This is a genomic window from Duganella sp. GW821-FHT01E12 (assembly GCF_059422325.1).
The window spans coordinates 199463-256692 of sequence record NZ_JBWKWR010000006.1 but is presented as its reverse complement, the minus strand read 5'-3'; the positions used below and the strand labels follow the sequence as shown (position 1 = coordinate 256692).

Below are 57230 nucleotides of genomic sequence, written 5' to 3'. Positions count from 1 at the left end.
GTTCGACGGCGCCGACATCGTCCAGCGCCCGGACGCGATACGCGCGCGCCTGGGCTTCCTGCCGCAGGACTTCGGCGTGTATCCGAATTTGACGGCGCTCGAGTTCCTGCAGTACTTCGCGGCGCTCAAGGGCGTGCGCGATCCGGCCCGCCTGCGGCTGCTGCTGGAGATGGTCAACCTGCACGAACACGCGCAGCGGCAGGCGGCCGGCTTCTCGGGCGGCATGCGGCGCCGGCTCGGCATCGCCCAGGCGCTGCTCAACGACCCCGATGTGCTGATCGTCGACGAGCCGACCGCCGGCCTCGATCCCGAGGAGCGGCTGCGCTTCCGCCACCTGCTGTCGGAGATCGGCTTCCGCAAGCTGGTGATCGTCTCGACCCACATCGTGTCGGACATCGAGAACATGGCCAGCCACCTGGCCATCATGAACAAGGGCAGGCTGATGGCCTACGACACGCCGGACAGCTTTGTGCGCGACGCGCGCAGCCAGGTGTGGTCGGTCACGGTGGAGGCGCGGCACTACGAGGCGCTGCGCGCCGAGGTGCAGGTGCTGCAGGCGCAGCGCAATGAACACGGCATCAGCCTGCGCATCGCCCACGCGAGCGCGCCGTGCGCCGGCGCGGTGCCGGCCGAGCCGACGCTGGAAGAGGCGCTGATGACGCGGCGCTACGCCGTGCAGGAAGCGGCGGCATGAACGCGCTGGCGCTGAAGCTGTTGCTGCTGACCGAGGTGCGGCTGCGCATGCGCCGCACCGGCACCCTGGTGGCCGTGCTGGCGCTGATCGCGCTGACCTGGCTGATGGTGGGCGATCCGGCCCGGGGGCAGGCGATGATCACCGCCGGCGATGTCCGCGTGGCCTACACCAGCAGCTGCCTGGCCTTGGGCAGCGCGGGACTGGGCGGCCTGTTTTTCGGGCTGGCGGGTTTTTATCTGGTGCGCGGGCGCATGAGCGAGGACGTGCGCAGCGGCGCCGGCGCGGTGCTGGCCGCCACGCCGGTGAGCGACGCCGTGTTCCTGTTCGGGCGCTGGCTGGGCGGCGTGGCCTATCTGTGCGGGCTGCTGCTGATCTTCATGCTGACCATGCTGGTGCTGCATGGCCTGCGCGGCCAGGGGCCGATCGAGCCGTTGGTCTATCTGCAGACCTTCACGATGCTGCTGCTGCCGCTGGTGTTCTTCACCGCCGCGATGGCGCTGCTGTGCGACGCCTGGGCGCCGTTGATGGGCAAGCGCGGCGACGTGCTGTACTTCATCCTCTACATCGCGCAGCTGGCCGCGCCCATCGCGCTGACGGTGGAGGGCAACGGCGCGTGGTCGCCGCTGCTGCTGCTCGATTTTTCCGGCATGGGCGCGACGACCATGACCGTGAAGGCGGTGCTGCACAGCTCCAATTTCACCATCGGCGGCGGCGAATTCAATCCGGCGCTGGCGCCGCTGGTGCTGCCCACCTGGCTGTGGACGGCGCAGCTGGGCGCCACCCGTGCCGGCTGCGCGCTGGTCGCGCTGCTGCCGCTGCTGCCGGCGTGGTGGCTGTTCCACCGCTTCGCGCCGGACCGGGTCAAGCCGCGCGCCGCCGGCAGCGGCCGCTGGTCGCCGCTGGCCCTGGCCAACCGCCTGCTGCGGCCGTTGCTGCGGCTGGTGCGTCCGCTGTTCGGCCTGGCCGCGCGCGTGCCCGGCGTGGCCGGCCAGGCGCTGGCCGTGCTGGCGCTGACGCTGGCGTCCAATCCGGCCGCGGTGGCGGCCGCGCTGGTGCTGCTGACGGTCGGCAGCCTGCTGCCGGCGGCGGCGCTGGGCGGCGTGGTGGTCGCCGCCATCGGCGTCTGGGGCGTGCTGGCCAGCGACATCAGCGTGCGCGACCACCAGCACGATGTCGACGCGATGAGCGGCGCCGCGCCGGGCGGCGCCGGGCGGCGCTACGGCGCGCAGCTGCTGGCGTCCTGCCTGCTGGCGCTGTTGTTCACCGCGCCGGTGCTGGCGCGCTGGGCGGTGGCGGCGCCGTTGCGCGCGGCCGCGCTGTCGAGCGGCGTGCTGGCGCTGGCCGGCGCCGCCAGCCTGCTCGGCGGCCTCAGCCGCAGCGCGCGCGCCTTCCTCGCGCTGTTCCTGTTCGGCCTGTACATCGCGACGCAGGCGACCACGGTGCCGGCGCTGGACGTGGTCGGCTTCAACGGGGTGGCCACCGCGCGCACGGCCGGCGCGCAGTTGTTGCTGGGCCTGGCGCTGGCGGCGGGCGGGCTCTGGCATGCGCGCTGGCGCGCCGCGCGGAACTGAAGGCGGGATGGCCCGGGGCGGCCGCACCGCACGTTTGATCTAGATCAGACGACGCGGGACGGTCTAACGTAGCCTTGACATTCGCGCTGCAAAAGCGGCGTCGAAACCGGTTCGACACCCCCAGGCCATCTTTTACTTTCTTTTCGAGGCATCTATGTATCCATTTTCCCAATCTGTCACCCCAGCAGCCAAAAGCCATATGGAAGCCCAACTGGCGTTCTTTAACGACATGTCGAAATCGCTGTTCCGCACGGTTCAGCAGTACAGCGACCTGAACATCCAATTGGCGCAAACCCTGCTGGAAGAAGGCACGACGACGGGCCAGCAGATCATCACCGCGCACCGTCCGACGGAGGCGCTCGCCGCCGCCGCCGCCCACGCCCAGCCCACCGCGGAAAAGCTGCGCGCCTACCAGCAGCACCTGTCGCGCATCGCCGCCGACACCCAGGTCGACCTGTCCAAGGTGGCCGAAGAGCACGTGCAGGAAACCAGCCGCACCGCCAAGGCGCTGGCGGACGAAGTGGCGCGCGTGACGTCGGAAGAAACGGAAAAAACGCTGCGCAGCCACCAGGACGCGGTGGAGCGCTTCTCCGATCCTTTCGTCGCCCATACCGACGGCATGCGTCAAGGCCGCGGCAATGAAATGCGCGGCAGCTCGATGATGCAAAGCGCCGGCCACAACGGCACCGAAGGCCGCGAGGGCCGCGAAGGCAGCATGCAGGGCGGGCAAACCCCACAGGCCCAGGCTGCCGCTCAAGCTGCTCAAGCCGGCAAACAGACCGGCGCCCGCAAGGAAACCTGACGCCGACGACGGGGGCGGGCAGCCCTGATCCTGGCCGCGCTCCGCGATCCCGCATCGCGGGGCGCGGCATTTTTTTGGTCCATGCTTTATCATGGACAGCTTGATGCTGTCTGGAGATAAAGATGACCAATACCGCCGCCGCGCAGCCTGAATCGCTGCACATCGTTTGCCCGCATTGCGACGCCGTCAACCGCGTGCCCGCCGCCAGGCTGGCGCAGCAGCCGGTGTGCGGCAAGTGCCAGAAAGCGCTGTTCACCGGCCAGCCGCCGGACTTGTCGGCCGCCCGCTTCCTCAAGCACGTCGAGCGCAGCGACATACCGGTGCTGGTGGATTTCTGGGCGCCGTGGTGCGGGCCGTGCCGGACCATGGCGCCGTTCTACGCCCAGGCCACGCAGCGGCTGGAGCCGCAGTTCCGTGTGGTCAAGCTCAACACCGAGGAAGCCCAGGAGCTGGCGGCGCGCTACGCCATCCGCAGCATTCCCACGCTGGCGCTGTTCAAGGGCGGGCGCGAGGTGGCGCGCCAGCCGGGCGCGATGGACGCGTCCAACATCGTCGCGTGGGCGCTGCAGAACAATCGCGGCTGAGCCCTGCCGCCTGTCATTCGGCGGCGCGCTCCAGCCATTTGCCGATGCCGTCCAGCGTGCGGAAATCGGCCACCGAGCGGGTGTTGATGTGCGGATGGCGCCCCTGCAGCATGCGCGACAGCGCGGCGCCGGGGCCCAGTTCCAGCGCGTAGCTGATGCCGGCTTCGGCGGCGGCGTCCATGCAGGCGGCCCAGTGGATGGTTTCCGCCAGCTGGCGCGAGAGCTGTTCCACCGCCTGCGCTTTGCTGTCGACGGCCACCGCGCCTATGCCCGCCAGCACCGGCGCGTTCATCGGTTTGAATTCCGCCTGCCGCAAGGCGGCCGCGAACGGCGCCACGGCGGCCTGCATGTAGCGCGTGTGCGAGGCCACTGCCACCGGCAGGCGCGTGCTGCGTCCGCCGGCCGCGTGCACCGCGCGTTCCAGCGCCTCCACGCTGGCCGCCGGGCCGCCGGCGATGCAGGCGTCGTCGCCGTTTTCTATGCTCATGTAAAAATCGTGTTCGGCCAGCAGGGCCGCCGCGTGCGGCAGCGCCAGGCCGGAGATGGCGGTCAGCGTCTGTCCGGGCAGGGCGAGGGCGCAGTCGTCCATCAGCTGCGCGCGTTCGACGGCCAGCCGCAGCGCCGTCTGCGCCGGGAAGGCGCCGGCGACGCCGTAGGCGGACAGCTCGCCGATGCTGTAGCCGGCCACCAGCGCCGGCTGCGGCGCGAACGCGCGGAGCGCCTCCCACATCGCCAGCGTGGCCGCGACGATCAGCGGCTGCGCATTGCGGTTGGCGTAGATGTCGGCGTCGGCGGGCAGCGCCAGGGCGGCCAGCAGTGCGCCGGCGGCAGCGTCGCCGGCCGGGCTGCTGCGGGCCAGGTCGAACATGCCGGCGTGCTGTCCGCCCTGGCCGGGGCAGAGCAGCAACAGGCGGGAATGCGCGCCGTAGGACATCGTCATGGCCGCCCGGGTTCCAGCGCGGCGATGGCGTGCACTAGGCAGCTGGCCGCCAGCAGATCCGCCGCGCCGCCCGGCGACAGGCGCTGGCGCACGAACGCCCGATGGCTGGCCAGCGCCTGCTCGCGCCAGCCGGCGTTGGCCGTGCCGCCAAGATCGAGGAAGCGTTGCGCGTGCGTGCGCACGGTCTGCGCGCCCTGCGGGCCGGCGCGATGGTAGACGTTGCTGTCGTTGATGCTGGCCATCAGCGTGAACAGCGTGTCGATGCGCGCCTGCGTCGTGCCGGCGCCGCGCGCGTGCGCGGCCAGCAGCGCCGGCACGCCGATGTCGAACACCGAAGGCAGTCCGAGCGCGCCTTCCTCGCGCGCGCCGCTCACCGCATAGCGCGCCGCCACGCGCAGGCCGTTGCTGTTTTCGTCCGACGGCGCCGCATGCATGGCCAGCTCGCCGCCCCAGCGTATCAGCATGGCGGCGCGCAGCGCGGCGGGCGCCAGCGGCGTTCTTTGTGCGCGGGCGCGTCCGGCGGCGGCGCACAGCAGGCCGAGACTGAAGATCGCGCCGCGATGCGTGTTGATGCCCTTGGTCGCCTTCAGCATCGCCGCTTCGGCATCGATGCCCAGCTGCTTGAGCCGCGCGAACGGCGCGTCGTCCCAACCCGCCAGGCAGATTTTCCTGAAGTAGTGGCGCAGCGAGAACAGGCTGCGCATGAAGGTCCGTGCGTCCATGTCCTCATGGCTGCCGGTGTCCACCAGCGACACCAGTCCAGGCTTGGGATACAGGCAAAGCTCCGCGTGCAGGCTGCCGACCGCCAGGCGCGCCACGTCGGCTGCAAACCCGCGCCGCGCCCTGCGGCCAGCCAGCTTCGCCATCATCAGCGGCGCGCACCGGCGCACATCGGAGCGGACGGCGCGCATCATCGATCCTCCAGCGTCGCCAGCAGCGACGCCGTATCCACCAGCCGCACCGCGTGCAGCTCCTTGACGATCACCCTGGCCGGATTGTCCATCGCCATGCGCCACTCCTTCCACGACACCGCCTGCCCGCCGGGGAACACGATCTCGCCGTCCAGCGGCATGTGGGTCGCATGCCGCGACAGCAGCGCCACGCCGTCGTGCAGCGCCTCGCGGCTGCGCGGGTGGAACAGGATGTCGACGTCCGAGGAAGGCGTCAGGTAAAGCAGCCCGGTGAGCGCCTGCATCGCCATCGAGCCGTAGATGCGCAGGTGCAGATGCTCCGTCTCGCGCTCCAGCGCCGTCAGCGCCTCGCGCCACGGCCCGGCGCTGCGCAAGGCCGCGCGCAGCTCCACCGCCTGCGATGTCCTGCTGATATCCGCCGTCTGCGTGCGCAGCGAAATGCGCACCTTCTCGCCGGTGTCCTCGTCCGGCGGCAGCGGCAGGCCCAGACAGACCTCGTCCGGCGGCGCATCGAGGTCGAAGCGCCGCACCACGGCCGGCCAATCCTGTCCCTGCCACAGCGTCAGCGCGGCCTTGTGGCGCGGCTGCGCCGCGCGCAGCACGGCCTGCCAGCCCGGCTCCGAAAGCCAGACCAGCATGTGGCGCTCCAGGCCGCGCAAGGCGGACTGCATCGCCTGCGCGGAATCAGGCAATCCGGACATGGCCGTCCGTCATCAGGGCGTCGATCACCGGCTGCGCCCAGCGCCGCCCGCCGCGCTGCAGCCCCAGTGCGCTGCGCTGGTCGCCGGCCGCCGGCGCCGCCAGCGCGGCGCGCAACTGCTCCGCCAGGTCGCCCTGCCAGATCGCTTCCAGCCCGCCCATGCGCAGATAGTTCTCCGGCCCCGGCGCGAACACCGGATTGCTGCGCGCCAGTTCCGTCAAGCGCTCCTCCGGCACCTTGGTGATGCGCGCCATCGCCGGCAGGCCCATGACGCGGATGGTGGCGTCGGGCAGGGCGTAGCAGGCGTCGGCCAGCAGGCCGCTGGTGATGAAGCCACCCGACAGCGCCTGGTCGTACACCAGGCCGACGATCTTGTGGCCCTTGCGCCGCGCCAGGTCCACGCATTTGCCCAGGTGCGCCATGTAGCTGTTGATGCCCAACATCTCGTCGCGGTGGCGCAGGCGCTGGCCCTGCGTATCGACCAGCATCAGTATCGGCATGCCAGGGAATTCGCGCACCGTGCGCAGGATCGCCTTGGCCTGCGCCAGTGCGATCTCCACGCCGATCGGCGTGTGGGCCGTGGTGCCGATCACCGCCACCGCCTGCCCGTCCACCTGCGCGCTGCCGCACAGGAAATCGTTTTGCTCGACGATGGCGTGCCCTTGCGGGAACAGCGTGTCCGCCAGTTTTTTCCAGTCCATGTCAGGCTCCCATGCGGCGCCGGTCGGCGGCCGCGATAAAACTGTCTACATCCAGCATCGGGATATTGGCCGCGTCGGCGATCTGCATCGCGCTCCAGATATCGACCGGATCGGGCAGGGCGCCGAAGCGGGCGATGCGCTCGTCCAGCATCTGCTGCTCGGCTTCCAGCGCCTCCAGCGTCAGCTCCACCGGCTGGCCCGCCAGCGCGGTCAGCGCGTCGCGGGCGGCCTCGCGGAAGGCGGCGATGTCGTCGGCCACGATGCGCTGGCAGTCGCCCATCAGGTAGCGGTGCTTGCCGCCGCTGGTGCGCCACACCAGCGCGCGGTCGCGCGAGTCGAATTCCTCGACGCCGCTGGCGGTCTCGATCACTTCCGGCCCGGACATCGCCAGCCGGCCTTCCTCCGACATCACCACCACGTTGGCGCAGCGCGAAACGATGCCCATGCCGCCGAAGGCGCCGTTCGAGCCGCCCACCAGCACCACCACGGGAATGCCGGCTGCGCGAACGTCCAGCAATGCGCGCATCACCTCCGACACCGCGATCAGGCCGGCGTTGGCTTCGTGCAGGCGCACGCCGCCCGATTCCACCAGCAGCACCACCGCCGCCACCTGGTCGCGCACCGCGCGCCGCAGCAGGCCGACCAGCTTGGCGCCGTGCACTTCGCCGACCGCGCCGCCCATGAATCCACCTTCCTGCGCCGCCGCGTAGACGGTCACGCCGCCCAGCTTCGCGCGGCCAACCGCCACGCCGTCGTCAAACGCCACCGGTGCGTTCAGTTGCCCCAGGTGCGGGCTGACGATGCGCTCCGACGGCGGCAGGAATTCCTCGAAGCTGTGCGGATCGAACAGCTGCTGCAGCCGTTCGCGCGCGTTCGCCTCCTGGTAGCTGCTCATTGCGATCCTCCCAGCATGGTCTGCACCGCCTGGTCCATGCGCAGGCTGACGACGGCGGGCGTGGCGCCCATATCGTTGATGGAGATGCGGGTGTCGGCCAGCAGCCAGCGCTGGTGGAAGTCGCGCATCACGGCCTCCCAGATCGGCCCGAAGCCGACGGCGGCGGTGGTGATCTCGATGGTGCAGGCGCCGGCCAGTTCGGCCGGTTCGATCAGCACCTCCAGGTTGCCGGAACCGACCACGCCCACCACCTGTGGCGCGGCCTTCAGGCGCTGCGTGCCTTGTTCGAATCGGTAGTTCAGTGTTTCCATTGTCAGCTCCTCACCAGTTGCGGAAACGCTTGGGCGGCTGGTACAAGCCGCCCGATGCGCGCACCAGGTCTTTCATGTTGCGGGCGGCCAGCAGGTCGCGCGTGGCCATGCGTTTGTCGATGCCCAGGTCCTCCGCGCGCTGGATGATGCCCCGGTCGCGCAGGTTCTCCACCATCCGCTTGTCGCGCGCCAGGCCGACCGGCGTGTAGCCCGCCACGCCGCGTATCGCCTGCTCACGCTCCTCGTCGGTGCGGCACATCAGTAGGTTGGCGATGCCTTCCTCGGTCAGAATGTGGCTCACGTCGTCGCCGTAGATCATCACCGGCGGTATCGCCATCTTGGCCTGCTCCATCAGCTCCCACGCGTCGAGCTTCTCCACGAAGGCCGGCTGCATATGCTCGCGGAAGGTCTCCACCATCTGCACCACCAGCTTCTGGCCGCGCGGGATGGTGTTGCGGCCCGCGCGCGCCTGCTCGCCCGCCTTCAGCCACGCCGGGCTGGCGTGGCGCCGTCCGCGCGCGTCCGCGCCCATGTTGGAGGCGCCGCCGAAGCCGGAGATGCGGCCGGCGGTGGCGGTCGACGAATTGCCCTGCAGGTCGATCTGCAGCGTGGAGCCGATGAACATGTCGCAGGCGTAGTGGCCGGCGGCCTGGCACATGGCGCGGTTGCTGCGCATGGTGCCGTCCGGGCCGATGGCGAAGACGTCCGGCCGCGCATGGATGTAGTCTTCCATGCCCAGCTCCGAGCCGAAGGAGTGCACCGACTGCACGAAGCCCGCTTCGATCGCCGGGATCAGCGCCGGATGCGGATTGAGTGCCCAGTGCTGGCCGATCTTGCCGCGCAGGCCCAGCGACTCGGCGTAGGTCGGCAGCAGCAGCTCGATGGCGGCGGTGTCGAAGCCGATGCCGTGGTTCAGGCGCTGCACGCCATACTCGGCGTAGATGCCCTTGATCGCCATCATCGCCATCAGCACCTGGATCTCGGAGATCTGCGCCGGATCGCGCGTGAACAGCGGCTCGATGTAGTAGGGGCGCGGCGACTGCACGACGAAATCGACCCAGTCGCCCGGCACGTCCACGCGCGGCACGGTGTCCACGATGCGGTTGACCTGCACGATGACGATGCCCTGCTTGAAGGCGGTGGCTTCGACGATGGCCGGCGTGTCCTCGGTGTTCGGGCCGGTGTACAGGTTGCCGTGGCGGTCGGCCGCCTCCGCGGCGATCAGGCAGACGCGCGGCGGCAGGTCGATGAAGTAGCGGCTGAACAGCTCCAGGTAGGTATGGATCGCGCCGATATTCAGTTTGCCGGCGGAGGCCAGCCGCGCCACGCGCACCGCCTGCGGGCCGGAGAACGAGAAGTCCAGCCGCGAGGCGACGCCGCGCTCGAACACGTCCAGGTGCTCCGGCAGCGCCAGCACCGACTGCAGCATGTGCAGGTTGTTGATGCGCGCCGGGTCCAGCCTGGCCAGCGCGTGGCCGAGGAAGTCGGCCTGCTTCTGGTTGTTCCCTTCCAGGCAGACGCGGTCGCCGCACTCCAGCACCGCGTGCAGCAGGTCGGCGATGCGCGCGGCCTGCAGGCTTTTGCCGTCCAGTTCATGGCCCAGGGCGGCGCGCGCCCGCTGCAAGCGCGCGGCGCGGTTCTGCTGCAGGGTGTTCCAGTTCATTTTATTTCGCTCCCATGATCATGTCCGGCAGGCCGGTGGAAATGGACGGGAACAAGCATAACAGCAGCACCGCCACGAACATCAGAATCAGGAACGGGAACACGCCCCACACCACATCCTTGAGCGGGATGTCGGGCGCGATGTTCTTGATGACGAATATGTTCAGGCCCACCGGCGGGTGGATCAGGCCCATCTCCATCACCACCGTCATCACGATGCCGAACCAGATCAGGTCAAAGCCGGCGGCCTTGAGCGGCGGCAGGATGATGGGCGCCGTCATCAGGATGATCGACACCGGCGGCAGGAAGAAGCCGAACACGATCACCATCAGCAGGATCACCGCCAGCAGCAGCCATTTCGACAGGTGCAGGCTGACCACCCACGCGGCGGCGGACTGGCTGATGTGCAGGTAGCTCATCACGTACGAGTAGAACAGCGACATGCCGATGATCAGCAACAGCATCGTCGATTCCTTGATCGAGGAGCTGAGAATGGGCGACAGGTCTTTCGGCCGCCACACGCCGTAGATCGCGGCCAGCAGCACCAGCGCCAGCAGGGCGCCCAGGCCGGCGGTCTCGGACGGCGTGGCGAAGCCGCCGTACAGCGCGACCATCACGCCGATCAGCAGGATGATGAAGGGCAGCACGCGCGGCAGCATCTCCACCTTCTGCGCCAGCGTGTAGTGTTCGTCCTCCAGGTAGGCCGACTTGGCGCCGCCCTGTTGGTAGATGACCAGCGCGGCCTTGTATTCCTTGTGCGCGCGATAGACGGCATAGCCGGCGAACAGCAGCACCAGCAGCACGCCTGGGCCTATCCCGGCCAGGAACAGGCGGCCCAGCGACTGCTCGGCGGCCACCGCGTACAGGATCATGGTGATCGACGGCGGCAGCAGGATGCCCAGCGTGCCGCCGGCGGCGATGATGCCGGCCGCGAAACCGGGCGAGTAGCCACGGCGGCGCATCTCGGGGATGCCGGCCGAGCCGATGGCCGAGCAGGTGGCGGGCGACGAGCCGGCCATGGCCGCGAACAGCGCGCAGGCGAACACGTTGGCGATGCCAAGGCCGCCCGGTATCTTGTGCATCCACGTGTGGATGGCGGAGTACAAGTCCTTGCCGGCCGGGGACTTGCCGATGGCCGCGCCCTTGAGGATGAACAGGGGGATGGACAGCAGCGTGATCGACGCCATCTCCTCGTACACGTTTTGGGTGATCGTGTCGAGCGAGGAGGGCGGCATGCAGAAGTACATGAAGCCGGTGGCCACCACGCCCAGTGCGAAGGCGATCGGCATCCCGGAGAACATCACCACCAGGGTGACGGCGCCGTACAGGGCGCCGAGGGTCAGGTCGCTCATGCCGCGCGCTCCGATGAAGGTTTGTTGGTCATGCGTGCCAGCGTTTGCAGCACGATCTGCAGCGTGAGGATGCTCATCCCGGCGGCCATCATGGCGTAGGGTATCCACAGCGGCGGGGCGAAGGTCGAGGAGGTGGTCTGGCCGTCCACCCAGGCTTCATGGAACAGCGTCCACGATTTCCACGAGAAGAAGGCGCAGAACAGCGCCGACACCACGTCCACCATGAACAGCCGCGCCGCGTTCACGCGCGCCGGCAGCAGCGAGGCCAGCGCCTCGATGCCGATATGGCCGCGCTGCGACTGCACGTAGGCGGTGCAGAAGAAGGTCACGCCGACCAGCATGAACACGGACGCTTCGTCCTGCCAGTCGGTGGGCGCTTGGAAGAAGTAGCGCGACACCACCGAGTAGGTCAGCACCAGGGCCGTCAGCACCAGCGCCACCATGGACACCAGCATCAGCCCGTGATTGAGCTTGTTCAGCAGCGCGGTCGCCAGCACCACCGCCGCGTTGTCCGGCGGAGCGGCCGCGCGCGGCGGCTCCAGCTCTATGCCGTGGCTCACAGCGTCTTCTCCGCCAGCTTGAGCAGCTTGGCGCAGCTTTCACTGCGTTCGCTGTAGTCCTTCCAGGCGGTGGTGCGGGCGATGGCCTGCCATTTTTTCAGCGCGGCCGGATTCAGGTCCACCACCTTGGCCTTGGCCTTGGCGTAGACGTTGGCCACGGCCGTGTCGTCGGCCTTGGCGGAGGTCAGCGCGAAGGCTTCCATCTCGGCGCCGACGGCCATGATGGTGGCCTGCTGCTCCTTGGTCAGACGGTCGAAGACGGCCTTGGACATCATCAGCGGCTCGAACATGAACCAGTAGGCGCCCGCGCGTCCGGTGGTCAGCGCCTTCGACACCTCCTCCAGCCGGAACGAGATCAGCGAGGTGGAGGAGGTCAGCGCCGCCTCCATCGCGCCGGTCTGCATGGCGGCGTAGATCTCGTTGGACGGCAGCGACACCACGGCGGCGCCGGCGGCCTTGAGGATCAGGTCCATCTCGCGCGAGCCGCCGCGTATCTTCATGCCCTTGGCGTCGTCCGGATCGATCACCGGCTTGGTGCGCGAGGCCACGCCGCCGGCCTGCCAGATCCAGCTGATCAACACGATGCCCTTTTCGTTCAGGATGCGGCTCAACTCCTTGCCCACTTCGGCGTTCTTCCAGCCGTAGGCCTGCTCGTAGGACGTCACCAGGCCGGGCATCAGGCCGATGTTCACCTCCGGGACTTCGCCGCCGGCGTACGACAGCGGCACCAGCGACATGTCCAGCGCGCCCTTGCGCATGGCCGAGAACTGGGCGTTGGTCTTCATCAGCGAGGAACCCGGATAGATCTCGAATTTGAGGCTGCCTTTGCTGCGCTTTTCCACTTCGGCCGCGAACATGCGGGTCAGGCGGTCGCGGAAATCGCCGTCGGTGACGGTCCCGCCGGGGAACTGGTGCGAAATCTTGAGGGTGGTGCTTTGGGCCCATGCCGGTTGCAGCAACAGCGGGCTGGCGGCCAGGGCGGCCAGTACGGATCTGCGGGTGATTGCGCTCATCATTCCTCCAAGGTGGGTCAAATATGCAACGATTTGTTTTGTGTATACAAGAATATCTGGTTGGAATACATTGTCAAGCTAAATCCACTGCTTATAATGAAGCCTGATATACACACGATTGCGACCACCATGACCACCCATTCCGCCACGCTGCGCGAAGAAATTGAAGAGATGATCGCCATCGGCGAGCTCAAACCGGGCCAGCACCTGGACGAAACCGAGCTGGCTGCGCGCTTCGGCGTCTCCCGCACGCCGGTGCGCGAGACGCTGATCCAGCTGGCGTCCATGGGATTGGTGGTGATACGCCCGCGGCGCGGCGCCATTGTCGCGGAACTGGGGCCGCAGCAGCTGGTGGAGATGTTCGAGGTGATGTCGGAACTGGAGGCGACCTGCGGCCGCCTGGCCGCGCGCCGCATGACGCCCGTGGAGCAACAGGCTTTATTGGCGGCCCACCAGGCCTGCCAGGAGGCGCGCGATGCGCAGGAGCCGGACGTCTACTACTACAAGAACGAGTTGTTCCACGAGGCGATCTACGCCGGCAGCCATAACCAGTTCCTGATCGAGCAGACGCGCAACCTGTACCGGCGCCTGCGGCCCTACCGTCGCCTGCAGCTGCGGGTGCGCGACCGGCTCTCCACGTCCTATCACGAGCATGACGGCGTGGTGCAGGCGATTGTCGGCGGCGACGGCGAACTGGCGGCGCGCCTGCTGCGCGAGCACGTGATGATACAGGGGCAGCGCTTCTCGGACTTGATGGCGTCCCTGCCGCAGCTGCAGCGGGACGCGGCCTAGCTTCTCAGCTTGCCGCGCCGCGCACCACCCGCACCGGCTTGGCCGCGTTGGATGGGGCCTGCGGCAGCATGTCCTGCAGCGTTTGTTTGTCCAGTACGGCCAGGAAGGCCTTGGTGGCGTCGTTCAGCGTGTGTTTGAGCGCGCAGTTGGGCGTCAGCGGGCAGGTGTCGGTTTCGCGGTCGAAGCACTCGGCCATGAAGAAATCGGTCTCGGTCGCCCGCACCAGCGCGCCGATGTTGATGTCCTTCGGCTCCTTCCCCAGACGCAGGCCGCCGTTGCGGCCCCGCACCGTCTCCACCAGGCCGGATTGACCCAGCTGGTAGACCACCTTCATCAGATGGTTTTTCGAGATCGCGTGCATGTCGGCGATGTCCTGGATCGTGACCAGCCGGTCCCGGTGCGCGCTCAGGTACAGCAAGGTACGCAGGGAGTAGTCGGTGAAGGATGTGAGGCGCATAGCTCGGATTGGTTGTTGCAGATCAATTCACCATTCTACATCCTGATCGGGCTTTGCTCCATTTGTTGCAGAATGTCGCGTACGCGCAGCAGCGCGGTGTCGATATCGAGCGTCTCGATGGCGCCGTAGCCGAGGAACAGGCCGGCCTGGGGCGGCGTCGAGGCGTAGTAGGTCGACAGAGGGGAGAGGCCGACGTCGGCGCGCCGGGCCAACCGCAGCAGCAGGTCCAGGTCCAGCGGTTTTTTGCACAGCGCCGCCACGTGGAAGCCGGCGCTGGCCGGCACCAGTTCGAACCACGGCGACAGCGGCCCGGCAAACAGGGCTTGCAGGCGCTCGCGCCGCGTCGCGTAGATCTCGCTGCAACGGCGGATGTGGCGCGACAGGTAGCCGTCCGAGATGAACTTGGCCAGCGCGTGCTGGCTGGCGGTGGCGGTGTGCCAGTCGTTCAGGTGCTTGACGGTGAGGGCCGCGTTCAGCACCGCCTCCGGCAGCACCGCATATCCGAGCCGCAGCTCCGGCAGCATCACCTTGGAGAATGTGCCGATAAAGGCCACCACGCCGTGCCGGTCCATGCTCTGCAGCGAATCGGTGGGCCGGCCCTCGTAGCGGAATTCGCTGTCGTAGTCGTCCTCGATGATGATGGCGCCGATTTCCAGCGCGCGCGCCAGCAGCGCCTCGCGCCGGGCTACGCTCATCGGCATCCCAAGCGGGAACTGGTGGGCCGGCGTGGTGTAGATCAGCCGCGTGCCTTGCGGGATCTGGTCCACCAGCATGCCCTCGCGGTCGACGCCGATGCCCACCACCTGCGCGCCCTGGCTGGCGAACAGCATGCGCGCGGCCGGGTAGCCCGGCTCCTCGACCGCCACCACGCAACCCGGCTCCAGCAGCACGCGGCCCAGCAGGTCCAGCGCCTGCTGGGCGCCGTTGGTCACGACCACATTGTGGGCGGTGCAGACCACGCCGCGCGCGTAGGCGGCGTGGTGGGCGATGGCCGCGCGCAGCTCGGGGATGCCTTCCGCCTGGCGGTACATGCCGCCGGTCCTGGCGTCCTGGCGCAGGCCGTGCAGCACGCAGCGGCGCCACTCGTCGGCGGGGAACAGACCGGGCGTGATGCAGCCGCCGATGAACTCATGGCGCGAGCGGCCTTCCGGGAACGGGTTGCGCAGCGGCGCGTGCATGGCGTCCCACTTGGCGACGATGGCGGCGCTGGCGAGGTTGGCGGCGACCTGGCGGCGCGGCCTGGCCTCCACCGGTGCGCTCACGAAGCTGCCCTTGCCGACCTGGCCCAGCACCAGCCGCTCCTGCGTCAGGCGGGTATAGACATCGGAGACGGTCTTGCGCGACAGGCCGAGCTGCTCGGCCAGCAGGCGGGTGGGCGGCAACTGCTGGCCGTCGGCCAGGCGCCCGCTGCGGATCGAATCGCTCAGCTGGCGGTACAGCTGCCCGCTCAAATCCTTCGTGCCCTCGATGACGATGTGGAGTTCCATGTTATGTTTGTGCGGCGCCTGACAGACAATACCCGGCAGTTTGCCACAGACTTGCAAGCCACACAGGAGGAACCATGGACAAGGAAATCGCACGCCGCCAGTTCGTCAACGAGCTTTGGCAGCGCTACGAGGAGTTGCAGCGATGGGCGGAAGAGAACTGGCCGGACAAGGAGCATCCCCTGTCCAGCGCGGACTTTGTCGAGACTCGCAAGGAGCTACTGGGCCTGCGCAATCCGGCCCAGGCGCCGGGGCGGCCTGCGTCTGCCAGCGCCGGGGGCGACGCCCGTGAGCCGGAGCAGGGCGGCGCCCAATACATCGACGTGAACCCGACGCCCTGGCCTTGATCCGCGCGGCCTAGTGCGTGACCGGCTTGCCGGTCTGCGCCAGCAGCCAGGCGATCACGCTGACGACCAGGCTGGCGAGCACGCCCCAGGCCAGTTTCAGCGCGCTGTCGAACAGCAGCGGCGCCACCAGGCCGGACACCAGCGCGAACAGCAGCATCTGGATGAAGGACTGCATCGACGCCGCCAGCCCGCTATTGTTGGGGAAGTACTCCAGCGCGATCAGCGACAGGGGCGTCATCGACAACGCCAGGCCGAAGGAATAGATAAACAGCGGCAGCACTGCGTACGGCACGGCGGCCACGAAGGCGCTGTTGTAGGCCACGTTGATGACGCCGGAGGCGATCATGACCGCGAAACCCATCCACACCTGCGCGCTGCGCGAGAACCTGTGCGCGAACTTGCCCGACAGCGCGGAGCCGATCACCATGCCGCTGATCAGCGGCACGAACATCCATGCGAACGCGGTCTCCGGCAGGTGCAGGATGTTCATCACGAAGTAGGCGGCCGAGCCGATATACAGCGCCACGCCCGCGAAGCTCATGCCGACCGCGATCGACAGCAGCAGGAACTGGTGGTGGCACAGCACCTTCCAGTAGTTCGCGGCGATCACGCCGAGGTGGAAGGGATGGCGGTCCTTGACGGCCAGGCTCTCGGGCAGCGCGCGCTGCACGGCGATGAACATCAGGATGCCGAAGCCGCTGAGGAACCAGAAGATGGAACGCCAGCCGAAGCTCACCTGCAGCCAGCCGCCCAGCACCGGTGCGATGGCGGGCGCCAGGCCGAAGATCATCATGATGTGCGACAGGATCTTCTGCGCGGCGACGCCGGAGAAGCGGTCCTGCACGATGGCGCGGCCGACCACCGAGCCGGCGCCCGCCGCCAGGCCCTGCACGATGCGGCAGGCCAGCAGCACGCCGATGGACGGCGCCATCGCACCGACGATGGAAGCGGCGATGTACAGCACCAGCGACACCAGGATCACCGGGCGGCGGCCGAAGGAATCGGACAGCGTGCCGTAGAACAGCATCATGAAGGCGAAGCAGAACAGGAACATGCTCAGGGTCTGCTGGATCAGCAACGGGCTGGCGTCGAAGGCCAGGGCGATGGCGGGGAACGACGGCAGGTAGGTGTCGATGGCCAGCGGCCCGACCATACTCAGGCCGGCCAGCAGCAGTGTCAGCAAAATATTCATGAAAGGCGTATTGTTCTGTGAGCCGAGCATTTTACGCGATATGCGGCCATCGCATATCCAAGGGCGAAATCATTCCTTCGCCCTGCCGCCGGCGTTTTTATAATTCGAGACACTATGACTATCGATACCTATGATGGAACCGGCGTCAAGCCGTCGCACTGGAACCTGGACGGCGTGATCGAGCAGCTGCGCGTGTCGCGCGAGGCCACGCACAACATCCGCCATCACGGCAAGGTGCGCGAGCTGCCGTCGCGCGAGGCGCTGACGATCATCGTCAACGGCCTGTCGGCGGTGCTGTTCCCGACGCATTACGGGCGCCCCAACCTGACCGACGAGAGCATCGACTACTTCGTCGGCGACACGCTCAACACCACCTTGAACCGCCTGACGGAACAGGTCCGGCGCGGCCTGCAGTTCTCGCTGGAGGACGCGCCCGACGATGAAGAAGCGCTGACGCGCCAGGCCCACGCCATCACGCGCGAATTCGCGGCCGGGCTGCCGGGCATACGCGGGCTGCTGGTGTCGGACGTGCAGGCGGCGTTCTCCGGCGATCCGGCGGCGACGTCGGTGGCCGAGATCATGCTGTGCTATCCGGGCACCATCGCCATCCTGTACTACCGGCTGGCGCATAGCCTGCACCGACTGGGCGCGCCGTTCCTGGCGCGGCTGATTTCGGACATCGGCCATTCGCTGACGGGAATCGACATTCACCCGGGCGCGCAGATCGGCGGCAGCTTCTTCATCGACCACGGTACCGGCGTGGTGATCGGCGAGACGGCGATCATCGGCCAGCGCGTGCGGCTGTACCAGCACGTGACCCTGGGCGCCAAGCGCTTCCCGGCCGACGAGAAGGGCGCGTTGATCAAGGGCGTGCCGCGCCATCCGGTGGTGGAGGACGACGTGGTGATCTACGCCGGCGCCACCATCCTGGGGCGCATCACCATCGGCGCCGGCTCCACCATCGGCGGCAACGTGTGGCTCACGCAGAGCGTGCCGGCGGGGAGCAATGTGTCCCAAGCGCAGATGCGCAACGATTAGGGTATGCTTTTGGTTTGCGTATGCATGGAGATTTTTGTATGACGGAACAATCGAATTATGTGCCGCCAAAAGTCTGGGTGGCCGAAGCGCCATCCGGCGGCACCTTCGCTAACATCAACCGCCCGGTCGCGGGGCCAACCCACGAGAAGGAACTGCCGGTCGGGAAGCATCCCTTGCAGCTCTATTCGCTGGGAACGCCGAACGGCGTCAAGGTGACGATCATGCTGGAGGAGCTGCTGGCAGCAGGCCATGCCGGCGCCGAGTACGATGCATGGCTTATCCGCATCAACGAAGGTGAGCAATTCTCCAGCGGCTTCGTCGACATCAATCCCAACTCGAAGATCCCGGCGATGGTGGACCGTAGCGGCGCGCAACCGTTGCGCGTGTTCGAATCCGGCTCGATCCTGGTTTATCTGGCCGAGAAGTTCGGCGCCTTCCTGCCGAAGGAACTGGCGGCCCGCACCGAGACGCTGAACTGGCTGTTCTGGCAGATGGGTTCTGCGCCGTTCCTGGGCGGAGGCTTCGGCCACTTCTACGCCTACGCGCCGGAAAAGCTGGAGTACCCGATCAACCGCTATGCGATGGAGGTCAAGCGCCAGCTCGACGTGCTCGATCGCCAGCTGGCCGGTCACCGCTACGTCGCGGGCGACGAATACACCATCGCCGACATGGCGATCTGGCCGTGGTACGGCGTTCTGGTGCTCGGCAAGATCTACGGCGCCGGCGAATTCCTGTCGGTGCACGAGTACAAAAATGTCAAGCGCTGGGCCGACGACATCGCCGCTCGTCCGGCAGTGATCCGTGGCCGCAAGGTTAACCGCACCTTCGGCGAGCCGGAAGAGCAGGTGCCCGAGCGGCACGCTGCTTCCGATCTGGACTGACAGAGCGCTGCGGCGTTATTTGGCCGGCTTGGCCGCGCCGGCCGCCTCCAGCGCCACCTGGTCTTCGGTCTTCGAGTAGTCGGGGAAGTACTTGTTGGTCACGGCCAGGAACTCGCGCGAGCGGTAGGCCGCCGCGATGTCCTTGGCGAACTGCTTGTCCTTGTCGGCGGCGCGGATCGCCACCAGGTTGATGTAGTTGGACGAGATCTTCTCGGTCAACAGCGCTTCCTTCAGTTTCATGCCCGAGGCCAGCGCGTAGTTCCCGTTGACGAAGGAGTAGTCGGTATCCTGCAGGGAGCGCGGCAGCTGCGCGGCTTCCAGCGCGATCAGCTTGATCTTCTTGACGTTGACGGCGATGTCCTTCTCCGACGCCTTCACCGGGTCGAACTTCTCACGCAGCTTGATCCAGCCCAGTTGATCCAGCAGCACCAGCGCGCGCGCCTGGTTGGTCGGGTCGTTCGGCATGGCCACGGTGGTGCCTTCCTTCGCCTCGGCCAGCGTCTTGTGTTTCTTGCTGTAGATGGCGATCGGCGCGGTCGGGATCTTCACCAGGTCGGCCAGTGCCAGCTTGTTCTTGGCCGCGAACTCGTTCAGGTAGACGATGTGCTGGAACACGTTGGCGTCCAGCGAGCCTTCAGCCAGCGCGAAGTTCGGCTGGATGTAGTCGTTGAATTCCACCAGCTTGACCTTGTAACCCTGCTTTTCCAGGATAGGCTTGATGCCAAGTTTGATCTGGTCCGCATATGGGCCGGCGCTGGTGCCGATCACGATTTCTTTCGGGTCCTTGGCATAGCTTGGCGCGGCGATGCCGAGGGCGATGGTCAGTGCGGCGAGCAGCAGGTGGCGGCGAGGTGCGTTCATAAGTGTTCCTTTGATTAGCGTTTGTCTAAGCGTTTGGCGATGCGGTTGCCGGTGAACTGGATCAGCTGCACCATGGCGATCAGGATGGCGACGGTGGCGACCATGATGTCGGTCTCAAAGCGGTAGTAGCCATAGCGGATGGCGAGGTCGCCGATGCCGCCGCCGCCCACCACGCCGGCCACGGCGGAGTAGGACAGGAAGCTGATCGACAGCACGGTCAGCGCCAGCACCAGGCCGGAACGGGCCTCCACCAGCAGCACGCGCAGGACGATCTGCAGTTCCGACGCACCCATGGCGTGGGCGGCTTCGATCACGCCGCGCGGCACTTCACGCAGGTTCTGTTCGACCATGCGGGCGAAGTAGGGCACGGCGGCGAAGGACAGCGGCACGGCGGCGGCCAGCGGGCCGATCGAGGTGCCGGCGATGATGCGTGTGAACGGCACCAGCGCCACCAGCAGAATGATGAACGGGAAGGAGCGCACCACGTTCACCAGCCATCCGAGCACCAACGCGACCGGGCGGTTCTGCAGCGACTGGCCGTCGGCCACCAGGAACAGCAGGATGCCGAGCGGGCCGCCGATCAGCACAGCGGCGGTCAGGCCGATGCCGAGCATGGTCAGCGTTTGCCCGAGGGCGGTCCACATCTCCGGCAGCATTCCTATGATGGCGTCGAGCGAGGCGAGATATTCAGACATAGGCGGCCTCCTTGTTGACAGTGTTGGCGGTGTTTGCTGCCAGTGCGCTGGCGGCACCGTGCTGCGCCAGTTCGCGGCCCAGCGCGGTCTTGCGCGGCTCGGCCAGGCTTGCGGCGTCGTCCAGCGCGAATTGTTCGGCGATCGCGCCGTCCTCGATGACGGCCACGCGGTTGCAGATATCGCCCAGCACCGACAGCTCGTGGCTGACGATGACGATGGTGACGTTCAGGCGGCGATTGATGTCGCGCAGCGTGGCGAGCAGTGCGCGCGTGGTCTCGGCGTCCAGCGCGGAGGTGGGCTCGTCGCACAGCATGACGGCGGGCCCGCTGGCCAGCGCGCGCGCGATGGCGACGCGCTGCTTCTGGCCGCCCGACAGCTGCGCCGGATAGTTGGCCGCCTTGCCGCTCAACTCCACCAGCTCCAGGCAATCGTTGACGCGGGCGGTGATCTGCGCCAGCGTCTGGCCGCCGTGGATGCGCAGCGGGAAGGCGACGTTGTCGAACACGGTGGCGTTCTGCAGCAGGTTGAACTGCTGGAAGATCATGCCGATGTTGCTGCGCGCGTCGCGCAGCTCGCGCTTGGACAGCGCGGTCAATTCGCGGCCGTCGACGAACACGCGGCCGCTGTCGGGCCGCTCCAGCAGGTTGAACAGGCGCAGCAAGGTCGATTTGCCGGCGCCGCTTTTGCCGATCAGGCCGAAGATGTCGCCTTGGTTCACTTCCAGGGTTACGTCGCGTACTGCGTGGAACGCGCCGCCGTCGGGCAGCGCAAAGGTTTTACTCGCATGATCGATGCGAATCAGAGGTGTAGTCATCAGGAATAAGCGGTTGGTGCCGGTTGTAAGGTACCGGTGCGCGCAGTATCGCATCAGCGGCTCATGCGGCAAACGAAGTTATTCCGCTTTCTATATGCCTAAAAATTATAAAGAAGAAAGGGCGCCCCAGAACGCAAAATCACGCACCTGACGTTTATGATCGATTTTATCGATAGTAAAGCGGTAAATTTTTCGTTTTACAAGCCCAGGTGTGACGAGCATAATCGGTCCACTCGATAGACAAGCCCCCGGCGGGAATAGCGCCGGACTTGAACCTTGTTCCCACACTCTGGAGTCATACGAATGAAAAAAATCTTTGCCCTGCTGGTCGCCGCTGGTATCTCGATGTCCGCTTTCGCCGCACCGGACAGCTTCACGTCCGACGCCAATCACACCTTCGCACGTTTCGAATACAGCCACTTCGGCTACTCGGTCCAGCAAAGCCGCTTCAACAACACGACCGCCAAGATCGTGCTGGACCGCGCCGCCAAGACCGGTTCGGTGGAAGCGACGATCGACACCAAATCGGTGGACACCGGTTCCAAGCTGTTCGACGGCCACATCCAGGGTGAGGACTTCCTCGACACCGCCAAGTTCCCGACCATCAGCTACAAGTCGACCAAGTTCAACTTCAAGGGCGACGTGCCGTCCACCATCGAGGGCAACCTGACGATCAAGGGCATCACCAAGCCGGTCACGCTGACCGTGACCCACTTCCAGTGTATGGACCACCCGATGATGAAGAAGCTCGCTTGCGGCGCCAACGCCACCGCCACCATCAAGCGCACCGAATTCAACGCCGGCAAATACGCGCCTAACGTCGGCGACGACGTCACCCTGTCGTTCTCGATCGAAGCGCTCAAGGACTGATCGCGCCAAGCTGTCGGGCGCCGCTTAAATCAGCTGGAACCAGCCCAACAGCGCGCCGCCCGCAAGCAGCCACAGCAAGTGAATGCGGGTGCGCCAGATCACCAGGCCCGCGGCCACCGACAGCGTCCACAAGGGCCAGTCGGTGGCCCAGTCGCGGTGGGCGCTGCCGAGTATGATCCCCACCGACACCATCAATCCCACCACCACCGGCGCCATGCCTTGCTTGAAGGCGCGCACGCCCAGCAGCTCCCGGTTCTGATGCGCCCAGCGCGCGGCCAGATAGGTCAGCGTTGTGCTCGGCAGCATAATGCCCACCATCGTCACCAGCACGCCGGCCAGCGCCGCCGCGTAGCTGCCCGCGTTCAATCCGACGTTCCAGCCCATTAAGGCGACGAACAGCACGTTCGGCCCCGGCGCCGCCTGGGCGATGGCGATCGAATCGTTGAACTGGGATTGCGTCAGCCAGTGGTGTTCCTCGACCAGGAAGCGATGCATCTCGGAGGTGGTGGAGATAGCGCCGCCGATCGACATCAGCGACAGCAGCAAATAATGCGCGAACAGGTTGACCCAGTCGGACAGGCTCAGCACCAAGTGCAGCGGCGCGTCGTTCATGGCTGGCGTCCCTTCATCTTGCGGTAGGTGAGGGTGACGCCGATGCTGCCCAGGATAAGCAGGGTGTAGGCGAGCGGCAGATGCAGCGCCACCACGAACACCACGCACAGCAGCGCGATGACGGTGTTCAGCCATTGCGGCAGCGGATGCCTGCCGAGCGCGGACGCGAGCTTGAGGCCGGTGGCGGCGATCATGCCGGCCGATACCGCCGCCATGCCGCGCAGCGCGCCGGCCACGCCGGGGTGGTGCGCGTAGTGGGCATGCAGCACGGCCAGCATCAACACCAGCAGCAGCGGCAGCGTGAGCATGCCGGCCAGGGCGACCATTCCGCCGCGCAAGCCGTAGTAGCGGTTGCCGATCATCAGCGCCAGGTTGACGACGTTGGGGCCGGGCATGATTTGGGCGACCGCCCATTCCTCGACGAATTCCTCCTGGGTCAGCCAGCGCTTGCGTTCCACCAGTTCACGCTGCACGACGGCCAGCACGCCGCCAAATCCCTGGAGCGCCAGAATGGTGAAAGAGACGAATAGATCAAGTAGCGAACTGGGGCGGGGGCGTGGCGGGTCGATGGGCATGCCTTATTATCGCGCCGGTATTGCCGCCTGTCCATTAGCCCCGCAGTGCGGGACATATAAATTCAGAATTGATAGGAAGCTGACATTGACTTTGGTCCACTGTCGCCCATACTCCCTTAGCATGACGCAGATCAGGGCCACGACCTCCAACTCTTGCTAAGGATCATGATGAACGTTTCGCTATTACAGCAACGCAGTGACGAGCAATGCAGTGCCGCGGTAAATCGCGGCATACAGGTGCAGTCCAGCTTTAATACGGTCTGCGCGATCGAATACATGAAATCCCATAATGTGGATCCGCAAGTGATCGAACGGGTGTTATTACACCCCGAACAGCGTCGAAAAACCCCACATTGAGGCAGTTGCTTATGCCGGTTTCAGGTTTACTTATACACAAACCATGTTGACAAGAATTTTTTTTCAAAAAAATTCTTGTCACAATGCTCTGAGTTCCAAGTGCTTGATTTATAAGGGGTTTAAAATTGCCTTTTGGATGGGCAGTTTGTTGAAAACCGCATAGGTAAAGCCTCCCTGCGGTGTCAATGGGGTGATATCCACATAGATATCCACAGCGTCTGTGGATATCCCAAAAAGTGCTATAACAATCCGCAACTTACAGCGGTTTTTTGAGCGCCTGCAGGACGCTGGCGACAACGATGTAGCGGCGCGGCAAGTCGCTGGTGGCCGTGACGGTGGCGCGCAGCCGCACTTCCTGGCCGTCGCGGCGCCAGGCGCTGACCACGTCGGTCCAGGCTTCTCCATCCTTCAGCGCTTGCAGCGCATCGGTCAACTGGTCCGGCGGGTAGGGCGGCGCGTGCAGCAGGCGCGGATCGGCGCCTTGCAATTCTTCCCGGCTGTATTGGAACACCTTGCAGAATTTGTCGTTGACCGTGACGATCTTGCCCCGTTCATCCAGCGTGACAATGACCGCATGCTGATCCACCGCAGCCAGCAAGGCCCTGGCCTGGTCCAGCTCCTGTTGCAGCGCCTGTGCGTGCCGGTGTGCCTGTTCCAGCCCGGAGTAGGCGCGCAATGACGAGATCACCGTGGTGAACAGCTTGCGCGTGGTCAGGTCGGTCTTGCACCAGAAATCGTTGATGTCGTAGTCGAGGATGATGCTGTGTTCCAGCGCCTGTCCCGGCTGACCGGTGCGCAGCACGATGCGCACCAGGTTGTTGTGCAGGGTTTCGCGGATGTGGCGGGCCACGTTCAGGCCGGCATCGCTGGTTTCCATGATGACGTCCAGCAACACCAGCGCGATGTCGGGCGTGGTGCGCAGCGTGGTCAGCGCTTCCTCGCCGCTATAGGCATGCAGGAAGCTCAAGCGGCGGCCCTGGAAGCAGACGTTACTCAGCGAGAATTTGGTCACCACATGGACGTCGACGTCGTCGTCGACGATCAGCACCCGCCACGGCGCCGGCGCTGATGCCGCGCCGGGCTTGCCGGCCTGGGCTTGGCTGGCCGGCGGCGCTTCATCCTCTATCATCCAATCGGTGTCGTCGTCGTTCTGGTTCATGCATCAATCCCGCGATAAGTCGAAGAAGGGAATTGCGGACCCTCACAGTGACACTATTCCTTGCCAGCACTTTTGTCAAAGGATTCCCCGGCATGCGCGCGCCAGCGTGTCGCCAGACCTACTTATGCACAAAAAAATATTTTTCAAGCGCGCCGGAAAGCGCTTGAAGCCTGAAACTTCAATGACGTAAGTATTTGATTTTACTGGGTAAAAATTCTGCCTGTGGATTAGGCATTTTATTGAAACCCGCGCCGTTAAAGGCGTTCTCGGCTGTCAAGTGGGTGTTATTCACAACCTTATCCACAGTTGATGTGGATATCTGTGAAAAGGGCTTTAAATCCGGCAGCTTATCGGCCTTTCCTCAGGAATTGGCTCAGGCCCGCACCTGGGCTGGAGCTCGAAGACGCCAAGCCCGAGCCTGGCCGGTGCAAATTTCGAAGTCGCACCGGCCATCGGCTTTGACGCATTCGAGCCGGCCCCAGGGCAAGCCAGCGCCAGCAGTGCGTTGCCTGGTTTTCAATTGAGCGTCATCAACTTTGTCTGCGTGATAACATTCCGCCCGTTATTTCTGATATGGCGGTGGCAATGTTGGGTGAAGGTAATTTTCTGCGGGATTTGATCTCGCAACGGCAGAATAAACGGATTTTGCGTCTGTCCTTCCCCCAAGGCGACGGTCCTGACGCGCAACTGCTTCCCAACAAGCTGGAAGCGGACGAAGCATTGTCGCGCGACTTCGACTACCGGGTCGAACTGCTGTCCGATAACGCCTCCCTCTCCCTGAAAGAGCTGCAGGGCAAGCTGATGTGCGTGGAACTGGTGCGCGGCGATGGCAGCTTGCGCTATTTCACCGGATATGTCTTCCGCTTCCGCCTGCTCAAGACCGATGGCGGGGTGGCGTTTTACGAAGCTGCGCTGGCGCCCTGGCTGGCCTATTTGAAGCTGCGCAAGGACAATTACCTGTTCCACAACAAGACCTTGCGCGAACAGACCGACAGCATCTTTGCCGATTATTCGCCGTTGCCGGACTGGGATTGCCGCGTGGCCGGCGATGAGGTGCCGATGACGGATGCCTGCCAGTTCGACGAGAGCGATCACAATTACCTGCATCGCCGTTGGGAGGCCGCCGGCTGGAGTTACTGGTACGAGCATGGCGCCAGCGGCCACAAGCTGGTCCTGAGCGACGACACCACCGCCGCCGAAGCCATCGACGGCGGCCGCGCGGTGCCATTCCAGCGCCACGGCGGCGCGGTCGAGGAAGAGGCGATAGGCGACTGGTCGCCGGCGCGCCAGATCGTCGCCGGCAGCGTGGCCTTGAGCGCATTCAATTTCAAGCAGCCGGTGCCGTCCCAGTTCAATCTGCCGACCGTCAACCAGCAGGGCGCGGTGCTGAACGTCGAGACTTACGAGTACGCCGGCGCCTATGCCTTCACCGACGGCCAGGGCGCGGATCGGCTGGCGCGCCTGCGCATCGAAGAGCTGGAAGCGGCCGGCAAGTATTTCGACGGCGCCGGCAATTGCCGGGAGTTGCAGCCGGGGCGCGCCTTCGAGCTCAGCGGCCACTTCGACGATGCCGGCGACAGCGACAAGAATCTGTTCCTGATTGTCGGCGTCACCCACCTGGTCACCAACAACTATCTGCAAACCAAGGCCGGCGACGATGCCGGCGCCCAGTACGACAATCGCCTGACGTGCATCCGCAAGGCCATCCCCTGGCGGCCGGGACGCGGCTACAACAGCGTCGACACCCGCATCACGGCGCCGCAGACGGCCACCGTGGTCGGACCAAGCGGCCCGGACAGCATACACACGGAGGAATACGGCCGCGTGCGGCTGCAGTTCCACTGGGACCGCGTCGGCAACAACGACGAGCACAGCTCGGCCTGGGTGCGCGTGGCCAGCGCCTGGGGCGGCAGCGAGCTGGGCGCGTCGGCGGTGCCGCGCGTCGGCACCGAGGTCATCGTGCAATGGCTGGGCGGTTCGCCGGATCGCCCCATCATCACCGGCACCGTGTTCAACGAACTGCACCAGCCGCCCTGGGCCTTGCCGAGCCAGCAGGCGTTGACCGGCCTGCGCAGCCGCGAACTGACGCCGAACGGCGGCAACGCCGCTGCCGGCCGCAGCAACCATCTGATTCTCGACGACACCAACGCCGGCATCCAGGCGCAGCTGAAGAGCGACCATGCGCACAGCCAGCTGTCGCTGGGCCACATCACGCGGATCGAGGACAACAGCGGCCGCAAGGACGCGCGCGGCGAAGGCTTCGAGCTGGCCACCGAAGCCTGGGGCGCGCTGCGCGCCGGCAAGGGCTTGTTGCTGACCACCGAGGCGCGCCCGCAGGCGGCCTCGCACATCAAGGACATGGGCGAGACCGTGGCCCGCCTGAGCTCGGGCGCGGCGCTGCACCAGCAACAGGCGGACGCGGCCCAGCAGCGGGACGCGCAGAAAACCGGCGTCGACCAGAGCGAGGCCAGCGCCGCCGTGCGCGCGCAGCACCAGGCGGTGCGCGGCAACGGCGCCGCGCAGGGCGAATTCGCGGCGCCCCATCTGGTGCTGTCCAGCCCGGCCGGCATCGCCAGCAGCACGCCGGAAAGCACCCACATCCAGAGCGGCCAGCATGCGGCCATCAGCAGTGGCGGCCATGTGTCCATCGCGGCGGGCAAGAGCCTGTTCGCCAGCGTGACCGAGAAGATCAGCCTGTTCGTCTCGAAGGCGGGCATGAAGCTGTTCGCCGCCAAGGGCAAGGTCGAGATCCAGGCCCAGAGCGACAATGTGGAAATCATCGCCGAGCAGGTGCTCAAGCTGATCAGCACGAAAATGAATATCGAGATCACGGCGGCCAAGGAGATCGTCCTCAACGCCGGCGGCAGCTTTATCCGCATCAACGCCAAGGGCATCGAGCAGGGCACGGGCGGCCAGTGGCTGTCGCAGGCCGGCCAGCACACGATGGAAGGGCCGAAGAATATGAACGCGGTCAAGCAGGCCGAGTTCGAAAAGGTGGTGCCGAAGAAATTCAGCCAGCAGGTGTTTGTCGATCCGGCGCTGTGGAACTTGCCGGACGGCGTCAAGGCGCTGAAATACACCTTCCTGTCGCGCACCAACCAGGTGCTGGGACGCGGCACGCTGGACGGCGCGGGCAAGTCGACCCCGCTGTTTACCGACAGCGGCGAACCGGCCCGGATCGAGATCGACGTCAACGGCGGCAAGTGGCAGCAACTGATCTTCGACCGCCACCCGTCCATCAGCGTGCCGCTGGATGCGCCGCAGGTGGTGTTCGACCCCTATTCCGAGGGCGCGGTGGACGAGGACTCCATCGAGGGCCCGGATGATACGCTGGTGGTTTGAGTCAGCTAATTGAACGAGAAATGAAAATCTTTTTATGCATATTGATGGCCGGACTGAGCCATATGCCGGTGGTGTATGCTGCGCCGCCTGTCAAGCTTTCGCTGCCGTTGCCATTGACCGGGACTCGTTTCCTGCCGCATCACATAGGCTTTTCGACGGACGGGAAGGGTCTCTGCCTTGCCGGAACGAATACGGACGAAAATGGCCGCGCAACCGCCCAGTTGCTATTGATCGATCGTCCAGGCAATACGGTTCTGTGGCAAAAACGCTTGCCTGCGCCTGATGGCAACTCCGATATCTATCCTGTGCAATGCGTCGTGGCCGCAGGGGAAATTTATCTGCTGGCGAATGTCGATACGCAAAGCGTTAAATCGCTGCGGCAAACCAGGGCTTACGTTTACCGTTTTGATACACAAGGCAAGCAGATGGCGTACAAAGCGCTTGACCTTCCAGGGCGCGACAACTTTGCCTATGCTGCCACGGCCGCGTCCGGAGGCATCAAAGTGGCCGGCTATATCAAGGACGAGGATGAGGACTTCGAGTACTACTCGGTGTTCTCGCTGGGGATGGACGGTACCCTGCGGGCCGACAAGCCATCCATCAAGAAAACCGGAGCGTTCGCGCCGTTTCCATCCGCGCGTATTATCGGCGACCACTTGCATATCGGAGGCAATTTCTATCCGTACAAACTCTCCAAGACGGAGGGCGGCGGCGATTACGCAATTTCAAAGCTGCGCTTGAACGGCGCGTATCTGTGGAGCCTGCGCCCGTCCACCGCCAATCCACTCTCGGTATTCACCGTAGTTGACAGCAATGGCAATACGTTCCGATTGGGCTATCAAAAAGAGACTTCGTCGCTGTTGCGGGTTACCGCTGATGGTATTACCGGATCGGAAATCAGCTATGCCAGCAAATATTGCGAGACGCGGTCGCTCGTTGAATATGGCGCACGCTATCTGGCCATCCGCAAACCGTGCAACAGCATAGGCGGTCGCTCTACGCTGGTAAGTATCGATCCTGAGACCAAGACTGAAAAGCCGCTTGACTGGTTCCCAGAGGAACCGGTTTATATGGCGACAGACTCCGAGTCCTGGGCCGCTGTTGGCAAGGACAAGGCTGGCAAGGCGGTGTTGTATACCGGCGCGGTGAAGGCATCGGAATGAGAGGCAGTAAGTTATTGGCTGCGCTGGCTTTGGTGCTGAGCGGTAGCGCGCAGGGGATGCCGCAGAAGCTCGCGTTGGAGTTGCGTGACAAGCAGCTTCCATACCTGCCTTTTACAGATTCATCACGAGGAAACCATGAGAATAAATTGGAAATTGACTGTCGCCTGCCTGCCCTTTATGGCGACCGCCCACGCTGCTACGTTTGACGCCGCAGTCAAATTACAACTGCCGGTCGAGAAAAACCTGTTTAGTGTCTATAGCATGGAATTTTCCGCTGACGGCAACCGTGTGTGCATCGCCGGCACCGTCTCGACCGAAATGGGCGAGTCCCAAGGGCGGCTGCTGCTGGTTGATCGCGTACGCAACGCGCTGCTATGGCAGACGAATTTTTCCACGCCGGATACGATGGCGGCGGTGTACCCGGTTCAGTGTTCCATCAGCGCTGATCGGGTGTATTTGCTGGCCAATGCCGATACCGACAGTTCGCCACCGAACGCGAAGACGTACGCCTATGTGTACAGCTTTGATGGACAGGGTAAAACGTTGGCGACTCAGCGCTTGCCGCTCAAGAGCCACGCCTATGGCTATGCCATGGACAGCAGCGGCGACGGCGTCAAGGTGGCGGGCTACAGCAAGGAGGAGGATGCGGACTTTGAGTACTACTCGGTCTACACGCTGGCGCTGAGCCCGGAATTGAAGGTGCAGGGCGAACCTGTCGTCCGCAAGAGCGGCGCCTTCGCGCAGTTTGAACGGGCGCGCATCGTCGGCGACAGCCTGTACGCGGCCGGCGTGTTTTACCCTGCCAAAGTCAGCAAGAAGGACGTGGTCGACGATTTTGCCGCCTCCCGGCTGCGTCTGCATGGCGGCTATGTGTGGAGCGTGCATTCTGGATTGGGCGCGCAGTTCCGCGACGCCTACAACGGCGTGGCCGCCGACGGCACGATCTACACGATGGCGGTCGGCGCGGGGACCACGTCGGTGCTGACGGTGACGCCTGGCGGCAAGAGCGTTGCGCCGGTCAAGTATGCCAGCAATTACTGCGAGACCGGCTCGATCGCGGCCTGGGGCAAGGGCTTGATCGCGGTACGCGAACCATGCGACAGCAAAGCCAAGGGCAAGCCGAAAGCTAACGCGCTGGTGATGGTCGATCCGGCCGCCGGCAAGGAGAGCGTGTTGGATTGGGTGCGCGAGGAGCCGCAGTTTGTGGCTACCCATGGCGCGGCGTGGGCGGCGTTGGCCAAGGACAAGGACCGCAAGCTGTACTTCTATTCGTCGGCTGGGGGGCAGTGATGACCAAGAAGGAATACACCTACGAGGACAAGCTCAACTTCATCGCGGACCTGTATTGCCCGGCGCGCGTGATCGCCGACCGAACCGGCTGCTCATGGGAGCTGATCCTGGGCCAGGCCGCCGGGGAAACCGGGTGGGGCCAGAAATGCCTCCCCGGCACCAACAACGTCTACAACATCAAGGCCGACAAAAGCTGGAAGGGCGAATCCAAGATTTTCCACGTCAACGAGGAAATCAACGGCAAGGAGGTATGGGTGGACGATCCCTTCCGTGTTTATCCTTCGTACCAGGACAGCTTGAACGACCGCATGAAATTCCTGAAGGATAATCCCCGCTATGCGGGCCTGGACCGGCCTGGCATCAAAGGCGATTACAAGGAGGAGGCCAAGGAACTGCAGCGCGCCAAGTACGCGACCGACCGCCGTTATGCCGCCAAGCTGATCGAAATTATCGAGGGCCCGACGATGCAGCGTGCTGTCGCCCGCGCCCAAAAGCGCGGCTGCGGCGCGGTGCTGCCGGTGGTGGAGGTGTTCCTGCTCGATGGCGCCAGGGTGCCGATCAAGAATGCCAACGTGCAGGTGCGGCAGGATGGCAAGCAGGCCGAGGTGGTGACCGATGGACATGGCCGTTTCCTGATCCGCATTTCGCCCAAGGGCGGTGAAATTCAGTTCAAGGTGTTCGACAAGGACAGAAACGTCTGGGCCAGCGTGGACCCGATCAAGCTGGACAAGCTTGTCACCGACAAGACCGCGACACTGATCGCGCCGACCTTCACCGCGCAGACCAGCACCCGCGAACACGAAAAGAAAACGCCGGCCGAGCCGTCCGCCGCGCCCGCAGCCAAGGCGCCGGCCGCCTCGACGCCTGCTGCGGCGGCCGGCGCCGTAGCGGCCAAGCCCGCCTCGGCGGCCGCGACGGGCAAGTTCAAGAACCACACCGTGCAAAAAGGTGAAAGCCTGGCCTCGATCGCCAGCGATCACAGCACCAGCTACCAGGCCATCGCCGTAGCCAACGGCATCAGCTCGCCGTACATCATCCGGCCCGATCAGGTGCTGCGCGTGCCCGATGTCAAAGCGCAGCTGGCCGACCAGGAAAAACGCCACGCCAGTCCGCCGGCGGCCGCGCATGGCGCTCCCGCCCAAGGCGCCGCGAGCAAGGCCGCGCAGGGCGGACACGGCGCCGCGCAGGCCAAGCCGCCGGCGTCCGGCGCGCCGGCCGCCAACGACCATGACGGCGGCAGCGGCGGCATCACGCTGGCGTCGCTGGGCCAGGCGCTGTCGAACGGTTCGACCTATCTGCACACGGTGTTCTTTCGCAACGGCGAGCAGCATCCGCAAACCGACCTGATGCACTCCAGCCGCGCGCCATGGATGAAGTTCGCCCAGGAGGAATTCGAAAAGGGCGTCAAGCGCCGCACCGGCAAGGGCAAGCACGACGCCCGCATCCTCGAATATTTCACCGCCACGCCGAGCCTGGACAAACGCTCGGCCTCGGTCGACGAAACGCCGTATTGCGCGGCCTTCGTCAACTGGTGCCTGGGCCGCAGCGGCTATCAGGGCAACGGCAGCGCGCTGGCGGTGTCGTTCTCCAAGTGGGGCCGACCAACCAGGGGCAACAAGCCGGCGCTGGGCGCGGTGGCCCTGATCAAGTTCCCCGGCGGCGGACACCACGTCACCTTCGTGGCCGGCATCAGCCCGAACGGCCGCCTGATCGCCACGCTGGGCGGCAACCAGGGCGAAAGCCACGAGGTCAGCCATAGCCGCTGTCCCAAGACGATGGTGGTAAGCTACCGCTATCCGTCCGATTACCCGGACTACGACGACGATTATGTGCTGCACGACGTGGAGAGCGATCACGCGCCGATGACAGCCAGCTCCACTCATTAAACAGGATTTTGTATGCGCAATAAAGTAATCTTCGCCGCACTGCTGCTGTGTTCCAGCCTGAGCCAGGCCTTCGACGGCGCGCCGTCGTTCACCACCAAGCGTGCCGGCGTCGAGCATACGCTCAAGCTCAGCCAGTGGAAGGTGGACGGCAAGGGCGTGCCGTCGTTCGACTATGTCTACGAACAGCAGGCCGGCGCCTGTCGCTTCAAGGTGGCCGGCCACGCGACCGCCGGTTTCGAGGAGAAGGGCGGCAAGGTGGTGCTGGATGTCTTCAACCCCGAGGACGGCAAGGGCAAGGCGATGGCGCAGATCCTGATGTTCTATGACGATGCCGTCACCCTGACCCTGCCGCTGAAGGGCGCCTTGCAGCAGGTGTCGTTCGACGACGAACTGAGCGACGCGCAGCTGCGCGGCAGCTGCGGCAAGAAACCGGACGCCAAGCTGTCCGTCTTGTTTCGTCCCTGAGCGCGGGAGGCGCGTATGCCCGGCAAAGCCATCATCCGCCTCGGCGACCGCACCTCGCACGGCGGCCGCGTCCTTGAAGGCTTCCCGCTGCTGACCATCCATGGCAAACCGGTGGCCGGCGTCGGCCACCGGGTCAGTTGTCCGAAATGCTCCGGCTCCCCGGTGATTGCCGAGGGAGTGGTGACCGTCACCATGATGGGGCAGCGCGTGGCGGTGGACGGCATGAAGACTTCGTGCGGCGCCACGCTGATCGGCTCGGGGCCGGGCGAGACCGCCTAGATCGTCAGCCGCCGATCCCGGCCAGCAGCTTGCGCACGGCGCCATGCGCCATGACGATTTCGGTGCCGTCGTGCAGCAGGGTGTTGTACTTGGCGCGGAATTCCGCGTCGCCGCTCTCGGACGGCCCGATCAGGCCTTCGATCACCTTGCGGTAGGCGCCTGCCTCGGCGGCCGTGACCGGCTCCGGCTCGTCGAGCCGCTCGTCCATCTGCGCCATCAGGCCGGACAGCTTTTGCAGCCAGGCGAAATGCGGATGGTTGGCCACCAGCTGCAAATGCTCCAGCGGACTGCCGACCGCGCCGAAATACTGCGTCTCCACATGAATCAGCTGCTTGTGCAGATCGCGCAAGGCGCGCGCCAGCGCGGTCAGTTTGGCGTTGTTGGCCAGTTCGTTGTCGGGTGTGGTCATGAAATCTCCAGGTGAGGTCAGGCCGAAGTATAGCGTCGCCGCCGCGTGCAGGGCATCGCTCATATGGCCTATGTGCTCAGGGTTTTCAAGCGGTCCAGTTCCGCCAGAAAGCGTACGCTGGCCACGGCCGGCGGCCATGGTTCCCACGCGGTGCCGCCGTAGATCGCCTGCAGCGGATCGTCGTTCAGCGGCGGCACGGCGATCTTCAGCGTATGCAGCACCTCCTTCGCCGACCAGCCCACCACGTGCACCGCTTCGCTGGCCGCCGCCAGCCGGTCGGCCATCTTGTGGGCGGCATGTTCTTTCGGCGTCCAGCGCTGCAGGCCGTAGCGCAGGAACACCGCGTTCTCCAGCCGCAGCGTCAGCGCCTTGAAGCCTTCGCCCAGGAAGGGCTTGAGCGGCGAGACGCAATCGAAGCCCAGCAAGCCTTCCTCCGCGTCGTGCAGCAGTTCGCGCAGCGCCGCCAGCGGCGGCAGCTCCAGACCAACCGCCTTGCAGGCCGCCGCGCGCAAATGCATCACCGTCAGCGAATGCTGGGCCACCGACAGCGGCAGCGGCCACGCCGAATGTCCGCCCCAGCGATAGGTGCGCGCCAGGCCGAGCGCCAGGTCGCCGTCTTCCCAATCGAACGGCGTGGGGTCGAGCAGGTCCAGCCGGCGCTCCGACGGCATGCGCACCCACGCCCGGTCTTCGTGATGATTGCGGCCCATGCGGCTTTCCTGATCTGTGGTTCACAGCGACATCCTACACCCAAGCCGCTATTTTTTTCGGCAAGCGGCGGCGGATTTGCAATACACTGGGCGGATCTTGACTTCGTGATGGATGAGCGTATGGCGACCAGACCTTCATATATCTACCAGGGCGGCTCGGTGATGATGCACTCGCCGCTGCAATTGAAAAACTCCGAGATGTACGGATTTTTTGTGAAGGGCGATCTGGCCAAGCTCCAGGCCACGCTGGACGATACCTTGAACCAGGTGGCCGGCCAGCGCATGCGCTTCAACGCGATCTCGCCGTATGTGCTGCTGACGTTCACGCGCGTCAACCACGCCGATTCGGCGGCCCCGGTCGACCATGCCAAGGGCTGGATCACGGAGATCGACATCGTCACCTGGATCATGGTCGGCGCCATGGATGACGAGGGCAAGCTGGAACACATCTACTACTACCCCGCGCATATCTTCGTCGACGACGCGATGGCGCTGATAAACGGCCGCGAACTGTTCGGCTATCCCAAGTACCTGTGCGAGTACGAGATCCCGGCGGCCGGCGCCGAACCGCTGCGCTGCGCGGTCGCGGCCAAGGGTTTCCAGGCCTTTTCGCCGGAGACCCGAATCGCCATGCATCCGCTGCTGGAGGTGACGGCGACGCGGAAGACCGGCATCGAGAAACCCATCGCCAGCGTGCTGGATCTGATCGAGCAGGCGATAGAGCTGTTCCTGTCCATCCCCGACTTTTTCAACCTGGATGTGGCAGGGTGGGACGACATCATCTCGCTGCTGCGCAATCCGCGCATCGACCAGATATTCCTCAAGCAGTTCCCGGACAGCGCCGGTTTGAAAGCCGTGTACCAGGCCATTCTGGCCGCGCCGGCCACCATCGACAAGATCCACAGCGGCAAGCTGCTGGGCTACGAATATCAGTGCGTGCTGCATGCCTTCGACAGCTTCCCGCTCAACGACACGCTCGGCTTGCAACTGGGGGCGCAGGCCGCCATCCTGCCGTACAACCTGAATTTCGATTTCACCGCGCAGCCGGGCGAGGAGCTGGTCGACAATTCCTCCATCGCGCCGCAGAAGATCGCCATCCTTGGCGGCGGCGTCGGCTCGATGACGGCGGCCTACTACCTGAGCGACCAGCCGGGCTGGCAGAACAACTACGACATCACCGTCTACCAGCAGGGCTGGCGCCTGGGCGGCAAGGGCGCCAGCGGACGCAATGCGCAGTACGGCCAGCGCATCGAGGAACACGGCCTGCACATCTGGTTCGGCTTCTATGCCAACGCATTCAAGATGATCAAGGCCGCCTACGCCAGTCTTGACCGCCCGCCCGGCGCACCGCTGGCCACCTGGCGCGACGCCTTCAAGCAGCACGATTACGTGGCGCTGTCGGAGCAGGTCGGCGAGCAGTGGCGCAACTGGTCCATCGTGTTCCCGACGCTGCCGGGCGAGCCGGGCGAGGGCACCGAGCAGATCACGCTGTGGCAGCTGGCGGTGGCCATGGTCGGCTGGATCGAGCAATGGATCAAGAGCCTGGACCAGTTGACCCGCGAGCTGGAACTGCCGCCGCATCCGCACCACACCGGCGTGCTGCCGGATTGGCTGTACCATCTGGCCGAAGGCGTGACGTCGTCGGCGCATGAGCTGATGGAGGATATGTCGCTGCTGGGCAGCGCCTTGCACGGCATGGTGGTCAACATGTCGGCCGATGTGGCGCAGCACACGGAGGGCGAGCATCTGGCGTTGGCCGGCGCGCTGGTGGGCGTGCGCCAGCGGTTGCACTCGCGCTACCGCAAGCTGATCGACCATGCCGACGGCGACGCCAACGACGATATCCGCCGCCTGTTCATCTGCCTGGACCTGGGCGTGACGGTGATGAAGGGCGTGTTCGAGGACGGCGTGATCCGCAACGGCTTCGATGTCATCAACGATGTCGATTTCCGCCAGTGGCTGCGCAATCACGGCGGCGACGAGGAGTTGTGCGTGAACTCGGCGCCGGTGCGCGGCTTCTACGACCTGGTGTTCGCCTACGAAGGCGGCGAATTCGGGAAGCCGAATATCGAAGCCGGCACGCTGCTGCGCGCGATGGCGCGCATCGGCCTGGCCTACAAGGGCGGCATCATGTTCAAGATGCAGGCGGGGATGGGCGACACGGTGTTCACGCCGCTGTATCAGGCCTTGCTGGCGCGCGGCGTCAAGTTCAAGTTCTTCCACAAGGTCGAGGAGCTGGTGCCGGACGGCCGCCAGATCGGCAGTATCCGCATGACGCAGCAGGTGGCGCTGAAGGGCGCGGACTACGATCCGCTGGTGGACGTGAAGGGCCTGGCCTGCTGGCCCAGCACGCCGAACTACAGCCAGATCGATCCGGCGCAGGCCGCGCTGCTGCAGGCGCACGGCGTCAACCTGGAATCGTGGTGGAGCGACTGGGCCAAGCTGTATCACCAGCAGTTCGACAAGGAGCTGCCGGTGCTGACGCTCAAGCGCGGCGTGGATTTCGACCAGGTGGTGTTCGGCATCTCGATCGCCTCGCTCAAGCCTTTGTGCCCGCAGCTGCTGGCGCAAAGCCCGGCGCTCAACACGACCTACGAGCAAGTGCAGACGGTGGCCACGCAGGCCTACCAGGTCTGGCTGGACAAGGACTTGAAGCAGATGGGCTGGGACTACCAGCCGGGCGGCCAGCAGCCGGTGCTGAGCGGTTTCGGCGAGCCATACGACACCTGGGCGCCGATGGACCAGCTGCTGTGCCGCGAGGACTGGCCGCCCGCGCTCGATCCGCGCAACGTGTCCTACTTCTGCAGCGCGCTGCCGGTGAAGAGCTATCCGCCGGCCAGCGAGACCGGCTTCCCGGCGCTGATGGCGGCGAAGGCGAAGGAGGGCGCGGTCGAGCAGTTGAGCAAGAGGATAGCCTCGCTGTGGTCGGCGGCCGGGCCGGCCGGCGCGTTCCCGTGGCAATGGCTGGTGGACGGCAGCGAGGCGACCGGCGTGGCGCGCTTCGACAGCCAGTACTGGCGCGCCAACGTCGATCCGTCCGAGCGCTACGTGATGTCGGTGGTGAACAGCACCAAGTACCGCCTGCAGACCGACCAATCGGGCTTCTCCAACCTGTACCTGACGGGCGACTGGATCAAGACCGGCTTGAACGCCGGCTGCGTGGAGGCGGCGGTGATGGCCGGCATGCAGACCTCGCGTGCGATGAGCGGCCACCCGGCCGTCATCGAGGGCGAGACCGACTTCTAGGCCGGCGCTGGATTGGCGCGGGCGCCTGTCAGCGCTTGCGCGCCAGCGTCAGGCCGTCGCCCAGCGGCAGCAGCGACAGGTCGATGCGTTCGTCGTGGTGCAGCTTGATGTTGAGCGCTTGCAGCGCGGCGGTGTCGTCGCTGTCGGCGCGCTCGGCGACGCGGCCGCTCCACAGCGTGTTGTCGATCACGATCAGGCCTCCGGCGCGCACCAGTTGCAGGCAGCGTTCGTAGTAGCCGTCGTAGTTGACCTTGTCCGCGTCGATGAAGGCGAAGTCGTAGTGGCCCGCTTCGCCGGCGTGCAGGCGCGCGTCCAGCGTGGCCAGCGCGGGGCCGAGTTGCAAATCGATTTTGCCGGCGATACCGGCCTGCTCCCAGAACGGCTTGCCGATGCGGGTGTAGTCGTCGCTGATGTCTCAGGCCAGGATGCGGCCGTCCGCCGGCAGCGCCAGCGCGACCGACAGCGCGCTGTAGCCGGTGAACACGCCGACCTCGATGGTGTTGCAGGCGCCGGTCAGCTTGACCAGCATGGCCATGAACTGACCTTGTTCGGGCGCGATCTGCATGCTGGCGCGCTCATGGCCGCGCGTGGCTTCGCGCAGCGCGGCTTGCGCCGGCTGCTCGCGCAGCGAATGCGCCAGCATGTAGTCGTACAGCGGGTCGGTCAGGTTGAGTGTGCGGTTGGACATGTGGTGTCTCCTGGGTTGGATGTGGCGAGTGTAGCAGCGTCACTGCGGCTTGCGCACCGCAAGCCGCGCGAAGCTGGCGACACTGGCGACGGCGGCAAACGTGGCGGCCAAAGCCAATGCGTAGCGCGTGCCATGCGCGGCCGACAGCATGAAGCAGTAGGCCACCAGCGCCGCGCCGGTGGCCTGTCCGGTCAGCCGGGCGGTGGCGACGATGCCGCTGGCGCCGCCAGCGCGTTCCGGCGGCGCGCTGCCCATGATGGCTTTCAGGTTGGGCGCCTGGAAGAAGCCGAAGCCGATGCCGCACCAGGCCATGCGCCAGCAGATGTCCAGCGCCGACGGCTGCGCAGGCATCAGCAGCAGGGCCACCAGTCCGGACGACAGCATCGCCAGGCCGATGCCGCCCAGCGCGCCGGGCGGGTAGCGGTCGCTCAGGCGGCCGGCGATGGGCGCCATCACCGCCACCAGCGCGGCCCATGGCGTCATCAGGAAGCCGGTCTCGATCGGCGAGCGGCCCAGCGTGGATTCAAAATAAAACGGCAGCGAGACGAAGGCCATGCTCTGCGCGGCGAAGGTGCAGGCGGCCGTCAGCGCGGACAGCGCGAACAGCGGCCGGCGGAACAGGTCGACCGGCAGCATCGGCGCCGTGTGGCCGGCCTGGCGCCGCAGCAGCAGTGCGAAGAACACCAAGGTGGCGGCGGCTTCCGGCAGCAGTCTGCGCCAGCTTTCCTGGTGGGCGGCGTCGCCGAAGGTGAGGATCAGCAGGCCGAAGGCGCAGGCGTTGTAGAGCGCCGTCGTCAGGTCGATTTTGTGCGCGGCGCGCGGCGTGAACGGCAGCACGCGCCGGCCCAGCAGGATGGCGACCACCCCCAGTGGCACGTTGACCGCGAACAGCCAGGGCCACGACGCCGCCGCCAGGATCAGCGAAGCGGCCGTCGGCCCGACCGCGAACGAAATGCCGACCACCAGCGAGTTGTAGCCGTAGCCGCGCCCCAGCAGGCGGGCCGGGAAGATCGCGCGCAGCATGGCGGTGTTCACGCTCATCAGCGCGGCGCCGCCCACGCCCTGCAGCAGCCGCGCGGCGACCAGCGACGGCAGCGACCAGGCCAGCGCGCAGGCCAGCGACGAGGCGGTGAACAGCGCGAGCCCGAACAGGCACACGCGCCGGTAGCCGGCCACCTCGCCCAGCGCGGCGAACGGCAGCAGGGTCGCGACCATGGCCAGCTGGTAGACATTGACGATCCAGACCGAGGCGGCCGGGGTGGCGTGCAATTGGCCGGCCATCGCCGGCAGGGCGGTGTTGGCGATGGCCGTGTCCAGCGAGGCCATGCCGACGCCGATGGCGACCGACAGCATGGCCCAGAGCCGCGCTTCGGGCGGCAGGCCGTCGCGCGCGGCCAGGTTGGCGTCGGCGCCGATCGTAGCAGACATGAAGTGTTCCGATGCTTGAGATGTCAGGGCCCGTCATTGTGGCGCAAAACGCGGGCGCTTGCAGGCGGTTCGGAAAAAAGGCGTGGTGTCAGATGGTCGACGCGGGCTGCGTCATGTCGACATCGTTGCTGGCGGCGCGGCGCAGATCGTTGCAGGCCTGGTCCAGCGCCGCGGCCACGCCGGGCATGCGCTGGGTGACTTCGTCCAGATCGCCGGCGGCGGCGGCGGCCTCCATCTCGTGGCACAGCGTGTGCAGGTGGGTCGAACTCAGATAGCCGGCGCTGCCCTTGAGCGCGTGGATTGCCGCCGCCGCCGCGTGGGCGTTGCCGGCCGCCACGGCGGTGCGCGCCGTGTCCAGCCGGCGCGGCGCCTCGTCCAGGAAGGCCTGGGTGATGCGCTGCATATGCGAGTGCGACAGCCCGGCCAGCGGCATGATCTGCACGGTGGACGGATCGATGCGCTTCTCGACGGCGGGCGCCACGCCGAACTGCTCGTCCAGCGACTCGAGGCGCGCGGCCGACAGGCGCGCCGAATCGGTGGGCCGCAGCGGCCGGCCGCGGCTCAGGTGCTGGGCGATGGTCTTTTCGATCTGGTCGTACAGCAGTCGCTCGTCGATCGGCTTGCTGAGGAAGCCGTCCATGCCCACCGCCAGGTAGCGCGCGCGGTCATGGTCGCTGGCGTTGGCGGTCAGCGCGATGATCGGAATGCCGGGATCGAGCACGCGGTAGTCCTCGCTGCCGCCGCTGCGGATCAGGCGCGCGGCCTGCTCGCCGTCCATCATCGGCATGCGGCCGTCCATCAGCACCAGGTCGTAGGCGGCGCTGCTCAGCGCGTGCAGCGCCTGCAGGCCGTTTTCCACCACGCGGATGTCGTGGCCCATGTTCTCCAGCAGCGTGCTGACGATGATCTGGTTGGTGCGCACGTCCTCGGCGCACAGCACGCGCAGGCGGTAGGCGTGGTGCTCCTTGCGCGGCAGGCTGGCCGGATCGATCGCCGGCACCGCGCCCAGCGCCAGCGGCAGCGTGAAGCTGAAGGTGGAGCCGACGCCGACCCGGCTTTCGGCGGCGATCGAGCCGCCCATCAGTTCGACCAGCTCCTTGCAGATCGCCAGACCGAGGCCGGTGCCGCCGTAGCGGCGCGTGGTTGAATGGTCTGCCTGCTCGAACTTCTGGAACAGGCGTGGCAGCGTCTCGGCCGGGATGCCGGGGCCGGTGTCGCTGATATCGAAGCTGACGCTGGTGCGGCCGTCCACCGTCATCAGCGCCGAGGCGTCCAGCCGCACTTCGCCGCGGTCGGTGAACTTGATGGCGTTGCCCAGCAGGTTGAGCAGGATCTGGCGCAGCCGGGTCGGATCGCCCCGCACGTAGCGCGGCATGTCCAGCGCCAGGTCGCAGCGCAGCAGCAGGCTCTTGGCGTCCGCCTGGCCTTGCAGGATGCCGATGGCGTCGTCCACCAGCGCGATCAGGTCGAAGTCCACCGTCTCGATCGACAGGCGGCCGGCGTCGATCTTGGAAAAGTCGAGAATGTCGTTGAGGATGGCCAGCAGCGATTCGCTGTTCTGCAGGCCGATGCGCAGGTATTCCTCGGTGCGGCCGCGCACCGACTGGTCGCGCATGGCGAACTTGATCATGCCGATCACGCCGGCCAGCGGGGTGCGGATGTCGTGGCTCATCGCCGACAGGAAGTCGATGCGGTGGCGGCTGACCACTTCGGCGTGTTCCTTGGCCTCGGTGAGCTGGGCGGTGCGTTCCTGCACGCGCTGCTCCAGCGTGTTGCGCAGCAGGCGGATCTGGTCGGCCAGCGCGAACGCCAGCAGCACGCCGTCCAGCGTGCCGCCCAGCAGCGTGAACAGTTGGGCGTTGGTGACCATGGCCGGGATCAGGCCCAGGTTGGCCGGCAGGATGAACAGCCCCGGCACCATCAGCGCCACGAAGCCCAGCACGAAGAAGCGCGCCGGGTAGTAGCCGCGCCGCCACACCACGATGCCGCTGGTGAGCGCCATCGTCATCCAGATCGTGATCACGATGGTGGCGATGGTGTGCGCGTAGCTCAGGTAGAAAAAGCAGCTCGGCAGCGTCACCAGCGGCAGCACGATGTTGATGCGGCTGAGACGGTACAGCAGCGGCGAATGTTCCTGCAATCGCAGGAAGTTCGTGTAGAACATGGTGCTGAGCACCGGCAGCAGGAAGAAGGGCACGTAGTGCCACTGCAGGTTGTGCCAGCCGAACAGGTCGGCCGTCATGTGGAAGGTCATGCCCCAGGCGATGGCGTAGCACAGCACGTACAGCGAGTAGTACAGCGAGGAATTGTCGCGGGTGATGGAATAGATGAAGAAGTTGAACACCGTCAGCGCCAGCAGCGCGCCGATGGAGCCGATGATGAGCACGTTCTCGCGCGCCACCAGCTGCTGGTAGGTGGTGCGCGGCAGCACCGACATCACCGGCGTGCGCGCATAGTAGGGGCTGGCGAAGCGTATCAGCACCTGATAGCGCTGGCCCGGTTGCAGGTCGACATCCTTACCGTAGTGCAGCAGGTAGGGATGGGGCTGGCGGTAGCCGGTCAGCATCTGGCGCGCGCTGCCGTCCGGGCCGAACACCTGGATGTCGACCATGTCGATCAGCGTGTCGTTGGGATCGATGACCCAGGCGGGCTGGTGGCTGTCGTTGCGCAGCTCGGCATACAGCCAGTAGCTGCCGCCCAGCAGATTGACCTTGGGCGCCGGATTGAGCTGCGCCAGCAGCTTGGGCAGGCCGGCGGCGTCGACCGGGAAGGGCTGGCCTTCGTCCAGGTATAGCTTGCCTGTCGTCATCAAATCGATACTTGCGGTATTGACGCTGATGGCAGCTGGCAGAGTTTCGGCGGAGGCGGGGCGGGGCATCAGCTGCCACCAGGCCAGCATCGCCAGCAGCACGAGCAATAGTCCGCGCGGCAGACCGTAAGACATCTTGCAAGCTTTACTCATTAGTGTTCCGAAGGCCGCCGGTCTCGATAAGTTGGGTTTTTTCCATTTTAAACGAGAACTTATTGTTTTATTCAAAAATTGACCTAAGGCATGGAGCGATGCTTGGCGGGTGAAGGCCGAGGCAGGTAAGATGGCGCCTTTGCACCACAGGAACGCGACCGTGCTTATCTCCCCAGAACAATTCATCGGCTTCCTCGGCGCCGCCTTGCTGATCACGATATCGCCGGGCCCGGACAATTTGATGGTGCTCAGCGTGGGCATGTCGCGCGGGCGGCGCCAGGGCATGGTGTTCGGCCTGGGCTGCGCGCTGGGCTGTCTGAGCCATACGCTGCTGGCGACGCTGGGCGTGAGCGCCCTGATCAAAGCCTCGCCGCTGGCGTTTGGCGCGCTCAAGCTGCTGGGTGGCGGCTACCTGATCTGGCTGGGCATCGGCGCGCTGCGCAGCCGTGGCGGCGCGCGTGTCGAAGGCGCCGGGGTGCCGGATGAAAGCCTGGGCAAGCTGTTCGCCAAGGGCTTGTTCGCCAACGCCGTCAATCCCAAGGTGGTGCTGTTCTTCCTCTCGTTCCTGCCGCAGTTCGTGGTGGCCGAGCGGGGCGACGTCAGCTGGCAGACCGCGCAGCTGGGCTTGCTGTTCACGGCGCAGGGCGTGGTCTTGTTCGGCTTGCTGGGATATTTCTCCGGCGCGGTTGGCGCGTGGATCAACCGCCATCCGGGCGCGGGCATGTGGATGGACCGCGTGGCCGGCACGATTTTCGTGGGACTGGGGCTGAAATTGATCGTGTCCCGTTAAAAGAGCAAAAAAAGTATGTTCGCAGCGCCGTTTGTCATCAGGGCGTAATGTTGCGCTGCAATACTGGCTTTGCTCTTTCAAGTCTCTCCCGATTTGAAAACTTTTGGCCCGCGCCTCTTTGTGCTGCGGGCTTTTTTTTGCCTTTCGCAGCGGCATTGCGTTCGCGATAATGATGCCAGGATTGCACCTGCCACCTATCCGTGTCACTATCAGTTTCCTTCCACCCGACAACTATCTAGGGTTTTCGTGAAACTCATTGTTGCTACACTCCTATTGCTCGCCCGATTCAACGCTCATGGCGAAACCCTGGTCGCACCGAGCTTCCCCAGCCCAAGTGCCTGGACACTCGCTGCCACGGCGCCGCTGAACGGCGCTGATACGTCGGCTGGAGAGATCAAGCTATATCGTCCAGTGGCGGAGGATAAGGATGATCCGAAGAATATTGTCTCCATTATCACCGTGGCGAAAATTCCTCCAAACACCGGCGCTGTGGAGTATTTGACGATGGTTGCGCAAGGATGGCAGGCACACTGTGAAAATATGCGTACTACGCGGCCAGCGCTACAGTTGGAAAAGCACGTGCCAGTGGCCTACGCGAGAATATATTGCGCCAAGGAGAAGACTGCTAATTCGGGCATGATCGAGACGGTGAAGGTTCTTCAAGGAAAACACGTTCTCTATGTTGTGGAGCGGCGATGGCATACGCCGGCATTTGATTTTCAAGTTGGCCCGGCAGCGAGCGAGCAGTTCGCAAACAGGGTTTTTTCGTCGCCGGCCGCAGCAACTAACTGGATAGCGGAATTTAATGAGGCTAATAATTTCGTTGCCACGAAAGTGAGTTTATGTGCGATGGGCGATGATGAATTCGGCGACAGCTGTACGGGCCAATAAATCGCCTTCAAACTATAGAATTGCGCATGAAATTTATTACCCTTGCATTGCTAGCCGTAAGTCCATTGCTTCAATCTGCAACCATCGAAGTCAACGCCAAACCAGTGCGTGGGAAAATATCCTACAAAATGACATTAGTTGATTCTGCCCGCGCCGATCGCTTAATGCCGCGAGAAACGCGCATGGTCGATCCGCTGCTGGAAATCACGACGTCCACCGGTGCGCACAGCATCAATCCAACGCGGGCATGGGACGTTCGCGTTATCGGTTCTTTTGGTCAACGCACTGTTCCTACCGTGATGAATCGCTATTTTGTCCTGCCGGTCATCAAGGAAGCGCTGGACGATAAAACCGATCTGGAATTTTTGGGCCAATTGGATGAAACCTACCTTGATTTCGTTTGGAGCGTGCGGATTAATGATGGGAAAATCACTTATCGCGATCTGAAATTGGCCATGAAAGAAGCCGCCAGTTTTCGCACCAGCGGTGATAGTCAGGCGCTGCGTATTTGCTACGCCGAAGGCGAGGGGAAACTCCTCATCGACGGAGTGCCGCAACGCGCCAGCGACGAGGAATTAGGTTGCCAGATATACACTTTTGACTCGGCTTTGAGAGATGATGCCATGCTCAGCTTCGACAGCGTTCCCACCATGGTCACTATCGCATCACGACGCCGTTATGCACGCATATGGCTGGCTGCCCAATCCAAGATCTAGAATTAACCAGAACCCCAAATGAGCCAGACAACGAGTTGCGCAGGTCGGAGCATCAGGTGATGAAGAAATCGAAGTCTAAAGTTTTGAAAATTTTTATTGTCGTAATTTCCCTTTTGTTCTGCCTTGTCGCGGCCGCAATTTTCAGTCAGCCGATGTTATTGAAAGCCTTGAGAGCAAAGTTTAAGTCCACGGATGACTTCATCGTGCTCTCCACGGATACGCGGATTCGATACGAAGAGGGCTCCAGGCAAGATGCTCTTGCGGTGCGAGAAATACTGCAACGCAGCCAGGACAGTGTAGAGCTCATCCTTAAATCAAAATTCAAAAAACGGGTAGAGGTCTATGTCTGCTCCTCGCAAGAGATATTCAATGAGTATGTTTTCTTGTCAAAAAATGTTAAAGGGGCCGTTTATTGGGGGAAATTGTTCTTATCCCCGAGTGCATTTGGCGGAGACCAGCCGTCGCTTATCGAATTGACTACCCACGAGTTGACCCACTATCTTTTCTATACCCACTTGGGCGAAAGGTCGTCGGTTGAAAATATTCCGCTTTGGTTCAGAGAGGGCTTAGCTGTCTTTGTGGCAAACGGAGGCGCGGCGTACACGCGCGAGAAAGACGTCTTTCATCAAATCAGTTTGGAGGAAAGAGAGGCGTATCAATCGGGCGAGCTTGATTATTGGTTCCACTCCAGTGACCCACGCGACGCTGTAAGCAAGACGGGCAAGGCAAACTGGCTTCTATATCGTGTGGGCGGGTTGTTTGTGCATTATCTGCACGATACGCATCCGGCAGACTTTGACAAGCTGATAGAGCTATTGCTTTCAGGTGCGAAATTCGATCGCGCAGTGGAACTCTCGTACGGACGCACCCTCGATTCACTTTTTACAGAATTCCAACGGCTCTTGCCACCAACGTAAAGCGCAACTCCATCTGATCCTGCACGGCCAGCGCGCCGGCCATGACGGAAAACGGCGTGATGCCGAAATCACTTTGTTTCAGGTTGATATTGCCGGTGACGGTCATGATGCCGTTGGCCTCGCGGATCTCCGCCGGGATCGCCATGGCGCGTGTGACGCCGTGCAACGTGATCGCCACCTGCAGCGGCTGGCCTGCCGCGCCGCGCTCGGCATGCACGGTGACCAGCGGATAGCGTTCCGCATCCAGCACCTTGGTCAGCATATTGTTGCGCGTGCCGTCGATGGCGTCGGCGGAGGGTTGCTTCTCCAGGCCGGCGGCGATGCGCAGTTCGGCCTCATCGACGGTCAGCTGGTCCAGGCGGAATTGGAAATCGGCCCGATTCTGCGCGGGCGCGACAGTGCCGGTGACGTGGCGGCTGGCGACCACATGGTCGTGCCCCAGCCGTGCCAGCAGGCCGCCGCGCCGCACCGTCACAGCTATCAGTGACTTTGTGCTGTCGATCTGCAGTATTGCGGCGGCCGGCAATGCATGCGCTGCAGGCGCCGCAGCGACCGGCATGGCGGGCGCGGGCGTGCTGGCCGGCAGCTGCGTACACGCCGCCACGCAAGCACACAGCAGCAGGCCCACATTCAGATTACGATGGAATTTTGTCATTGCAGCGCCGGTAGTCATTTGGCCGTCATAATGCCCCATTATGATGCGTCTCGCTGGTCTCAGCGTGCTCCAGCTGGTCTCCGTACCCAAGCCGGTGCGGGATTTCACAAAGCATGACTCAGCAGGCTCGCCGGTGGCCTGAAACACCGGCACCATCACCTCATCGCCAGCCCGGCTCGCGCTTAAGTCTCACCTTAATCAATCCCTAAGCCTATGCCGGCCGATCGCTGGCAAAGTGACACCTGTAGCGCGAGGTTTAAGCCTCGCGCCCGGTTGCCGGACTCCATCAAGCCCGGCACAAATTTCGCCCAGGCGGCACCATCGCCGCCGGGCAAACGGCCATCCCCACGCTTTCGGGCGTTTTCGTAACCAGCATCATCTCGCGATGACGCTGGTTTTTTTTTGCCCCGATCAGCCGTGCTTGGCGAGCCAGGCGTCGATTTCCGGCAGGCGGGTGGTGCGCAGCTTCACGCGGTACTGGATCGAGGCGATCGCGGTCCTGGTGTCGCCCTGCGCTTCGGCTGGCAGATACTGCTTGGCGTAGGCGCGCAGCTTGTCGATCATGGCCGGATCGGCCGAGCGGCCGCCCAGGCCAGGGAAGTAGCGGCTGCGCGAGTTGGCGTCGATCTTCTTCTCCAGCTGCCCGTGATGGCCGACGGCAAAATCGTAAGCCATGTCGGGGTGATGGCCGGCCACGTGGTTCAGGATGGAGGCGCCTTCGGTGGCGCCGCCTTCGTCGGTCAGCGCCAGTTCCAGCGCGCGCTGCGCCAATGCCTTGTCCTTGACGGTGCCCAGCAGGTCATACAGCTCGCTCTTGATCATGCTCGATTTCTCTTCCCGGGCAACGGCGTGCAGCTGGTCCCAGGTGGCGCCATCGGCATTGGTGGCGATCACACCCAGGATAGGGCGGCGCAGCGCGGCCGGCATCGCGTCCTTGTCGGTGGCGGCTGCGGCGTAGCGGCGGCGTGCTTCGGCCACCACGCCTTCGTCGCCGACCGTGCCCAGGACGTGGATCAGGTTCTCGCGCAGATTGGCCACCGGCGCGGCTTCATCCGCCGCCTTGGTCCAGCCGACGCGCGCCAGCACCGGCGCCAGGCGCTTGCGCGCGTAGCGGTCCAGCGCCGCCTGCTGTTCCGGCTTGCCCTCGTAGCTGTTGTGCAGCGTGGCCAGCGATTCGGCGATCTGGTCCCACACTTGCGGCGCGGCGTCCAGCGGTGCCTTGCTGGCCAGGTCCAGGAAGCTGGAGGCCGGCATCAGGCCCGCCATGCCCAGCGACCAGCTGTCCGACAGCAGGCCCATTTGATCGATGGCCGGCAGTGTGGCGAAGCTCTCGCCCAGCGCGGCGAACGCCTTCGGCGCATACAGCGTGCGGTAGTAGCCGCTCTGGCCCGCATTGACCAGCACCGTGCCGCAGCCCGGCAGCGTCATGCTGGCCTTGCCGTTGACGACGGTGCGCACCGGCGCGCCGCCCACGGTCTGGGCGATCACCGGCACGCGCCAGCTCAAGGGCTTCTTGTCGGTTTGGTCTTTGCTGAACTCACCCTGGGTCAGCGCGATGGTGGTCTGGCCGTTTTTGCAGACGGCATCGGCCACGCGTATCATCGGCACGCCCGGCTTGAGCGTGAAGTCGTGCGCGATCGCGGTGACCGGCTTGTGCGCGGCCTTTTCCACTTCGCGCCACAGGTCGTCGGACACCGTGTTGCCATATGCATGCTTGGCCATGTAGCTGCGCACGCCGGCGCGCCAGGCGTCGTCGCCGACATAGTTCTCCAGCATGCGGATCACCGACTCGCCCTTTTGATAGGTGATGCTGTCGAAAGCCTGGCTGGCCTGCTCCACGGTGCTGATGTGCTGCACCACCGGGTGGGTGGTGGCCAGCGCGTCGCGGCCCATGGCCTGCTCGCGCGTGCCGACCGCGCGCAGCTCCCACTTCCATTCAGGGTGCAGGCGGGTGGTGGTGCGCGATTCCATCCACGAGGCGAAGCCTTCGTTCAGCCACAGGTCGTCCCACCAGGCCATCGTGACCAGATCGCCGAACCACTGGTGCGCCATTTCGTGGGCGGCCACCAGGAAGGAGATTTCCTTGTCCGACTGCGTGGCCACGCGCGGATCGAGCAGGATCGCCGATTCGAAGGTGAAGATCGCGCCCCAGTTTTCCATCGCGCTGAAGAACTGGCTGCGGCCAGGCGCGGCGATGTTGTCCAGCTTGGGCAGCGGGTATTTGACGCCGAAGTAGTCGTTGTATTCCTTCAGCACGGCGACCGACGAGTCCAGCGCGAACTGGGCCTGGCCCAGCGAACCTTTCTGCGTCACGACGCCCAATTCGGTGCCGCCTTCGACTGCGCTGGCGCGTTCGAATTCGCCCAGGCCGAAGAACAGCAGGTAGGTCGACATCTTCGGCGAGGTGGCGAAGCGCACCAGTTCGCGGCCGTCTGCCAGCTTGCTGGTGGAGGCCACCGGCATGTTCGACACGGCCATCTGGCCGGCCGGCACGGTCGCCTCCAGCGCGAAGGTGGCTTTGTAGAACGGCTCGTCCCACGACGGGATCATGCGGCGCGCTTCGGAGTTTTCAAACTGGGTGTACAGGGCGCGCTTCTTTTCGCCGCCGTTCTGGTAGTCCAGCGAGAATATGCCGGTCGGCTGGGTGCCGATCACGCCGGTGTAGTCCAGTTTGAGCTGGTAGCTGCCCACGGCCAGTGGCTGGGCGAATTCGAAGGTGGCGGTCTGCTTGTCGTTGTCGACGCTGATTTTGCTGGCGGCCAGCGCCGGCTTGCCTGGCCCCGCGCTGATCGCGGCGGCGCTGAATTTCAGGTCGGCGGCGTTGAGGGTGATGCTGTTGCTGGCTTGCTTGATGTCGAGCGCGATGGTGACGCTGGCGCTGAAGCTGCTGTTGGCGGCGTCCGGCACCAGCGACACGGCGTAGTGGGTCGGCACGGCGTTGCGGGGAAGCTGGGTGGTGACCTTGGCGGCCCTGGCGGCCGGCGCGGCGGCCACGGTCAGTGGGGCGAGGCCGGAAGAGAGGCCGAGCAGCGCCATTATGGCGAGCGAAATCAAGCTGCGTTGCATGCAATATCCTTCAGTAGTGTGGGCCGGTAGGCATACGATATAAACCGTTATTGGCTTCGTGGGCCAACGAGCAATCTAAGGCTATCTGGTTACAATGTCAATCTTGATAGTCGCGGCTCAGGCTATGATGCCGCTACCTCTGCCAACGAAAAGGAGTTTGCCATGAAGTTCTACACATCGCCGCGCACGCCCAATCCGCGCCGGGTCGCCATGTTCATGGCCGAGAAGGGGCTGAGCGATATCGAGCAGGTGTCGATCGATCTTCTCGGCGGCGCGCACCGCAGTGCCGCCTATCTGGCGAAGAACCCCTTCGGCCGCGTGCCGGCGCTGGAATTGGACGACGGCCGCATCCTGTGCGAGACGCGCGCCATCTGCACCTGGCTGGAAGGCTACGCGCCGGAGCCTAACCTGATGGGCGACGGCTTCGACGAGCGCGCCTTCATCGAGATGACCGACCGCCGCGTCGAGCTGCACCTGTTCTTGGGCATCGCCAACTGCGTGCGCCACACGCATCCGGGCCTGGCGATACTGGAGCAGCCGCAGTTCGCCGACTTCGGCGCTTCGCAGGGCGAGAAGATGCGCGACACGGCGCGCTGGCTGGACGGCGTGCTGGCCGGGCAGCCTTTCGTGGCGGGGCAGCGCTTCACCATCGCCGACATCACTGCCTTCTGCGCGCTGGAGTTTGCGCGCGGCCTGATGAAGTTCCGGCCTGGCGCGGAGGGCATGGAGCATCTGCAGGCCTGGCGCGACCGCGTCGCGGAACGTCCGAGCGCGGCGGCTGCGTACTAAGCGCGCCATTGATGTCCGGCGCCGCGATCCCCTGGCGCGGCGTTATTGTAAATAGATATCATTAACTTTTTAATAAAAAAATTTACATCGATAGCGCAGTCTGCTGTAATGGCCATCCAGGGAGAAAATATGGCCAAGATACGGGTGATTCAATTTCATCCTTATGACCCAACCCACCCTAATGTGGGCGGCATAGGCAGCATCATTCGCGCGCTGATTAAATTTGCGCCGCCGGACTTCGATATCTATTTCGTCGGCGTCAGCGTTGATATCCGGCGCCATCCGGTCGGCCGCTGGCAGCGGCTGGAACTGGATGGGCGCAGCTTTCATTTTCTCCCGGTCATGGCGGCCCCTGTCGGCCGGCGCGAGAAGATACCGCGGACGCTCAAATTCGCCTGGGCCTTGTGGCGCCATCGCGCACAAATCGACTTGCACGGCGCGCTGCTGGAATTTCACCGGATCGAGCCCAGCATCGTCTTTTGGCTGTCGTCCAACCATAAAATCCTGTTCCTGCACGGGCATCACGGCAAGGATTATTACAACTCGAAATCCGAAGTGATATGGTCACGCTTCCCGTCTATCTATTTCTGGCTGGAGCGCCGATTGATTGTGCGGATCAAGCAGGTCTACATCGTCAGGGCCGACGCGGTCGCGCATTATCAACAGCATTATCCGGCCATGCGCGACTGCATCCAGTTCATTCCCACCTGGGTCGACGAGACGGTCTTCCGTTCGTTGCCGGTGACCGGCCGCAGGCAGCTGAAACGGCAATTCGCCCAACAGCACCAGTTTGACCGCGACAAAAAAATACTGCTGTTCGTCGGACGCTTTGTCGGTCAAAAAGATCCGCTGTTGATGCTGCAGGCGTATCAGGAATTCAAACGCCATCGCGACGACGCCATTCTGGTCATGATAGGCGTGGGCGAACTGGAAACGGCCATGCGGCGCTTTATCCGCGAGCAGGGACTGGAGGCCGACGTTCGCATCCTCGCTCCCCGTTCCCATCGGCGGATCTCGGAATGGATGAATGCCGTCGATTGCCTGTGCCTGTCGTCGGCCTTCGAGGGCATGCCGGTGGTGCTCGTGGAGGCCCTGTATTGCGGCGTGCCGGTGGTGAGCACCGATGCCGGCGAGGCGGCCCGCCTGATTCCTAACGATAGCATCGGGCGCCTTGTGCACGAGCACGCGCCGCTGCCGTTCATGCAAGCGATCAGGCAGATTTTGTCGCAGCCGCCGAACCCTCGGGCGTGCCAGCAGCAGGCAGCTCCGTACACGGCGCGGACGGTACTGCGCGGGCTGCACTCCCGCTACCGCGAACTGGTCGATAGCGTCGACGCAAAGCCGCCGTCAGCGGCCGCTCGATAGCCAAATAGACCGCATACCCCAGACCTATGGCGCCCAGCAGCACCAGCAGATAGGTGCAGCGGGGGCCGAGCAGCGCCGCCAGATGGCTCTTGATCAGCAGCTTCAGCAGCAAGCCCTCGAGCTGTTCGTGGACCAGATAGATGGTGTAGGATGCGTTCCCCAATGCGACCAGGACGGCCGGCACCTTGAGCGCCAGCGCCGTCTCCAGCTTGGCCGCGCCGGCCAACAGGAAAGCGAAGCCCAGTATCAGCACCAGATATGACAGCTCGTAGGGCAGCGGCGCGGCCCATAGCGCGGCCACCGATAATCCCGCCCCGGCCGCGAGCTCGATCCAGCCGCGCCCGCCGCGCCGGTACAGGTAAAACGCCCCCATGCCGAACAGGAAATACAAATTGTAGGCGGAGGTATAGACATTGCCCGCGCTGCGCTGCGCGACGGCCGGATAGTTATAGAAAATGATGCTGAGCAGGGCGGCCGTGGCAAACGCCGCCATGCCCAGGCGCCGGTTGAGTATCAACAGCGAAAACACGGCATAAAACGCCACTTCGTGAAACAAGCTCCAGGCCACCGTCAAGGGCGGTACGGCGGCGGTGAAGCGTATCAAGGTCAGCGATGTGAGCCAGTCAGCCGCGCCGGACGGAATGCGCGCATCCGTGCCCAGGCCTGCTGCCACCAGCAGGCAAAATGGGATGCTGTATAGCCAGTAGATGGGATACAGGCGAATAAAGCGCCGATAGATGAAGTCCCGCCACGCGGACGGCTGGCCTATATCGCGGTAATGGGCAAACAGGATAATAAAGCCGGACAGGACAAAGAAGAACCGCACCCCGCCTATGTGGCGCATCCCGTCATAAAAAACCGGCTCGCCGCCGTAACGCGGCAATCCCATGGCGATCGACAGGTGAAAGGCGGCCACGCTGATGGCCGCCAGCGCCCGCCCGGCTTGTAGAGTTTTTAGCATGCCACAATACTAACATTGAATGCTCAGGCCATGCGCTTGTACCAGGGCTGCTGCGGGAACAAGGGTTTGTAGCGGGCGGCCAGCGGGTCGCCTTGTTCCAGCGGACGGTCCAGCGCCAGCAAGCCGGAAGGCGCCAGGCTGTCGTCGAACAGCCGCAGCACGCGCTGGCGCAGCGCCGGGCCGAAGTCGGGCAGGGCGCGCCGCCCCAGTATCAGCTGGAACTCGTTGAACGAGGCGTCAGTGACCAGGTTGTACTGGGCCCAGGTGATGCGGCTGCGCAGCTGCGGCAGCAGCGCCGCGTGCAGGCCGTCGCCGCTGACTTCGAAATAGTCGAGCAGCTTGCCGGTGCCGCCGCTGCGCGCGTAGTTGGCCTGCAGTTCGCCCAGGCGCGCCATCGGCAGGCTGGCCGCCTGCGCCTCCGTCAGCAAGGCGTCGCTGGAGACGGTGGCGTAGATTTCGGTGCGCGCGCCCAGCTGCTCTTGTTCCAGCAGGATGGCCAGCGTCCACGCCTGCTGGGCGCCGGCGCAGTCGGCCAGCCACACGCGCGGCAGCGCGGCGCCGTGCAGGCAAGCGCCCAGCGACATGCGCAGCAGGGATGCTTCGGCGGCGTCGTCAAACATCAGCGCCGATTCCACCGACAGTTCCCGCAACAGGATGCTCCATGCATGCGGATCGTGCAGCACGCGCGCCTGCAGTTCCGAGATGGTCGCCAGCGACAGCTGCGCCATCGCGGCCTGCACGCGGCGCGTGACCACGTCGCGCTGGTAGCCGCGATAGTCGTAGCCGTAGACCTGGAAGGTGGCTTCCAGCAGCAGCTCCAGCTCCAATTCCTCCACGGTGGACGGCGAGTGCCGGCGCGCATCCGGCCCGGAAGCCGCGGAGGTTGCGGATGGCTGCCGCGTGCCGGCCGTCCCGCCGGCGCCGGCGGGACGCAGTGCCGCGCGCAGCGACGCCAATAGCGAGTTCACGACGCTCATCAGTGCAGCCACACCCGCATCAGCGACAGCAGCTGCGCCACGTCCACCGGCTTGGTGATGTAGTCCGACGCGCCGGCCGCGATACACTTGTCGCGGTCGCCCTTCATCGCTTTCGCCGTCAGTGTGATGATGGGCAGCGATTTGAATTTGGGGATGCGGCGGATGGCGCGCATGGTGTCGTAGCCGTCCATCTCCGGCATCATGATGTCCATCAGGACGATCTCGATGGTCGGATCTTTTTCCAGCACCTCGATGCCATCGCGGCCGTTCTCCGCGAACGACACCTGCATCTGCTGGCGCTCCAGCAGCGACGACAGCGCGAAGATGTTGCGCAGGTCATCGTCGACGATCAGCACCTTGCGGCCGGCCAGGCCGCCGTCGGCCGCGTGGATCTCCTCCAGCATGCGGCGCTGCGCCTCCGGCAGGCTGGCCTGGGACCGGTGCAGGAACAGCGCCGTTTCGTCCAGCAGGCGCTCGGGCGAACGGGCGTCCTTGATGACGATGGTCTTGGCGTAGCGTTTCAGCTTTGCCACCTCCTTGCGGTTCAACTCCTTGGCGGTGTTGATCACGATGGGCAGGTCGCGCAGCGACTCGTCCTTGCCGATGATGTCGAGCAGGTCGAAGCCGCTGATGTCGGGCAGCGTCAGGTCCAGCACCATGCAGTCGAAGTGCGCCTCGCGCAGCGCGTCCAGCGCCGCCTGGCCGGTATCGACGGCGACGATGTGCAGGTCGGCATCGCCGATCAGGGCGACGATGGCGTCGCGCTGCATCTGCTCATCGTCCACCACCAGCAGGCTGCGCTTACCGCCCAGCAGGAATTTCTGGATGCGGGTGAACTCCTCCTGTAGCGCAGCCTTGCTGACAGGTTTGTTCAGGTAGGAGATCGCGCCCAGGCGCAGCGCCCGTTCGCGCTCGCGCAGGCTGGACATCACATGCACCGGAATGTGGCGCGTGCTCGGGTCGCGCTTGAGGCGGTCCAGCACTGTGAAGCCGTCGATGTCCGGCAGATCCAGGTCGAGCAGGATGGCGGACGGCAGGTAGTCGCGCGCCAGGCTCAGTGCCGAATCGCCCTGCATAGTGACGATGCCCTTGAAGTTCTTCTCGCGCGCGAAGTCCAGCACGATCTTGGAGAAGCGCTCGTCGTCCTCGATGATCAGCACCGACGGATCGCCCGGCGCCACCAGCCCGCGGTCGTCGCTGCTGCCGTATTCCTCCATGTCGGTATCGATGTCGGTGATGGCGGTGCCGTCGTGCTCCGGCTGCGACAGTTCGCTGTAATGCGGGGGCGTGTACACCACCTGCGGGGCGGGCGTCGGCAGGCGCACCTGCGGCTGGCGGCCCATGTCGTAGTTGATGAAGCCCGCACGGTTATACGGCAGGAACAGCGTGAACGTCGAGCCGTTGCCGACCGCCGATTCCACGCGGATCTCGCCGCCCAGCAGGCGCGCCAGCTCGCGCGAGATCGACAGGCCCAGGCCCGTGCCGCCGTATTTGCGGGCGGTGGAGCCGTCGGCCTGCTGGAACGCCTCGAAGATCAGCTGCAGCTTGTCGGCGGCGATGCCGACGCCGGTGTCGCTGACGGCGAAGGCCAGCACCGCGTCCGCGTGCAGCAGGTTGGGGTGGTCGCTGGAGAAGCCGCTGTTCACCAGGCTGATATTGAGCGAGACCTGGCCGTGCGTGGTGAACTTGAACGCGTTCGACAGCAGGTTTTTCAGCACCTGCTGCAGGCGCGTGGTGTCGGTCATCATCGCGGTCGGCAGGTTGTCCTTCAGCTCCACGGAGAAGCCCAGGTGCTTGGCCTCTGCCATGTGGCGGAAGGTGCGGTCGACGTAGTTGCGCAGGTTCTGGAAGCGGTATTCGGAGACGTCCAGCGTCACGGTACCGGATTCGATCTTCGACAGGTCGAGGATGTCGTTGATCAGCGTAAGCAGGTCGGAGCCGGAGCCGTGGATGGTCTTGGCGAATTCCACCTGCTTGCCGGACAGGTTGCCGTCCGGGTTGTCGCCCAGCTGCTGCGCCAGGATCAGCAGCGAGTTCAGAGGCGTGCGCAGCTCGTGCGACATATTGGCCAGGAACTCGGACTTGTACTTGGAGGACAGCGCCAGCTGGGTGGCTTTTTCCTCCAGCGCCAGCTTGGCCTGCTCCACCTCGCGGTTCTTGCGTTCCACCTCGATGTTCTGCTCGGACAGCAGGCGGGCTTTTTCCGCCAGCTCCTGGTTGGTCTGCTGCAGTTCCTGCGCCAGCGATTGGGACTGCGTCAGCAGCGATTCGGTACGGCTGTTCGCCTCGATGGTGTTGAGCACCACGCCGATCGATTCCATCAGCTGGTCGAGGAAGGACAGGTGGGTTTCGGTGAAGCGGTCCAGCGAGGCGATCTCGATCACCGCCTTCACCTGCTGCTCGAACAGGATCGGCAGCACCACGATGTTGGTCGGCGGCGCCGCGCCCAGGCCGGACGAGACGACGATGTAGTCGCGTGGCACGTCGGTCAGCCAGATGCGCACCTTCTCCACCGCGCACTGGCCCACCAGGCCTTCGCCCGGCAGGAAGGAGGTGGGCAGCTTGCGGCTGGAGCGGTAGCCGTAGCTGGCGATCATGCGCAGGCGGGCGTCCGATTCCTGCGAGTCCATCATGTAGAACACGCCGTGGTGGGCCGACACCAGCGGCGCCAGCTCGGACAGAATCAGCTTGGTCACGGCCTGCAAGTCGCGCTGGCCCTGCAGCAGGCGGGTGAAGCGCGCCAGGTTGGTCTTCAGCCAGTCCTGCTGCGCGTTCTTCAGCGTGGTGTCCTTCAGGTTGCGGATCATCTCGTTGATGTTGTCCTTCAGGTAGGACACCTCGCCGCGCGCCTCCACCTGGATGGAGCGGGACAAGTCGCCGCGTGTCACGGCGGTCGCCACCTCGGCGATCGCGCGCACCTGGTTGGTCAGGTTCGCCGCCAGCTGGTTGACGTTCTCGGTCAAGTCCTTCCACGTGCCGGCCACGCCGGACACGTTGGCCTGGCCGCCCAACTTACCCTCCGTACCCACTTCCCGCGCCACCCGCGTCACCTCCGATGCGAAGGAGGACAATTGGTCCACCATCACGTTGATGGTGTCCTTCAGCTCCAGGATCTCGCCCTTTACGTCCACCGTGATTTTCTTCGACAAGTCGCCGCGCGCCACGGCCGTGGTCACCGCCGCGATATTACGCACCTGGCCCGTCAGGTTGGACGCCATGAAGTTTACGTTGTCGGTCAAGTCCTTCCAGGTGCCGCCGACGCCTGGCACATAAGCCTGTCCGCCAAGCTTACCCTCGGTACCCACCTCGCGCGCCACCCGCGTCACCTCCGATGCGAAGGAGGACAATTGGTCCACCATCACGTTGATGGTGTTTTTCAGTTCGAGAATCTCGCCCTTCACGTCC

49 protein-coding genes and 2 pseudogenes (1 of these 51 cut by a window edge) are annotated in these 57230 nt (G+C 64.8%); 22 read left to right on the top strand and 29 right to left on the bottom strand.

The window, feature by feature from the left end:
* From AC07WS_RS18805 to trxC, 4 genes are all read left to right on the top strand, one after another.
* Nucleotides 1-694, top strand: partial view of an ABC transporter ATP-binding protein gene (locus AC07WS_RS18805; RefSeq protein ID WP_494730543.1) — the 3' portion only. 176 nt of this gene lie to the left of the window's left edge; the window shows 694 of its 870 coding nt (coding positions 177-870); the start codon falls outside the window, past its left edge; the stop codon is at nt 692-694.
* On the top strand, nt 691-2265 hold the full coding sequence (locus tag AC07WS_RS18800; RefSeq protein WP_494730542.1) for an ABC transporter permease: 1575 nt from the start codon (nt 691-693) through the stop codon (nt 2263-2265). The genes AC07WS_RS18805 and AC07WS_RS18800 overlap by 4 nt, the downstream gene beginning before the upstream one ends.
* Before the next feature lie 199 nt (nt 2266-2464).
* On the top strand, nt 2465-3067 hold the full coding sequence (locus tag AC07WS_RS18795; protein WP_494730541.1) for a phasin family protein: 603 nt from the start codon (nt 2465-2467) through the stop codon (nt 3065-3067).
* A 122-nt stretch (nt 3068-3189) separates the two neighbouring features.
* Entirely contained in the window at nt 3190-3651 is a 462-nt protein-coding gene (gene trxC / locus AC07WS_RS18790; protein ID WP_494730540.1) for a thioredoxin TrxC, read from the top strand.
* Between the two features lie 13 nt (nt 3652-3664).
* Here the strand turns inward: trxC and AC07WS_RS18785 are convergent, their stop codons facing one another.
* The 10 genes from AC07WS_RS18785 to AC07WS_RS18740 are packed head-to-tail and all read right to left on the bottom strand — an operon-like array spanning nt 3665 to nt 12696.
* Nucleotides 3665-4591: an acyltransferase domain-containing protein gene (locus tag AC07WS_RS18785; protein ID WP_494730539.1), complete on the bottom strand. Its 927-nt coding sequence runs from the start codon at nt 4589-4591 to the stop codon at nt 3665-3667.
* Nucleotides 4588-5502: a triphosphoribosyl-dephospho-CoA synthase MdcB gene (gene mdcB, locus AC07WS_RS18780; protein ID WP_494730662.1), complete on the bottom strand. Its 915-nt coding sequence runs from the start codon at nt 5500-5502 to the stop codon at nt 4588-4590. The genes AC07WS_RS18785 and mdcB overlap by 4 nt, the downstream gene beginning before the upstream one ends.
* Nucleotides 5502-6203, bottom strand: a complete 702-nt coding sequence (mdcG, locus tag AC07WS_RS18775; protein WP_494730538.1) for a malonate decarboxylase holo-[acyl-carrier-protein] synthase — start codon at nt 6201-6203, stop codon at nt 5502-5504. Before mdcG ends, mdcB begins: the two co-directional genes overlap by 1 nt.
* Nucleotides 6187-6903, bottom strand: a complete 717-nt coding sequence (mdcE, locus tag AC07WS_RS18770; RefSeq protein WP_494730537.1) for a biotin-independent malonate decarboxylase subunit gamma — start codon at nt 6901-6903, stop codon at nt 6187-6189. Before mdcE ends, mdcG begins: the two co-directional genes overlap by 17 nt.
* A 1-nt stretch (nt 6904) precedes the next feature.
* A complete protein-coding gene (locus tag AC07WS_RS18765) occupies nt 6905-7798 on the bottom strand; it encodes a biotin-independent malonate decarboxylase subunit beta (protein WP_494730536.1) in 894 nt (297 codons plus the stop codon).
* Nucleotides 7795-8109 carry a malonate decarboxylase acyl carrier protein gene (mdcC, locus tag AC07WS_RS18760; RefSeq protein WP_494730535.1) on the bottom strand — a complete coding sequence of 105 codons (315 nt, stop codon included), beginning with the start codon at nt 8107-8109 and terminating at the stop codon, nt 7795-7797. Before mdcC ends, AC07WS_RS18765 begins: the two co-directional genes overlap by 4 nt.
* A gap of 10 nt (nt 8110-8119) precedes the next feature.
* On the bottom strand, nt 8120-9772 hold the full coding sequence (gene mdcA, locus AC07WS_RS18755; RefSeq protein WP_494730534.1) for a malonate decarboxylase subunit alpha: 1653 nt from the start codon (nt 9770-9772) through the stop codon (nt 8120-8122).
* Nucleotide 9773: 1 nt separating this feature from the next.
* Nucleotides 9774-11123 (bottom strand): TRAP transporter large permease, encoded by a 1350-nt coding sequence (locus AC07WS_RS18750; protein WP_117015599.1) that lies wholly within the window; start codon nt 11121-11123, stop codon nt 9774-9776.
* Nucleotides 11120-11683 (bottom strand): TRAP transporter small permease, encoded by a 564-nt coding sequence (locus AC07WS_RS18745; RefSeq protein WP_494730533.1) that lies wholly within the window; start codon nt 11681-11683, stop codon nt 11120-11122. Before AC07WS_RS18745 ends, AC07WS_RS18750 begins: the two co-directional genes overlap by 4 nt.
* Nucleotides 11680-12696: a TRAP transporter substrate-binding protein gene (locus AC07WS_RS18740; protein WP_494730532.1), complete on the bottom strand. Its 1017-nt coding sequence runs from the start codon at nt 12694-12696 to the stop codon at nt 11680-11682. Before AC07WS_RS18740 ends, AC07WS_RS18745 begins: the two co-directional genes overlap by 4 nt.
* Before the next feature lie 129 nt (nt 12697-12825).
* On the opposite strand from AC07WS_RS18740, the gene AC07WS_RS18735 reads away from it, so the two are divergent.
* The gene (locus AC07WS_RS18735; RefSeq protein ID WP_176360984.1) at nt 12826-13488 is read left to right on the top strand and encodes a GntR family transcriptional regulator; all 663 of its coding nucleotides are present in this window, start codon (nt 12826-12828) and stop codon (nt 13486-13488) included.
* Nucleotides 13489-13492: 4 nt separating this feature from the next.
* On the opposite strand, the gene AC07WS_RS18730 is transcribed toward AC07WS_RS18735, so the two are convergent.
* Both AC07WS_RS18730 and pdxR read right to left on the bottom strand, forming a co-directional pair.
* Complete coding sequence (locus AC07WS_RS18730; RefSeq protein ID WP_494730531.1) at nt 13493-13945, bottom strand: RrF2 family transcriptional regulator; 453 nt, start codon at nt 13943-13945, stop codon at nt 13493-13495.
* A gap of 35 nt (nt 13946-13980) precedes the next feature.
* On the bottom strand, nt 13981-15432 hold the full coding sequence (gene pdxR / locus AC07WS_RS18725) for a MocR-like pyridoxine biosynthesis transcription factor PdxR (protein ID WP_494730530.1): 1452 nt from the start codon (nt 15430-15432) through the stop codon (nt 13981-13983).
* Between the two features lie 74 nt (nt 15433-15506).
* On the opposite strand from pdxR, the gene AC07WS_RS18720 reads away from it, so the two are divergent.
* Entirely contained in the window at nt 15507-15776 is a 270-nt protein-coding gene (locus AC07WS_RS18720) for a hypothetical protein (protein WP_494730529.1), read from the top strand.
* 10 nt (nt 15777-15786) lie between these two features.
* On the opposite strand, the gene AC07WS_RS18715 is transcribed toward AC07WS_RS18720, so the two are convergent.
* A complete protein-coding gene (locus tag AC07WS_RS18715) occupies nt 15787-16968 on the bottom strand; it encodes a multidrug effflux MFS transporter (protein WP_117015641.1) in 1182 nt (393 codons plus the stop codon).
* 114 nt (nt 16969-17082) lie between these two features.
* On the opposite strand from AC07WS_RS18715, the gene epsC reads away from it, so the two are divergent.
* Nucleotides 17083-18006: a serine O-acetyltransferase EpsC gene (epsC, locus tag AC07WS_RS18710; protein ID WP_494730528.1), complete on the top strand. Its 924-nt coding sequence runs from the start codon at nt 17083-17085 to the stop codon at nt 18004-18006.
* A 38-nt stretch (nt 18007-18044) separates the two neighbouring features.
* The gene (gene yghU / locus AC07WS_RS18705) at nt 18045-18887 is read left to right on the top strand and encodes a glutathione-dependent disulfide-bond oxidoreductase (protein ID WP_494730527.1); all 843 of its coding nucleotides are present in this window, start codon (nt 18045-18047) and stop codon (nt 18885-18887) included.
* 15 nt (nt 18888-18902) lie between these two features.
* On the opposite strand, the gene AC07WS_RS18700 is transcribed toward yghU, so the two are convergent.
* The 3 genes from AC07WS_RS18700 to AC07WS_RS18690 are packed head-to-tail and all read right to left on the bottom strand — an operon-like array spanning nt 18903 to nt 21257.
* Complete coding sequence (locus AC07WS_RS18700; RefSeq protein ID WP_494730526.1) at nt 18903-19748, bottom strand: MetQ/NlpA family ABC transporter substrate-binding protein; 846 nt, start codon at nt 19746-19748, stop codon at nt 18903-18905.
* Nucleotides 19749-19762: 14 nt separating this feature from the next.
* A complete protein-coding gene (locus AC07WS_RS18695; RefSeq protein ID WP_494730525.1) occupies nt 19763-20443 on the bottom strand; it encodes a methionine ABC transporter permease in 681 nt (226 codons plus the stop codon).
* Nucleotides 20436-21257 carry a methionine ABC transporter ATP-binding protein gene (locus AC07WS_RS18690; RefSeq protein WP_494730524.1) on the bottom strand — a complete coding sequence of 274 codons (822 nt, stop codon included), beginning with the start codon at nt 21255-21257 and terminating at the stop codon, nt 20436-20438. Before AC07WS_RS18690 ends, AC07WS_RS18695 begins: the two co-directional genes overlap by 8 nt.
* A 303-nt stretch (nt 21258-21560) precedes the next feature.
* Here AC07WS_RS18690 and AC07WS_RS18685 point away from each other — a divergent pair, with 303 nt between their 5' ends.
* Entirely contained in the window at nt 21561-22127 is a 567-nt protein-coding gene (locus tag AC07WS_RS18685) for a YceI family protein (protein WP_494730523.1), read from the top strand.
* Between the two features lie 24 nt (nt 22128-22151).
* On the opposite strand, the gene AC07WS_RS18680 is transcribed toward AC07WS_RS18685, so the two are convergent.
* The 3 genes from AC07WS_RS18680 to AC07WS_RS18670 all read right to left on the bottom strand — a co-directional run bounded on the left by AC07WS_RS18680 (nt 22152) and on the right by AC07WS_RS18670 (nt 24830).
* Nucleotides 22152-22739, bottom strand: coding sequence for a chromate transporter (locus AC07WS_RS18680; protein WP_494730522.1), 588 nt, complete (start codon nt 22737-22739; stop codon nt 22152-22154).
* On the bottom strand, nt 22736-23314 hold the full coding sequence (locus AC07WS_RS18675; protein ID WP_494730521.1) for a chromate transporter: 579 nt from the start codon (nt 23312-23314) through the stop codon (nt 22736-22738). Before AC07WS_RS18675 ends, AC07WS_RS18680 begins: the two co-directional genes overlap by 4 nt.
* Nucleotides 23315-23927: 613 nt before the next feature.
* On the bottom strand, nt 23928-24830 hold the full coding sequence (locus AC07WS_RS18670) for a PAS domain S-box protein (RefSeq protein WP_494730520.1): 903 nt from the start codon (nt 24828-24830) through the stop codon (nt 23928-23930).
* A 645-nt stretch (nt 24831-25475) separates the two neighbouring features.
* Between AC07WS_RS18670 and AC07WS_RS18665 the strand changes: the two genes are divergently transcribed.
* The 6 genes from AC07WS_RS18665 (at nt 25476) to AC07WS_RS18640 (ending at nt 33255) form a co-directional block, all read left to right on the top strand.
* Complete coding sequence (locus tag AC07WS_RS18665) at nt 25476-28172, top strand: type VI secretion system Vgr family protein (protein ID WP_494730519.1); 2697 nt, start codon at nt 25476-25478, stop codon at nt 28170-28172.
* Between the two features lie 20 nt (nt 28173-28192).
* Nucleotides 28193-29335, top strand: coding sequence for a hypothetical protein (locus tag AC07WS_RS18660; RefSeq protein WP_494730518.1), 1143 nt, complete (start codon nt 28193-28195; stop codon nt 29333-29335).
* A gap of 261 nt (nt 29336-29596) precedes the next feature.
* Nucleotides 29597-30625, top strand: coding sequence for a hypothetical protein (locus tag AC07WS_RS18655; protein WP_494730517.1), 1029 nt, complete (start codon nt 29597-29599; stop codon nt 30623-30625).
* A complete protein-coding gene (locus tag AC07WS_RS18650; RefSeq protein ID WP_494730516.1) occupies nt 30625-32511 on the top strand; it encodes a TIGR02594 family protein in 1887 nt (628 codons plus the stop codon). The genes AC07WS_RS18655 and AC07WS_RS18650 overlap by 1 nt, the downstream gene beginning before the upstream one ends.
* Nucleotides 32512-32523: 12 nt before the next feature.
* Nucleotides 32524-32976 (top strand): hypothetical protein, encoded by a 453-nt coding sequence (locus tag AC07WS_RS18645; protein WP_494730515.1) that lies wholly within the window; start codon nt 32524-32526, stop codon nt 32974-32976.
* Nucleotides 32977-32991: 15 nt separating this feature from the next.
* Complete coding sequence (locus tag AC07WS_RS18640; RefSeq protein WP_494730514.1) at nt 32992-33255, top strand: PAAR domain-containing protein; 264 nt, start codon at nt 32992-32994, stop codon at nt 33253-33255.
* Nucleotides 33256-33259: 4 nt separating this feature from the next.
* Here AC07WS_RS18640 and AC07WS_RS18635 read toward each other — a convergent pair whose 3' ends face one another.
* Nucleotides 33260-33664, bottom strand: coding sequence for a hypothetical protein (locus tag AC07WS_RS18635; RefSeq protein ID WP_494730513.1), 405 nt, complete (start codon nt 33662-33664; stop codon nt 33260-33262).
* 68 nt (nt 33665-33732) lie between these two features.
* Nucleotides 33733-34374 (bottom strand): phosphohydrolase, encoded by a 642-nt coding sequence (locus AC07WS_RS18630; RefSeq protein ID WP_494730512.1) that lies wholly within the window; start codon nt 34372-34374, stop codon nt 33733-33735.
* A gap of 120 nt (nt 34375-34494) precedes the next feature.
* Between AC07WS_RS18630 and AC07WS_RS18625 the strand changes: the two genes are divergently transcribed.
* Nucleotides 34495-37620, top strand: a complete 3126-nt coding sequence (locus tag AC07WS_RS18625) for an NAD(P)-binding protein (RefSeq protein ID WP_494730511.1) — start codon at nt 34495-34497, stop codon at nt 37618-37620.
* A gap of 28 nt (nt 37621-37648) precedes the next feature.
* On the opposite strand, the pseudogene AC07WS_RS18620 reads toward AC07WS_RS18625, so the two are convergent.
* From AC07WS_RS18620 to AC07WS_RS18610, 3 genes and pseudogenes are all read right to left on the bottom strand, one after another.
* Nucleotides 37649-38263 (bottom strand): annotated as a pseudogene (locus AC07WS_RS18620) (class I SAM-dependent methyltransferase).
* Nucleotides 38264-38347: 84 nt separating this feature from the next.
* Nucleotides 38348-39736, bottom strand: coding sequence for an MFS transporter (locus tag AC07WS_RS18615; protein WP_494730510.1), 1389 nt, complete (start codon nt 39734-39736; stop codon nt 38348-38350).
* Between the two features lie 88 nt (nt 39737-39824).
* Nucleotides 39825-42698 (bottom strand): hybrid sensor histidine kinase/response regulator, encoded by a 2874-nt coding sequence (locus tag AC07WS_RS18610; protein WP_494730509.1) that lies wholly within the window; start codon nt 42696-42698, stop codon nt 39825-39827.
* A gap of 160 nt (nt 42699-42858) precedes the next feature.
* Between AC07WS_RS18610 and AC07WS_RS18605 the strand changes: the two genes are divergently transcribed.
* The 4 genes from AC07WS_RS18605 to AC07WS_RS18590 all read left to right on the top strand — a co-directional run bounded on the left by AC07WS_RS18605 (nt 42859) and on the right by AC07WS_RS18590 (nt 46012).
* The gene (locus tag AC07WS_RS18605) at nt 42859-43488 is read left to right on the top strand and encodes a LysE family translocator (protein ID WP_494730508.1); all 630 of its coding nucleotides are present in this window, start codon (nt 42859-42861) and stop codon (nt 43486-43488) included.
* A gap of 246 nt (nt 43489-43734) precedes the next feature.
* A complete protein-coding gene (locus AC07WS_RS18600; RefSeq protein WP_494730507.1) occupies nt 43735-44379 on the top strand; it encodes a hypothetical protein in 645 nt (214 codons plus the stop codon).
* 26 nt (nt 44380-44405) lie between these two features.
* Nucleotides 44406-45095: a hypothetical protein gene (locus AC07WS_RS18595; protein WP_494730506.1), complete on the top strand. Its 690-nt coding sequence runs from the start codon at nt 44406-44408 to the stop codon at nt 45093-45095.
* A gap of 59 nt (nt 45096-45154) precedes the next feature.
* Nucleotides 45155-46012, top strand: coding sequence for a gluzincin family metallopeptidase (locus AC07WS_RS18590; protein ID WP_494730505.1), 858 nt, complete (start codon nt 45155-45157; stop codon nt 46010-46012).
* Here the strand turns inward: AC07WS_RS18590 and AC07WS_RS18585 are convergent.
* Both AC07WS_RS18585 and AC07WS_RS18580 read right to left on the bottom strand, forming a co-directional pair.
* A complete protein-coding gene (locus AC07WS_RS18585; RefSeq protein WP_494730504.1) occupies nt 45978-46667 on the bottom strand; it encodes a YceI family protein in 690 nt (229 codons plus the stop codon). The genes AC07WS_RS18590 and AC07WS_RS18585 overlap by 35 nt on opposite strands.
* Before the next feature lie 411 nt (nt 46668-47078).
* Nucleotides 47079-49733 (bottom strand): M1 family metallopeptidase, encoded by a 2655-nt coding sequence (locus AC07WS_RS18580; RefSeq protein ID WP_494730503.1) that lies wholly within the window; start codon nt 49731-49733, stop codon nt 47079-47081.
* A gap of 162 nt (nt 49734-49895) precedes the next feature.
* Between AC07WS_RS18580 and AC07WS_RS18575 the strand changes: the two genes are divergently transcribed.
* Nucleotides 49896-50522, top strand: a complete 627-nt coding sequence (locus AC07WS_RS18575; protein WP_494730502.1) for a glutathione S-transferase family protein — start codon at nt 49896-49898, stop codon at nt 50520-50522.
* A gap of 108 nt (nt 50523-50630) precedes the next feature.
* Nucleotides 50631-51725, top strand: a pseudogene (locus AC07WS_RS18570) (glycosyltransferase); the annotation flags it as partial.
* A gap of 7 nt (nt 51726-51732) precedes the next feature.
* On the opposite strand, the gene AC07WS_RS18565 reads toward AC07WS_RS18570, so the two are convergent.
* The 3 genes from AC07WS_RS18565 to AC07WS_RS18555 form a co-directional block, all read right to left on the bottom strand.
* Complete coding sequence (locus AC07WS_RS18565) at nt 51733-52848, bottom strand: acyltransferase family protein (protein WP_494730501.1); 1116 nt, start codon at nt 52846-52848, stop codon at nt 51733-51735.
* 23 nt (nt 52849-52871) lie between these two features.
* Nucleotides 52872-53825 (bottom strand): CheR family methyltransferase, encoded by a 954-nt coding sequence (locus tag AC07WS_RS18560; RefSeq protein ID WP_494730500.1) that lies wholly within the window; start codon nt 53823-53825, stop codon nt 52872-52874.
* Nucleotides 53825-57230 (bottom strand): response regulator (locus tag AC07WS_RS18555; RefSeq protein ID WP_494730499.1); only part of this gene is annotated, 3406 nt, incomplete at its 5' end. The genes AC07WS_RS18560 and AC07WS_RS18555, both read right to left, overlap by 1 nt.

Coding starts and splice junctions, on each gene's coding strand:
- trxC (WP_494730540.1), top strand. CDS start 3,190: ATGACCAATACCGCCGCCGCGCAGCCTGAATCGCTGCACATCGTTTGC.
- AC07WS_RS18565 (WP_494730501.1), bottom strand. CDS start 52,848: ATGCTAAAAACTCTACAAGCCGGGCGGGCGCTGGCGGCCATCAGCGTG.
- AC07WS_RS18680 (WP_494730522.1), bottom strand. CDS start 22,739: ATGAACGACGCGCCGCTGCACTTGGTGCTGAGCCTGTCCGACTGGGTC.
- AC07WS_RS18800 (WP_494730542.1), top strand. CDS start 691: ATGAACGCGCTGGCGCTGAAGCTGTTGCTGCTGACCGAGGTGCGGCTG.
- AC07WS_RS18610 (WP_494730509.1), bottom strand. CDS start 42,698: ATGAGTAAAGCTTGCAAGATGTCTTACGGTCTGCCGCGCGGACTATTG.
- AC07WS_RS18645 (WP_494730515.1), top strand. CDS start 32,524: ATGCGCAATAAAGTAATCTTCGCCGCACTGCTGCTGTGTTCCAGCCTG.
- AC07WS_RS18560 (WP_494730500.1), bottom strand. CDS start 53,825: ATGAGCGTCGTGAACTCGCTATTGGCGTCGCTGCGCGCGGCACTGCGT.
- yghU (WP_494730527.1), top strand. CDS start 18,045: ATGACGGAACAATCGAATTATGTGCCGCCAAAAGTCTGGGTGGCCGAA.
- AC07WS_RS18580 (WP_494730503.1), bottom strand. CDS start 49,733: ATGCAACGCAGCTTGATTTCGCTCGCCATAATGGCGCTGCTCGGCCTC.
- AC07WS_RS18750 (WP_117015599.1), bottom strand. CDS start 11,123: ATGAGCGACCTGACCCTCGGCGCCCTGTACGGCGCCGTCACCCTGGTG.
- epsC (WP_494730528.1), top strand. CDS start 17,083: ATGACTATCGATACCTATGATGGAACCGGCGTCAAGCCGTCGCACTGG.
- AC07WS_RS18595 (WP_494730506.1), top strand. CDS start 44,406: ATGAAATTTATTACCCTTGCATTGCTAGCCGTAAGTCCATTGCTTCAA.
- AC07WS_RS18685 (WP_494730523.1), top strand. CDS start 21,561: ATGAAAAAAATCTTTGCCCTGCTGGTCGCCGCTGGTATCTCGATGTCC.
- AC07WS_RS18585 (WP_494730504.1), bottom strand. CDS start 46,667: ATGACAAAATTCCATCGTAATCTGAATGTGGGCCTGCTGCTGTGTGCT.
- AC07WS_RS18720 (WP_494730529.1), top strand. CDS start 15,507: ATGGACAAGGAAATCGCACGCCGCCAGTTCGTCAACGAGCTTTGGCAG.
- AC07WS_RS18650 (WP_494730516.1), top strand. CDS start 30,625: ATGACCAAGAAGGAATACACCTACGAGGACAAGCTCAACTTCATCGCG.
- AC07WS_RS18635 (WP_494730513.1), bottom strand. CDS start 33,664: ATGACCACACCCGACAACGAACTGGCCAACAACGCCAAACTGACCGCG.
- AC07WS_RS18690 (WP_494730524.1), bottom strand. CDS start 21,257: ATGACTACACCTCTGATTCGCATCGATCATGCGAGTAAAACCTTTGCG.
- mdcA (WP_494730534.1), bottom strand. CDS start 9,772: ATGAACTGGAACACCCTGCAGCAGAACCGCGCCGCGCGCTTGCAGCGG.
- AC07WS_RS18765 (WP_494730536.1), bottom strand. CDS start 7,798: ATGAGCAGCTACCAGGAGGCGAACGCGCGCGAACGGCTGCAGCAGCTG.
- pdxR (WP_494730530.1), bottom strand. CDS start 15,432: ATGGAACTCCACATCGTCATCGAGGGCACGAAGGATTTGAGCGGGCAG.
- AC07WS_RS18660 (WP_494730518.1), top strand. CDS start 28,193: ATGAAAATCTTTTTATGCATATTGATGGCCGGACTGAGCCATATGCCG.
- mdcC (WP_494730535.1), bottom strand. CDS start 8,109: ATGGAAACACTGAACTACCGATTCGAACAAGGCACGCAGCGCCTGAAG.
- AC07WS_RS18675 (WP_494730521.1), bottom strand. CDS start 23,314: ATGCCCATCGACCCGCCACGCCCCCGCCCCAGTTCGCTACTTGATCTA.
- AC07WS_RS18740 (WP_494730532.1), bottom strand. CDS start 12,696: ATGAGCGCAATCACCCGCAGATCCGTACTGGCCGCCCTGGCCGCCAGC.
- mdcB (WP_494730662.1), bottom strand. CDS start 5,502: ATGCGCGCCGTCCGCTCCGATGTGCGCCGGTGCGCGCCGCTGATGATG.
- AC07WS_RS18795 (WP_494730541.1), top strand. CDS start 2,465: ATGGAAGCCCAACTGGCGTTCTTTAACGACATGTCGAAATCGCTGTTC.
- AC07WS_RS18625 (WP_494730511.1), top strand. CDS start 34,495: ATGGCGACCAGACCTTCATATATCTACCAGGGCGGCTCGGTGATGATG.
- mdcG (WP_494730538.1), bottom strand. CDS start 6,203: ATGTCCGGATTGCCTGATTCCGCGCAGGCGATGCAGTCCGCCTTGCGC.
- AC07WS_RS18695 (WP_494730525.1), bottom strand. CDS start 20,443: ATGTCTGAATATCTCGCCTCGCTCGACGCCATCATAGGAATGCTGCCG.
- AC07WS_RS18575 (WP_494730502.1), top strand. CDS start 49,896: ATGAAGTTCTACACATCGCCGCGCACGCCCAATCCGCGCCGGGTCGCC.
- AC07WS_RS18655 (WP_494730517.1), top strand. CDS start 29,597: ATGGAATTTTCCGCTGACGGCAACCGTGTGTGCATCGCCGGCACCGTC.
- AC07WS_RS18590 (WP_494730505.1), top strand. CDS start 45,155: ATGAAGAAATCGAAGTCTAAAGTTTTGAAAATTTTTATTGTCGTAATT.
- mdcE (WP_494730537.1), bottom strand. CDS start 6,903: ATGGACTGGAAAAAACTGGCGGACACGCTGTTCCCGCAAGGGCACGCC.
- AC07WS_RS18715 (WP_117015641.1), bottom strand. CDS start 16,968: ATGAATATTTTGCTGACACTGCTGCTGGCCGGCCTGAGTATGGTCGGG.
- AC07WS_RS18730 (WP_494730531.1), bottom strand. CDS start 13,945: ATGCGCCTCACATCCTTCACCGACTACTCCCTGCGTACCTTGCTGTAC.
- AC07WS_RS18700 (WP_494730526.1), bottom strand. CDS start 19,748: ATGAACGCACCTCGCCGCCACCTGCTGCTCGCCGCACTGACCATCGCC.
- AC07WS_RS18640 (WP_494730514.1), top strand. CDS start 32,992: ATGCCCGGCAAAGCCATCATCCGCCTCGGCGACCGCACCTCGCACGGC.
- AC07WS_RS18670 (WP_494730520.1), bottom strand. CDS start 24,830: ATGAACCAGAACGACGACGACACCGATTGGATGATAGAGGATGAAGCG.
- AC07WS_RS18630 (WP_494730512.1), bottom strand. CDS start 34,374: ATGGGCCGCAATCATCACGAAGACCGGGCGTGGGTGCGCATGCCGTCG.
- AC07WS_RS18615 (WP_494730510.1), bottom strand. CDS start 39,736: ATGTCTGCTACGATCGGCGCCGACGCCAACCTGGCCGCGCGCGACGGC.
- AC07WS_RS18735 (WP_176360984.1), top strand. CDS start 12,826: ATGACCACCCATTCCGCCACGCTGCGCGAAGAAATTGAAGAGATGATC.
- AC07WS_RS18785 (WP_494730539.1), bottom strand. CDS start 4,591: ATGACGATGTCCTACGGCGCGCATTCCCGCCTGTTGCTGCTCTGCCCC.